Genomic DNA, 57,671 nt, shown 5'->3' with positions numbered 1-57,671 from the left:
GCGAACGGCGCTGAGCTCCCGGAACCACTTCGCGAGGAACGCCAGCAGGAACAGCGCGGCGACCACGCCCAGTCCCGCGTACGCCCAGGTGAACAGCTTTCCGCCGCCGAGCAGTACGAACACCAGGCAGAACACCCCGTAGTCCACGGGCAGCAGGGCCACCGCACGCGCGGTCGACGGCGCGGCCGCCGGGCTGCCGGGGGCCGGCTTCGGCTTGAGCTTCTCGGTCAGCAGCCCGCCGAAGAAGGTCACCACCGCGGCGAACTGGAAGCCCAGCGGCACCAGCAGCCAGCCGTCCCCGCCCGTCCCGTACGCCTCGGGGAACCGGTAGAAGGCGATCAGCACACAGGAGTGCAGGGCGGTCAGCTTGGCGGCGTCCACGACGTGGTCGAGCCATTCGCCCGCCGCACTGCCGCCCCCGCGCAGCCGGGCCAGCTGCCCGTCCGCGGAGTCGAAGGCGAAGCCGACGGCGAGGGCCGCCCACACCGCGATCCCCAGCCCCCACGAGGGCGCGGCCAGCGCGACCGCGGCCACGGCGGCGAAGCTGAAGGCCGCACTGATCAGCGTCACCTGGTTCGGGGTGAGCCCCAGCGCGTACGAACCGGCGGCCAGGTACCGGCCGACGGGCCGGTTCACGAATCGGGAGTAGAGCGAAACCCCCTTCGCCGACTTCTGCGCCCCGCGCAGTTCCTGCAGCGCGGTCGTGACTCTGCCCATGCAGGGACCCCCTCCGAGACGATGTCGAACACATCATCGCAGTACGAACGAGGGAGCTGGTTCCGGATGTGCGGGTACGTCCGGAACCAGCCGGGCGGGCCGGTTCCCACGGCCCGCCGGTGCCCGGCCCGCGGCCCTCGGCCCACCACCCTCAGCTCACCACCCTCAGCAGCAGCACCGACCGTGCCGGGACCGTCAGGGCCAGCCCGCCGCGGTGACGGGTGCCGGGAGGAGCGGACTGGGCCTCCAGGGAGGTGTCCAGGACGACCTCGTACTCCTGCGCCCACGGCGCCCCCGGCAGGACCCACGGCACCGGCCGGTCCCCGGTGTGCAGCAGCACGAGGAAACTGTCGTCCGTCACCTGCCGGCCCCGCTCGTCGCGGCCCGGGATGTCCCGCCCCGACAGGTACATCCCCAGCGCGGCGGCCGGCGCGTACCAGTCCCGCTCGGTCATCTCCGCACCTGACGTGGTGAACCAGGCCAGGTCCCGCAGCCCGTCGGCGCCCTGCGACCGCCCGGAGAAGAACGCCCGCCGCCGCAGCACCGGATGGGCGTGGCGCAGCGAGATCAGCCGGGAGGCCAGGGCGAGGAGGGACCGCCAGGACGGATCCTCCAGCAGCGACCAGTCCACCCAGCCCGTCTCGTTGTCCTGGCAGTAGGCGTTGTTGTTGCCGTCCTGCGTGCGCCCGAACTCGTCGCCGGCCACCAGCATCGGCACGCCCGTGGACAGCAGCAGGGTCGTGAGCAGGTTGCGCAGCTGACGGCGGCGCAGCGCGCCGATCCGGGGATCGTCGCTCTCGCCCTCCGCCCCGCAGTTCCACGACCGGTTGTCATTGGTCCCGTCCCGGTTCGCCTCCCCGTTCCCCTCGTTGTGCTTGCGCTCGTAAGTGACCAGGTCGCGCAGGGTGAAACCGTCGTGCGCGGTCACGAAGTTCACCGAGGCGTACGGCCGCCGCCCGCCCCACGCGTACAGGTCGCTCGACCCCGACAGCCGGTAGCCGAGATCCCGTACGTCGGGCAGCGCGCCCCGCCAGAAGTCCCGTACGGCGTCCCGGTAGCGGTCGTTCCACTCCGTCCACAGCGGCGGGAAGGCGCCCACCTGGTAGCCGCCCGAGCCCACGTCCCACGGCTCGGCGATGAGCTTGACCCGCCGCAGCACCGGGTCCTGGGCGATCACCGCGAGGAACGGCGAGAGCATGTCCACGTCGTGCATGGAACGGGCCAGCGCCGCCGCCAGGTCGAAGCGGAAGCCGTCCACCCCCATCTCGGTCACCCAGTAGCGCAGCGAGTCCGTGATCAGCCGCAGCACGTGCGGGCGGCCCGCGTGCAGGGTGTTGCCGCAGCCCGTGTAGTCGGCGTAGCGGCGCTGGTCGGACTGGAGCCGGTAGTAGCCCCGGTTGTCGATCCCGCGCAGCGAGAGGGTGGGACCCAGCTCGCCGGCCTCCGCCGTGTGGTTGTAGACCACGTCGAGGATGACCTCGATCCCGGCCGCGTGCAGGGCCCGGACCATCCGCTTGAACTCCCCGACCTGCTGCCCGGCCGTACCGCTCGACGAGTAGCCCGCGTGCGGGGCGAAGTAGCCGACCGAGTTGTAGCCCCAGTAGTTGCGCAGCCCCCGGCGCAACAGGTGGTCCTCGTGCGCGAACTGGTGCACCGGCAGCAGTTCGACCGCCGTCACGCCCAGCCCCGTCAGGTGTTCGATCGCCGCCGGGTGCGCGAGGCCCGCGTAGGTGCCGCGCAGCTCCTCCGGAATACCCGGATGGCGCATCGTGAAGCCGCGCACGTGCAGTTCGTAGATCACCGAGTCGGCCCACGGGGTCTTCGGCCGGACGTCGTCCGCCCAGTCGTCGTCATCGTGGACGACCACGCCCTTCGGGACGAACGGCGCCGAGTCCCGGTCGTCGCGCACGGTGTCCGCGATGTACTGCTGAGGCCAGTCCCGGACGTGCGCGTACACCTCCGGGGGCAGCGTGAAGTCCCCGTCGACGGCCCGTGCGTACGGGTCCAGGAGCAGCTTCGCCGGGTTGTACCGGGCGCCCGTCCAGGGGTCCCAGCGGCCGTGCACTCGAAATCCGTACCGCTGTCCGGGGCGTACGCCCGGCACGAACCCGTGCCAGATCTCGTGGGTGTGCTCCGTCAGGGCGCAGCGGGTCTCGGCGCCGGCCTCGTCGAAGAGGCACACCTCCACCGCCTCCGCGCCCTGCGCCCACAGGGCGAAATTGGTGCCCGCGGTCCCGTCCGGGCCGTGGTGGAACCGGGCCCCCAGCGGGTGCGAGGACCCCGGCCACACGGGTGCCCCCGGACGCGCGTGCACCCGTGTCACCTGGCCCCTGACCTGGCCGTTCGGCCGCTCCTTCGGCCGCTCCTTCGGCCGCTCCTTCGGTCGGCCGTCGATCTGCGGTACGGGCGCGGCGTGACCGCTCCGCACCGCTTCGACGGCATTGCTGACGGCTTCCACCGCCTCCTGCTCGGCTGCGCTCGACACTGCCCGCCTCCACGGCTCCTGGGTACCGGCGGGGGTAGGGGAGAGTGCGGCCCCGGCGTCCCGGCCTGGGCCCGCCCCCGTCTGGTCCTTCCCACTGTTCTGCCCGGACAGTTCTGCCCGGAACGTCGCCCGCGCTCACGTTTCCCCCGCACCGCCCGGTCGTTGGAGGGATCGTGACACTTCTGACGAGGCGGGCAGGGGCGGGCTTGGCCGCCGTGGCGGCATGGGCGGGCCTGCTGGGCGGCCTGGCCGGATGCACCCAGGACGGCAGGGCCCCGGTCGAGATCCAACTGCCCGGCAAACCCCGCTCGCCGGACGAGGCCATCCGCATCAGCCCCGACGACAACGCGAAGGCGGTGCCCGCCGACGGACGGCTGTCCGTCACCGTGCCCGAGGGCCGCCTGGAGCGGGTCGTGGTCACGAAGGTGGAGGACGCGCAGCAGGAGCAGGTCCCCGGCTCCATCGCCGCCGACGGGCTCAGCTGGAGCCCCGAACCCGCGTCCGCGCGGCTCGCCCTCGCGGCCAAGTACACCGTGGACGCCGTCGCCCTCGACGGGCACGACCGCCGCCAGGCCCGCCACACCACCTTCACCACCTACGTTCCCGAGGAGCGGTTCATCGGCTACTTCAAGCCCGAGAACCGCTCGACCGTCGGCACCGGGATGATCGTCTCCTTCCGGTTCAGCCGTGCCATCGAGCGCCGCGCCGAAGTGGAGCGGGCCATTTCCGTCACGGCGAATCCGGGCGTGCAGGTCGTCGGCCACTGGTTCGGCCGCGACCGGCTCGACTTCCGGCCCAAGGAGTACTGGAAGCCCGGCACCAAGGTCACCGTGAAGATGGACCTGCGCGACATCGAGGGCGCCCCCGGCTCGTACGGCATCCAGGACAAGACCGTCACCTTCACCGTCGGCCGCTCCCAGATCTCCACCGTGGACGCGGCCGCGCACACCATGGAGGTCCGCCGGGACGGGCAGCTGGTGTCGACCGTGCCGATCAGCGCCGGAGCGCCCAAGACCACCACCTACAACGGCAAGATGGTGGTGATGGAGATGTTCGACGTCACCCGCATGAACGGCCAGACGGTCGGCTTCGGCGGCGAGTACGACATCCCCGACGTCCCGCACGCCATGCGGCTCACCTCCTCCGGGACCTTCCTGCACGGCAACTACTGGTCCAGCCCCGACAGCTTCGGCACCACCAACCTGAGCCACGGCTGCGTGGGCCTGCGCGACGACAAGGGCGGCGGCTCCGACACCCCCGCCGGCTGGTTCTTCGACCGGACCCTCATCGGGGACGTGGTGGAGGTCGTGAACTCGCAGGACAAGACGGTCGCCCCCGACAACGGGCTGGGCGGCTGGAACATGTCCTGGGCGGACTGGGTCGCCGGGTCCGCCGTCGCCTGAGCCCGGCCGACCGGCGCGGCCCGCACGGCACGGCCCGGCGCGGCCGCGCCCGGGAGAGTGATCGGTGTGATCGAAATGCCGTAGCGGAGAGTGTCCCCACCGCGCCCCGCCGAAGCCTGCCTCCAGCCTGTCAGGGCAGATCAGGGCAGCAGGCAACGGACGGAGCATCATGTCAGTGAGGAACTGGACCCTCGGGCTGGCGATCGGAGCCGTACTGGCTTCCGCCGCGCCCGCGGCCTTCGCGGCGGGTCCCGGCGGGGAGCGGCCGGCTGCCGCCGCCAGAGCTCCGCTTCCCGGCGGGCTGGGGCCCTGCGTGCCCGGCGACTGCCCCGACCCGTACCCGCCCATCGGCAGCGACGGCGTCCCGCAGGGGCGGGACAACGGCATCAACATCTTCGCCGGCGGCGACTTCCGGGTCCGGGGCCGGGCCTCCGAGGCCGAGGGCCGGCTCGTCGTCCTCGGCGACTTCGACCAGAACAAGCAGGCGGGCGGGGACAGCCGCTACAACGTCGGCATCGTCGGCGCCGGATCCCGGGTGCCCCCGCCCGCCGGCGCGGACTTCCTCACCACCGGCGGCTCGGTCACCGTGGCGGCGGGCGAACGCCTCCTCGCCGACGGCGGTGTGGTCCGGTACGCGGACTCCCTCACGGGCACGGTGACCGGCCGCCAGGTCCGGGACCCCGCCGCGGCCACCCCGTACGCGGGACTGCGCGAGCGGCTCAGCGCCGCCAGCCAGTGCTACGCGCGGATCGACGGGCAGCCCCGCCCGGCCACCGGCACGGCCGTCAACAACGGCTACGAGACCCTCTTCACCGGCGACGGCTCCTCCGAGCTCCAGGTCTTCAACATCGACGCGAACATGGTCGGCAACGGGGGAGGCCAGCAGGGCATCCGGTTCACCCGCATCCCGGCCACGGCCACCGTGCTGGTGAACGTCCTGGGCACCACCCGCACGATCAACACCTTCAGCGGCGGCATCGCGGACACCGACCCCCTCAACGCCTACCGCGACCGGCTGCTGTGGAACTTCCCGGACGCCACCACCGTGAACCTGACCGGCACCGGCCAGTTCCAGGGCAGCTTCCTGATGGGGCAGCGGTCCTCCGAGACCACCGTCACCCTGCCCGGCATCAACGGGCGCTTCTTCACCACCGGCTCCGTCACGCACACCAGCGCGGCCACCGGGGGCGGCGGACAGGAGTTCCACGCCTACCCCTTCAACGGCGACCTGCCCGAGTGCGCCGGCCCGGCGCCGGTGACCGGCTCGGTCTCGGTGCTCAAGCGGGACGCGGACTCGGGCGCGGCGCTGCAAGGAGCCGAGTTCGAACTGTGGCGCGAGACGAACGGGACGCCGGGCCTCCAGGACACCGCTCCGGGAGCCGACACCCTGGTCGCCGAATGCACCACGCCGGCGTCCGGCATCTGTGAGCGGACCACCGAGCCCGGTACGTACTACTGGCGTGAGACCCGTGCGCCGCTCGGCTACGACCTGCCGGCCGACCGGGTCCACGAGCTGACCCTCACGACCGGGAGCGCCCCCGTCGGGGTCCGGTACGAGGCCGACAACCGGCGCACCCCCGAGCCGCCGGACGCCGCCCGCGTGGTGCTGCGCAAGACCGACCGGGCCACGGGCCTCCCGCTGGCCGGCGCGCAGTTCGAGCTGTGGCGGGAGAGCAACGACCGCCCCGGCCTCCAGACGGAGGCACCCGCCGACACCCGCCTCGACGGGGTCTGCGTGACGGACGCCCGGGGCACCTGCACGGTGGAGCTGCCGATCGGGCAGACCTACTACTGGCGGGAGACCGCCGTCCCGGCCGGGTACGAGACCCCGGCCGACCCGGTCACCCGGTTCGACCTGGACCGGTCCGACGTGGTGGACGGCGTCGTCGTCACCGTCGCGAACACCCCGGTGAGCGAGGAGTACGAGGGCTCGATCCGGGTCGTGAAGCAGGACGCCAGGACCCGGCGCCCGCTGCCCGGCGCGGTCTTCGAGGTCTGGCAGGAGACCAACAACACCCCGGGCCTCCAGACGCGCGGCATCAACGCCGACCGCCGGGTCGGTCAGGACTGCACCACCGACCGCACCGGTGTCTGCGACTTCGGCCCGCTCCCCGAGGGCTGGTACTACCTGGTGGAGACCGCGGTCCCCGCGGGCTACGTGCTGCCCGCCGACCGGGTCACCGGGCCGCTGCGCCTGGACATCGGCACCCCGGACCGGCGCATCGTGGTCACGGTGCGGAACAAGCCCGCCGACCACGGCAAGGACGAGCACGGCAAGGACAAGCCCAAGCACCCGAAGGACAAGCCCAAGCACCCCAAGGGCGACCACGGTAAGGGCAAGCACCCGAAGCACACCAAGCCCGCCAAGCACACCAAGCCTGCCAAGCACACCAAGCCTGCCAAGCACACCAAGCCCGCCAAGCACTCCAAGCACCCGAAGGGCCCCCGCGCCTGACCCCCTCGGCGGCCGCCCCCCACCGGGGCGGCCGCCGGTCCGCCGCTCCGGGCAGTTGGGACGGAACGGTGACAAGACCGTGGCTCATCGTGATCCCTGCCTGTGATTACCTGTCAACAAGCGCGCGACAGTCCGCGCGCGGGGGACATGGGGAGAACACGAGTGAACCTGCAGCCGATACGCGGCCGCGCCCGCACCGGCCTGCCGGCCCTTCTGCTGGGGGCGGCCCTGCTGTTCACCACCGCGTGCAGTGGCGGTGGCGGAGGCAACGGCAGCGGCAGCGGCGACAATGCCGGGGGTGGCGGCAAGACCGGGACCGAGGCTTCGAAGGCGGTCGTCAGCGTCAAGCCCGACGACGGGGCCAAGGAGGTCGCCACCAGCGGCGTCCTGAAGATAACGAGCACGGGCGGCAAGCTCACCACGGTGACGGTCGCCGACACCAAGGGCAACGCGGTCGAGGGCAAGCTCGCCGACGACGGTGCCAGCTGGGAGCCGGCCCGCCACCTGGCCTCCGCCACCGAGTACAAGGTGCACGCGGTCGCCAAGGACGAGGGCGGCCGGGAGTCCGCGAAGGACACCACCTTCACCACCCTGACCCCGACGAACACCTTCGTGGGCCACTACACCCCCGAGGACGGTTCCACCGTCGGCGTGGGCATGCCGGTCTCGATCAACTTCACCCGGGGCATCACCAACCCCGAGGCCGTCGAGAAGGCCATCACGGTGACGGCCGAGCCGGCCGTGCCGGTCGAGGGCCACTGGTTCGGGAACGACCGACTGGACTTCCGCCCCGAGAAGTACTGGGCCGCGGGTACGAAGGTCACCGTGAAGCTCGCCCTCGACGGAGTCGAAGGCCGCCCGGGCGTCTACGGCAAGCAGACCCGTACGGTCACCTTCACCATCGGCCGCTCCCAGGTCTCCACGGTGGACGCCAGCGAGAAGGAGATGCAGGTCGTCCGCGACGGCCAGGTCATCAAGACCCTCCCGATCACCGCGGGCGCCCCGTCGACCACCACCTACAACGGGCAGATGGTCATCAGCGAGAAGTACAAGGTCACCCGCATGAACGGCGCGACCGTGGGCTTCGGCGGCGAGTACGACATCTCCGACGTCCCGCACGCGATGCGCCTGTCGCAGTCGGGCACCTTCGTCCACGGCAACTACTGGGCCTCCGCCGGCACCTTCGGCTCGGCCAACGTCAGCCACGGCTGCGTCGGCCTCAAGGACGTCCGCGGCGCCGGCGACAACAACCAGCCGGCCGCCTGGTTCTTCAACGAGTCCCTGATCGGCGACGTGGTCGTCGTGAAGAACTCCAAGGACAAGCAGATCGCCCCGGACAACGGCCTCAACGGCTGGAACATGGACTGGGCGGAGTGGATCAAGTAAGCGGGTTCCGTACCCCGTGAAGTGGCCCGGTGCTGTGACCCACAGCACCGGGCCACTTCACGTTAACCGGCGCTAACCTGGCCCGTATGACCATCTCTCTCGAAGTCTCCGAAGGCGTCGGCACCATCCGCCTGGACCGGCCGCCCATGAACGCCCTGGACATCGCCACCCAGGACCGGCTGCGCGAGCTCGCGGTGGAGGCGACCGACCGGGCCGACGTCCGCGCGGTCATCATCTACGGCGGCGAGAAGGTGTTCGCGGCGGGCGCGGACATCAAGGAGATGCAGACGATGGACCACGCGGCGATGGTCGCCCGGTCCCGTGCGCTCCAGGACGCCTTCACCGCCGTCGCCCGCATCCCCAAGCCCGTCGTCGCGGCCATCACCGGCTACGCGCTGGGCGGCGGTTGCGAACTCGCGCTGTGCGCCGACTACCGGATCGCCGCCGACAACGCCAAGCTCGGCCAGCCCGAGATCCTGCTCGGCCTGATCCCGGGCGCCGGCGGCACCCAGCGGCTGTCCCGGCTGGTCGGCCCCTCCAAGGCCAAGGACCTGATCTTCACCGGCCGCATGGTCAAGGCCGACGAGGCGCTGACCCTCGGCCTGGTCGACCGGGTGGTGCCCGCCGCCGAGGTGTACGCGCAGGCGCACGCCTGGGCCGCGAAGCTGGCGCAGGGTCCGGCGATCGCGCTGCGCGCCGCGAAGGAGTGCGTGGACGCGGGTCTGGAGGCCGACATCGACACCGGCCTGACCATCGAACGCAACTGGTTCGCGGGCCTGTTCGCCACCGAGGACCGCGAGCGCGGGATGCGCAGTTTCGTCGAAGAGGGCCCGGGCAAGGCGAAGTTCGTCTGAGCCGGTCCCTGCGGCCGCGTGCGGCGGTCCTCCCTGTGGGTGGATTAGCCAGGCCTTAAGGCAACCTTAAGGAGAAAGCGTGATCCACTCGCTGTGATCGCTTCCGTGCGCGGTGTCACCGCAGGTCATGGTGCGTACGGAGGCCCTCTGATTGCCTCCCGCATATGACAGAACACCCCCTTGGATTCGTTGAATCCGGGGGGTGTTTTCCTGTGGAACCGCCCGGGAGGGCGTGGCGGCCGTCCATGATGGGTGCATGGCGGGCCTGGAGGGTGTGGAACAGCCGCGGCAGCGCGGCAGCGCTTCGGCGGTACGGCTCACGGCGGCTGTTGAGGACGAACAGGGCCTCAAAGCGCTGGAGTTGTACGGAAATCCGGCCGAGGCGGAAGTGACGTTGCCGTCCATGCCGGAGTCGGCCGGCACCGCGCGCCGGCTGACCCAGTGCGTGGTGGTCCGCCTCTGGGGCCTTTCGCCGCAGATCGCCGAGCACGCCGTCCTGCTGGTCTCCGAGCTCGTCGGCAACGCCGTCCGGCACACCGGGGCCCGTTCCTTCGGTTTACGGATGCTGCGGCGCCGCGGCTGGATCCGGGTGGAGGTGCGTGACCCCTCGCGCGGACTGCCCTGCCTGATGCCGGTCCATGAGATGGACACCACCGGCCGGGGGCTGTTCCTCGTCGACAAGCTGTCCGACCGCTGGGGCGCGGACCTGCAGCCGCGCGGGAAGATCACCTGGTTCGAGATGCGGGTCGCCGACCGCCAGAACGCCTGAAGCCCCCGTGCGCCGGATCGGCGGTGGGGGCTTCATGGGTGCGCCGAGGATCGAAGGGGGTGTGATCCTCGGCGTGGTGACTTCGCTCGGGTCAATGGGAAGCCGTGCTTCCGACTATGGCAGACGAGGGCCCAAACGCCAAAAGTCCCTACTTGGACATAAGTGGGCAAATCATAAGACTTTCTAGCTAAATCCTAGGTGAGGTGAGCCACCCACCTCGTAATCTATGAATAAGTGTCGACTGCTCTGTGTGAATCGTTGATCACATAGCGGCCCGACCACCCGGTTGGCCCCCTGTGGCGGACGTCCCGAATTGGGTCAATCATTACCATCCGGGTCATCCACCCCTTAAATGGGCAGGTGCTCTCACAACCAGGCCGCCGCGCGGCCCTGCGCACGGCCCTGCGCGCGGCCGCCCTCCCGGCGGTCGGCGCCGCCGCTGCCGGCCTCACCGCCGCCTGCGGACCGGGCCGGCCCGCCACCGCTTCCTCCGGGCCGCCGCCCGGTGCGGCCCGGCCGGCCCGCCCGGCACAGGCCGCCCCGGCCGCCGCCCCGCGCCGGTTCGCCGGACAGCCCGTCGAGATCGACCACGGACCGCGCGACCGCCCCCGCGTCGCCCTCACCTTCCACGGCAACGGCGACCCCGCCATCGCCCGGTCCGTACTGGCCGCGGCCGAGAAGGGCGGCGCGCGGATCACCGTCCTCGCGATCGGATCCTGGCTCGACGCCCATCCGGAGCTGGCCCGCCGCATCCTCGACGGCGGTCACGAGCTCGGCAACCACACCCAGCGCCACCTCGCGATCAACGACATGCCCGAGGTGGAGGCGTACGCCGAGATCACCGGCTGCGCCCAGCGGCTCAAGCGGCTCACCGGCTCCATCGGTACCTGGTTCCGGCCCTCCCAGACCCAGTACGCGACCCCGCTCGTCCGGAAACTCGCCCAGCGGGCCGGCTACCCGCACGTCCTCTCGTACGACGTGGACTCCCTCGACTTCACCTCGCCCGGCGCCGCGGCCGTCATCCGCACCGTCACCGGGACGATCCGGCCCGGATCGGTGGTGAGCCTGCACTTCGGCTACGCGGACACGGTCGACGCGATGCCTCCCCTCCTCGAAGAACTCGCGCGCCGCAAACTGCGCGCGGTGACCACCACGGAGCTGCTGACCCCATGACGACCACCCGCCTTCCCCGGACTGCCGGCGTGCTGCTGGCAGGGCTGGTCCTCGCCGCCCTGGCCGGCTGCGGATCAGCCGACAAGGGACCCGCCGAGGCGCTCGGCACCAAGGGCCCGGCCAAGCCCGTCAAGGCCGTACCGGCCGCCCCGCCCGGTCTGCCCGGCATGCCCCCGGTCCTCGATCCGAACGACGTCTACGCGGCGGACCGGCCGAACAAGCTCTCCCCCGTGGTCAAGGACTTCCCCTCCCGCATCTACGTGCCGAACACCAACTCCAACACGGTGTCCGTCATCGACCCGGCGACCTACCAGGTCATCGACACCATCCCGGTCGGGGTCCAGCCCCAGCACGTGGTCCCCTCCTGGGACCTGAAGACCCTGTGGGTCAACAACAACCGGGGCCACACGCTCACCCCGATCAACCCGGCCACCGGCGAGGCCGGAAAGCCGGTCGAGGTGCACGACCCGTACAACCTGTACTTCACGCCGAACGGCAAGTACGCGATCGTCATGGCCTCGATGGACAAGGAGCTCGTCTTCCGCGACCCGCACACGATGGACCGGGTGAAGACGGTCCCCGTGACCTGCTACGGGGTCAATCACGCGGACTTCTCCACCGACGGCCGCTACTTCATCGTGAGCTGCGAGTTCTCCGGCGAACTCCTCAAGGTCGACACCGAGCGGATGGAGGTCGTCGGCCAGCAGAAGCTGCCGTTCGAGGGGGCGATGCCGCAGGACGTCAAGGTCTCCCCGGACGGGAAGACCTTCTACGTCGCGGACATGATGGCGCACGGGATGTGGGTGCTGAGCGGCGACAAGTTCGAGACCCCCAAGCTGCTGCCCACGGGCAAGGGCTGCCACGGCCTCTACGTGAGCCGCGACTCCAAGGAGATGTACGTGTCCAACCGGGGCGAAGGCACCATTTCGGTCTTCAACTTCCCGGAGAACCGGCTCACCAAGAAGTGGACGCTGCCGGACGGCGGCAGCCCCGACATGGGCGGGGTCTCGGCCGACGGCAAGGTGCTGTGGCTGTCGGGCCGCTACAACTCCGAGGTCTACGCGGTCGACACGCAGACCGGCAAGCAGATCGCCCGGATCCCGGTGGGCGGCGGACCGCACGGTCTCGCGGTGTACCCGCAGCCCGGGCGCTACTCGCTCGGCCACACCGGCATCTTCCGTTAGGCGGAGCCCGGTGTGACCGGCAGGACACCCCCCGGGCCGCCGCCGGGCACGGCAGGGCGGACGGGCGGGACCCTGGGGGTCCCGCCCGCCCCGGGTGCGGCTACCCTGGGCCGGTCAACAAGCACCAAGAAGGGGTGGACCCAGTGGCGGACATCGAGAGCGCACGGGCTACGTTCGACAAGTTCGACGTGAACGGTGACGGCTTCATCACGGCCGACGAGTACAGCGCCGCGATGCGCGCCATGGGCGACGCCTACGTGTCCCCGGCCGTCGCGGACTCCGTCGTCGCCTCCAAGGACACGAACGGCGACAAGCTGCTGAGCTTCGACGAGTTCTGGGCCTCCCTGAACAAGTAGTCCCTCCCGCTGCCGCCCCGTCCCGGACCACCGGGACGGGGCGGCAGCGTGCGTCAGGCCTGCGGGCCGGACATGTCCTCGACCTCGGCGAGCGCCTCCTCCAGCCAGCGCAGCCAGAACGTCTCCAGGGCGATCCCGCCGTGCAGCACGAGCCGGCGCAGCCGGTCCTCGACGGCGTCCCGCCCCGGCGGGAAGTCCTTCTCCTCGATCGCCTCGTACTGCGCCAGCTGGCGCCGGTGCAGCTCCAGGTGGCGCAGCAGCTCGGGCCCGAGCCCCTGCGGCCCCACCACACCCGCGGCACGGATCCGCAGCAGCAGCGGGTCGCGCATCGGCTTGGGGTCCTGGCTCTCGCCGACCCACCGGGCCAGCTCCGCGCCGCCGGCCGGCAGCACCTCGTACTCCTTCTTCTGGCCGCGCACGGGCACCTCGCTGGGCAGCTCCCGGATCAGTCCGGCCTCTTCCAGCCGCCCCAGCTCGCGGTAGATCTGCTGGTGCGTCGCCGACCAGAAGTACCCGATCGACTTGTCGAACCGCCGGGTCAGCTCCAGCCCGGACGAGGGCTTCTCGAGCAGGGCGGTGAGGATGGCGTGCGGGAGCGACATGCGGTCATCCTAGATTCGCGGCGGCGCGCACCACGCCGGGGCCGCCTCCGTACGGCCGTCCCCCGCTGGCGGCGCCGGGGAGCCCCCACCACGCTGGGGGAGTGGCTGCCGCATACGACTACTCGGACCTGACCGCCCTCTTCGTGAACTGCACGCTCAAACGGTCGCCCGAGACCAGCAACACCGAGGGCCTGATCACCAGGAGCCGCGCGGTCATGGAAGCCGCCGGCGCCCGGACCTCCCTCGTCCGCGCCGTGGACCACGACATCGCGACCGGGGTCTGGCCCGACATGACCGAGCACGGCTGGGAGAGCGACCAGTGGCCGGTCCTCTACAGCCAGGTCATGGACGCCGACATCCTCGTCCTGTGCGGCCCCATCTGGCTCGGCGACAACAGCTCCGTGATGAAGCAGGTCATCGAGCGGCTCTACGCCTGCTCCTCCCTGCTGAACGACCAGGGCCAGTACGCCTACTACGGGCGGGTCGGGGGCGCGCTGATCACCGGCAACGAGGACGGCGTCAAGCACTGCGCCATGAACATCCTCTACAGCCTCCAGCACCTCGGCTACACGATCCCGCCGCAGGCCGACGCGGGCTGGATCGGCGAGGCCGGACCCGGACCCTCCTACTTGGACCCCGGCTCGGGCGGCCCCGAGAACGACTTCACCAACCGCAACACGGCCTTCATGTCCTGGAACCTCATGCACCTGGCCGCCCTGCTCAAGCGCTCGGGCGGCATCCCGGCGCACGGCAACCAGCGCGCGCAGTGGGACGCGGGCTGCCGCTCCGACTTCCCCAACCCCGAGCACCGCTGAGCCCGCCCCCGGAGAGGACCGCAGCCCGTGGAGCAACTGCTCAGAGTCCAGAACTTCGCCGTCTCGCGCGACGGGTTCGGCGCCGGTGAACACCAGAGCCTCGCCCGGCCGTTCGGCGACGCCGATCCCGGTGCGCTGTTCGCCTGGGCCGGAGCCACGGCGAGCTGGCCCCACCGCACCGACCCCGGAGGCAGCCGCGGCCTGGAGGACTACTTCACCCGGGACTTCGCGCACCACATCGGCGCCGAGATCATGGGCCGCAACAAGTTCGGGCCCCAGCGCGGGCCCTGGGCCGATCACGACTGGCGCGGCTGGTGGGGCGAGGAACCGCCCTTCCACACCCCGGTGTTCGTCATGACCCACCACACCCGGCCGTCGTTCACGCTCTCCGACACCACCTTCCACTTCGTCGACGCCGACCCGGCGACGGTCCTCGGCATGGCGCGGGAGGCCGCGCAGGGCAAGGACGTCCGGCTCGGCGGCGGGGCCACCACCATCCGCGCGTTCCTCGACGCCGACCTCGTCGACACCCTGCACGTGGCGGTCGCGCCGGTGGAGTTCGGCTCCGGGGTGCGGCTGTGGGGGTCGCCCGACGAGCTGCTCGACCGGTTCCACCTCGACGTCGTGCCCAGCGCGAGCGGGGTGACGCACCACCTGTTCTGGCGCAGGTGACCGCCGCACCGCCCTAGGCCGGCAGCTCCGCCAGTGCCGACTCCAGCCGTGCCAGCAGCGGCCGGGCTTCCATCCGGCGGCAGCCGGCCAGGGTCTCCTCCAGCAGGGCCCGGGCCGCCGGGGCGTCCCCCGAAGCGAGCAGGGCGCGGGCCAGGGGCTCCGCCGCCAGGGCCCGGACCAGGCTCTGGCCCGAGCGGCGGCCCAGCTCGTCGGCCGCCCGCAGCTGGCGCAGGGCCTCGGCCGCGTCCCCGGCGTCCAGGGCGATCCGGCCCAGCCCGATCCGGCCCAGCCCGATCCGGGCCGCGCTCTGCCCGGCGAGATCGCCGGAGCCGAGCGTGTGGGCCAGGACCTCCCGGAAGCCCGCCGCCGCCTCGGCGGGCCGGCCGAGCGTGCGCTGCGCGTCCGCGACCCAGCGGAGCATGCACATCCGGGGCCAGGTTCACCCGCTGCCCGGGATCGACCAGCGGGTGAACCTGGCCTGCTCCGGAGCCGAGACGGTCAACGTCCTGAGCACGGCGGCCGGCGGGCAGCCCCACCTCGGGGAGGCCCCGCAGACCGACCGGCTGGCCGCCGTCGCGCGGACGGCCCGGGTCAGGCTGATCGCGCTGTCCATCGGCGGGAACGACCTCGGCTTCGGCGCGATCATCGGCGACTGCGCGTACGACTGGTACTTCAGGCGGCTGTGCTGGAAGAAGCAGGCGCCGGTCGTCGAGCAGAAGCTGCCCGGGGTGAGGGCCAAGGTCACGGCCGTCGTGGACGACATCCGGGCAACGATGCGGGCCGCCGGGTACGCGGACGGCGACTACCGGCTGGTCCTGCAGTCCTACCCGTCACCGATTCCGGGCGGGGAGTCCTTCCGGCTGAACCAGAACGACTCGGACCGGATGTTCAAGGACGGCTGCCCCTTCAACGACCGGGACGCGGACTGGGCGGCGTACACGCTCGTCCCGAGGATCGGCGACATGGTCGAGGCGGTGGCCGGCGCCCGCGGCACCGACTACCTGGACCTGCGGGACGCACTGGCGGGGCACGAGGTGTGCGCGCTGGGCCCGGAGCAGGTGGGGCAGACCGGACCGGACGCCCGCCGGCACGAGTGGTTCCGTTTCCTCGACCGCGTCAACACGCAGGGCACGCTGGAGGAGTCCATGCACCCCAACGCCCACGGGCAGCGGGCGATGGCGGTCTGCCTCGGCCTGGTGGGGGCAGCGGCTCCCGGCCGGTACGCGTGCACGCAGGACTGGTTCGGCGACGGGGACCCGAGCCGGATGCGGATCCGGCAGGCCGTGTAGGGAGTGTCCGGCGGGCCCGCGGCGTGCGACGCCCCGGGTCCGCCGGACGGATCGGTTCAGTGCGCGATGTCCACGACGAACCGCTCCGGCGCGTGCAGGGCGAACGCGCGGTAGTACGGCAGGGTGTCGAAGGCGGCGCCGAAGGTCACGTACCCCTCGTAGTCGCCGGTCAGGGCGATGCCCTTGAGCTTGCTGAGGTTGATCTTCTGGAGCTTGGGGCCCTGGTAGACGTTCCCGCCCGCGTCGTTGTGCGCGGCGGCCGGGTTGAGGCGGATCTCCAGGAAGTACTTCCCGGGCAGCGGGACGGGCTTCCCGGACCCGTCGTAGAACAGCTGGTTGACGGGGGTGACGGTGACCGTGGGGGCGGACCCCTGGAGGTCGATGACGATCCGGTCGTACGAGGGGTGCCCGGCCCAGCGGGCATTGACGACGAGCGGGGTCTGGGCCTGGGCCTTGGTGGCGGTGAGGGAGGAGGCCGAGGCAGGCGCGGCGAGGGAGAGGCAGGCGGCGAGCAGCGCGCCGGTTGCCAGGGCCACGGACTGCCGGAGACGGGCGTGGATCATGACGTCCCCTCGATTCTCGAGAGACGGGGACTGGTGGCACAGCGTAGGACGCCCCCTGTGACACCGCGGTTCCGCTTCCGGCCGGAGAAGACGCAGGAGACAGGAGAGGGGCCCGGCGCATGCGCCGGGCCCCTCTCCTGTCATGCGGTGCGGGTCAGCACTCGATCACGTTGACCGCGAGGCCGCCGCGGGCCGTCTCCTTGTACTTGACCTTCATGTCGGCGCCGGTCTCCTTCATGGTCTTGATGACCTTGTCGAGGGACACCTTGTGGCTGCCGTCGCCGCGCATCGCCATCCGGGCCGCGGTGACGGCCTTGACCGCCGCCATGCCGTTGCGCTCGATGCACGGGATCTGGACGAGGCCGCCGACCGGGTCGCAGGTCAGGCCCAGGTTGTGCTCCATGCCGATCTCGGCCGCGTTCTCGACCTGCTCCGGGGTGCCGCCGAGCACCTCGGCGAGGGCGCCGGCCGCCATCGAGCAGGCGGAGCCCACCTCGCCCTGGCAGCCGACCTCGGCGCCGGAGATCGAGGCGTTCTCCTTGAAGAGCAGGCCAATCGCACCGGCCGCGAGCAGGAAGCGGACCACGCCCTCCTCGTCGGCGCCGGGCACGAAGTTCATGTAGTAGTGCAGGACCGCCGGGATGATGCCCGCGGCGCCGTTCGTCGGAGCGGTGACCACCCGGCCGCCCGCGGCGTTCTCCTCGTTCACGGCCATCGCGTAGAGGGTGATCCACTCCATCGACAGTGCCAGCGGGTCGCCCTCGGAGCGGAGCTTGCGGGCGGTGTTCGCCGCCCGGCGGCGGACCTTCAGGCCGCCCGGCAGGATGCCCTCGCGCGACATGCCGCGCGAGACGCACGCCTGCATGACGCGCCAGATCTCGAGCAGGCCCTCGCGGATCTCTTCCTCCGTGCGCCAGGCCTTTTCGTTCTCCAGCATCATCGCGGAGATCGACAGGCCGCTCTCCCGGGCCATCCGCAGCAATTCGTCGCCGCTGCGGAAGGGGTACTTCAGCACGGTGTCGTCGAGCTTGATCCGGTCCTCACCGACCGCGTCCTCGTCCACCACGAAGCCGCCGCCGACCGAGTAGTACGTCTTCTCCAGCAGCGGCGCGCCAGAGGCGTCGTACGCGAAGAGGGTCATGCCGTTCGCGTGGTACGGCAGGGAGCGCCGGCGGTGCAGGATCAGCTGGTTCGGCTCGTCGAAGTCGATCTCGTGGACATCGCCTATCTCCGCGCCCAGCAGCCGCAGCCGGCCGGTCCTGCGGATGCGCTCCAGCTCGTCGTCGGCGGTCTCGACGTTCACCGAGCGGGGGGAGTGGCCCTCCAGGCCCAGGAGCACCGCCTTGGGGGTGCCGTGTCCGTGGCCGGTCGCGCCGAGGGACCCGAAGAGCTCGGCCCGGACGGAGGCGGTCTGGGCCAGCACGCCGTCCTTCTTCAGCCGCGTCACGAACATGCGCGCGGCCCGCATCGGACCGACCGTGTGGGAGGAGGAGGGACCGATACCGATGGAGAAGAGATCGAAGACGGAGATGGCCACGGTGGCGGACTCCCTTGTCTGCTCGTGGGGTGGGAGGGGGCAGGAGAGGTGGATTATTCGGATTTTGTCCGGCAGACGAGCTTAACGCGGCGAGGTGAACGTCCCGGCTGCCGGACGAGGTGGGATGCGTTACGCGGACGGGTCGGGCGGGTGCCGGTCCACGGCCGCGGGCCCCGGGCACCCGGGCGGGGACGGCGCCGGGGCCGTCGGGCGGGGGACAGGGGGCGGGCAGCGGTGCGGGTGGTGCGGGCGGGTACGGCGCGGTGTGCGGCCGCGTGCGGAAGAAGACGAGAGGGGCCCGGCCTGTGCGGGAACAAGGCCGGGCCCCTCCGAGGCCGGTGACCGGCCCCCGGCTAGAGCGTCGGGTAGAGCGGGAACTTCGCGGCGAGCGCGGAGACGCGCGCCTTCAGGGCCTCGCTGTCGTACGTCGGCTTCAGGGCCTGCGCGATGATCTCGGCGACCTCGGTGAAGGCCTCGGCGTCGAAACCGCGGGTGGCCAGGGCCGGCGTACCGATCCGCAGACCCGAGGTGACCATCGGCGGCCGCGGGTCGTTCGGGATGGCGTTGCGGTTGACCGTGATGCCGACCTCGTGGAGGCGGTCCTCGGCCTGCTGGCCGTCCAGATCGGAGTTGCGCAGGTCGACCAGGACCAGGTGCACGTCCGTGCCACCGGTGAGGACGTCCACGCCCACGGCCTTGACGTCGTCCTGGACCAGGCGGGCGGCGAGGATCTTCGCACCCTCCAGGGTGCGCTCCTGGCGCTCCTTGAACTCGGGCGAGGCCGCGACCTTGAAGGAGACCGCCTTGGCCGCGATCACGTGCTCCAGCGGGCCGCCCTGCTGACCCGGGAAGACCGCGGAGTTGATCTTCTTGGCCAGCTCCTGCGTCGACAGGATGACACCGCCGCGCGGACCGCCGAGGGTCTTGTGCGTGGTGGTGGTGACGACGTGGGCGTGCGGCACCGGGTTCGGGTGCAGACCCGCGGCGACCAGGCCGGCGAAGTGCGCCATGTCGACCATCAGGAACGCGCCGACCTCGTCCGCGATGCGGCGGAAGGCGGCGAAGTCCAGCTGGCGCGGGTAGGCGGACCAGCCGGCGACGATCAGCTGCGGCTTGGACTCCTTGGCGAGGCGCTCGACCTCGGCCATGTCCACCTCGCCGGTCTCGTCGACGTGGTACGGGACCACGTTGTAGAGCTTGCCGGAGAAGTTGATCTTCATGCCGTGGGTCAGGTGACCGCCGTGGGCCAGGTTCAGGCCCATGATCGTGTCGCCCGGCTTCAGCAGCGCGAACATCGCGGCGGCGTTGGCCTGCGCACCGGAGTGCGGCTGGACGTTCGCGGCCTCGGCGCCGAACAGCGCCTTGATGCGGTCGATCGCGATCTGCTCGACGACGTCGACGTGCTCGCAGCCACCGTAGTAGCGGCGGCCCGGGTAGCCCTCGGCGTACTTGTTGGTCAGGACCGAACCCTGGGCCTCCATGACGGCGACCGGAGCGAAGTTCTCCGACGCGATCATTTCCAGGGTGGACTGCTGGCGTACGAGCTCGGCGTCGACAGCGGCGGCGACGTCCGGGTCGAGCTCGTGGAGCGGGGTGTTCAGTACAGACATCAGGATCCCCTGGGGTCAGTTACCGGCGGTGAGCTTGGTGTACTCCTCGAAGGAGAGCGTGTCCTTCGGCTCCTCCGAGAGTCGGACCTTGAAGAGCCAGCCACCCTCGAACGGGGCGGTGTTCACGAGCGCCGGGTCGTCCACGACGTCCTGGTTGGCCTCGACGATCTCACCGGTAACCGGGGAGTACAGGTCGCTGACCGACTTCGTCGACTCCAGCTCGCCACAGGTCTCGCCCTCGGTCACGGTGTCGCCGACCTCGGGGAGCTGGGCGTAGACGACGTCACCGAGCGCGTTGGCCGCGAACTCCGTGATGCCGACCGTCGCGACGCCGTCCACGGCGTCCGACAGCCACTCGTGCTCCTTGGTGTAACGCAGCTTCTCGGGGTTGCTCATGACCTGATTCTCCTGGATGCGGGGGAGTGGATACGAACTGCGGTCTTGGGTACTGAGACGGCGCCGTACGGGTTCCCGTACGGCGGACGTGGTGCGTGGGGCTACTTCTGCCGCTTGTAGAACGGCAGCGCCACGACCTCGTACGGCTCATGCGTACCGCGAATGTCGATGCCTACGCCGGAGGTACCGGGCGCGGCGTGCGCCGCGTCCACGTACGCCATCGCGATCGGCTTGCCCAGCGTCGGGGACGGGGCGCCCGAGGTGACCTCGCCGATGACCTGGCCGTCGGCGACGACCGGGAACCCGGCGCGCGGAACGCGGCGGCCCTCGGCGATCAGACCGACCAGCTTGCGCGGCGCCTTGGTGGCGGCGCGCTCGGCGGCGGCCTCCAGCGCGGCGCGGCCGACGAAGTCCCCCTCCTTCTCGAACTTCACGACCCGGCCCAAGCCCGCGTCGAAGGGGGTGAGGGAGGTGGTCAGCTCGTGCCCGTACAGCGGCATGCCCGCTTCCAGGCGCAGGGTGTCGCGGCAGGACAGGCCGGCCGGGACCAGGCCGACGCCCTCGCCCGCCTTGGTCAGCGCCTGCCACAGCTCGACGGCGTGCTCGGGGGAGACGAACAGCTCGAAGCCGTCCTCGCCCGTGTAGCCCGTACGCGCGATCAGCGCGGGCACGCCCGCGACGGTGCCCGGCAGGCCGGCGTAGTACTTGAGGCCGTCCAGGTCGGCGTCGGTCAGGGAGGCCAGGATGCCGGGGGACTCCGGCCCCTGCACCGCGAGCAGCGCGTACGCGTCGCGGTCGTCGCGGACCACGGCGGCGAAGCCGGCGGCACGCTCGGTCAGGGCGTCCAGGACGACCTGGGCGTTGGAGGCGTTGGCGACGACCATGTACTCGGTCTCGCCGAGGCGGTAGACGATCAGGTCGTCGACGATCCCGCCGTCCTCCTGACAGATGTGCGTGTAGCGGGCGCGGCCGACACCGACGGTGGAGATGTTGCCGACCAGCGCGTAGTCCAGGGCTTTGACGGCCTCCGGGCCGGTCAGCGTGATCTCGCCCATGTGGGACAGGTCGAACAGGCCGGCCTTCGTGCGTACGGCGTTGTGCTCGTCGCGCTCGCTCGCGTACCGCAGCGGCATGTCCCAGCCCGCGAAGTCGGTCATGGTCGCACCGAGCGAGCGGTGCAGCGCATCGAGGGCGGTCAGGCGGGGGGCAGTGCTCATGGGTGTGGCTCCCGGGTCCCAGGGCATCGACATGACATGACGAGGACGTTCCTCCCCATCTGTCATCGGAACCTGAGAGGTTCGCCGAGAGTTCCGCCGATCAGCAGATCGCCGGGTCTCATCGACTTGCACCTTGGGTGGAGCTGCACAGCAGCTCGCTTTTCAGATCTGCCTCATCCACGCGGTACGGGGCCTGAGAGATTCAAGGGAGGTTCTTGCTCCTTCGGCGCCCGCGCACGGCCTTGCGGCGTGCCGGGACTCTCCCGCGCGGATTCAAGCGGCCGGTATGCAGTTGGTCCAGATGGCGCACATCATTGCACGCCGTGCTCGGCATCGGGCGGCGGGGGCCGAAAGTTCGTACGGCTCTCCGAAGGGTCCGACCGGAACCGCGGCCGCCGGATTACCGTCTCTTTACACTCAGTGGGCAAGGGTCCCGGTGACCCGATTCGGGGGAGGCGAACACTGTGCGGAGATTCGGAGTGGTGACGACGACAGGAACCGTGGAAGCGGTGCCGGCGCAGCGAGGCGCGCACGGCCGCAGGAGGGCGGCCGACGCCGGCCTCGGCCTCGTGCGCGACCTGCGCGGACCCGCCGTGCGCACCCCCCAGCCGCTCGCCTTCGCGGCCGGGGACATCGTCGTGGTGTCCGGCCTGCCCGGCGGCGGCAAGAGCACCCTGATCAAGCGGGCGGCCGCCGAGGGCGGGGCCGTCGACTCCCAGGACACCCGTGAGCGCTGGGAGCGGAGCATGCCCGCCGCGCTCCCCTACGCGGTGTACCGGCCGCTGGTGCGCGCCGCGCACTACTGGGGGCTGTGGCGGATCCTGCGCTCCGGAGCCTCCGTGGTCGTCCACGACTGCGGCACGCAGAGCTGGGTACGGGGGCTGCTCGCGGCCGCCGCGCGCCGCCGGGGCCGGGCGCTGCACCTGCTCCTGCTGGACAGCAGCCCCGAGGAGGCGCTCTCCGGGCAGGCCGCGCGCGGCCGCCGGGTGTCCGCGTACGCCTTCGCCCGCCACCGCGGCGCGGTGGCCCGCCTGCTCCGCGACGCCGAAGCGGGGCGCCCGCCGCACGGCTGCGCCTCGGTCACCCTGCTGGACCGGGCCTCCGCCGCGACGGTGACCCGCATCGCCTTCCACGCCTGACCGACCGGGTGCGGCGCCCGCTGCCGAAGCGAGCCCCGGCGGCGCGGCCGCGCGCGGGGCCGGTACCCTGCGGGGCGACACGCGGCGGGATCACGGAGGCACGGGACATGCAGGGCAGTGGCTGGCCGGCGAATGAGCTGGAGCAGGTGCTCGGGGCGGCGCTGGGGCAGCCGGACGCCGGGGGGCGGATCCTGGAGGTCCTCGGGCGCAGCCAGGTGTGGGTACCGCTGCCGGGCGGCGCGACCGCGCCGACGGGCGGGCTCGACCTGCCCACCATGGACATCGGCGGGGCGGCGTACGTCCCCGTCTACAGCTCCGAGGCCCAGTTCCTGGCCTGCGCGGGCCCCGGCATGGACTTCGCGGTGGCGCCCGCCGTGGAGTTCGCCCGCGGCCTGCCCCCGCAGCTCGGCATCGCCGTCAACCCCGAGGGCGCCGTCGGCGTACCGCTCCCGCCGCCCGCCGTCGCCGAGCTGTGCCGCTCCGGGCGGACCCCGCTCGACGGCCCCGCCACCGGCGGCCGCGTGCGGCTCTACGAGCCCGACTGGCAGGACGACCCGGTGGACTTCCTGGCGGCCGCCACCGAGGAGTTCCGCGCCACCGGGGTGGTCGCCGCCGCGTACCGCTGCCTCGCCAGCGTCGAGGGCGGGGAGCCCCAGCTGTTCATCGGTGTCCGCCTGGTGGGATGGGAACCGGAGATGCAGGGCGCGCCGATGGAGGCCCTCGGACGGGCCCTGACCCGCGTCCCGCCGCCGTGGCCCGTGCAGTTGATCCTCCTGGACGCCGTCCAGGACCCGGTCACGGACTGGATTCGTGAGCGCGTACGCCCCTTCTACCTGCCGTAGGGCCGCTTAAGCTGGTTACATCTCCTGGCCGCACGCGTGATGCCGGTTCGGAGGGCACGCGTGGAGCGACGGGCGGACGAAGAGGGGTACCGGGTGAGTGCGTCAGGCACGGCCGCGGCCGGGCAGGTCGAGCACATGATGCGCCAGGTGACTCCCGGGCGCTACGAGAGTTACGAGTCGCTCCTGCATGCCCTCTCCGAGGGCCGGCTGTGGATGCTGCTCTGGCAGGGGCAGCCGGGCTCGCCGGACGCCCAGTACGGCGGCATGGAGGTGGAGAGCCTCGGCTACGCGCCCTGCGTCACCTCCCCCCAGGAGCTGGCGGCCAGCGGCTGGAACCGGGGCTACGAAGTGGTCACCGGGCGGGACATCGCCCGCGCGCTGTACCCGGACCGCTGGGGCCTGTGGCTCAACCCGCACGCCCAGGGGGGCGGCCTCGGCGTGCCCTGGGCCGACCTGCGCCGGATCGCCACCGGCCTGGACCGGATGCCGGCGGGCCCGCTGCGGCTGTCCGAGCCCGCGATCGAGCTGCCGCAGTTCTACGGGCTCCTGACCCAGCACGCGCACCGCACCCCGGCCGTCCGGTCGCTGCGCCGCGCCTGGGTGCAGCCCGCGCTGGGCTCCCCGTACCTCGCGGTCGGGCTCGACCTGTACGACGCCTCCGCGCCCGCTCTGGAATCCGTACGGGAGATGATGCGCCAGTCGGTCGGGGTGGTCCCCGAGGGGGTCCCGGTGTGCACGGTCGCGCTCGCGGACGAGCACGACCCCGTGGCGATGTGGCTGCGCGCGCAGACCCGGCCCTTCTACGACCGCGAGGGCCAGGCTCCGGCGTACTGACCGCCCCGTTCGCGATATCCGCATATTGAGACATCCGTCTCGAAGGCCGCACCGGTCCCCTCGGTGCGGCCTTCGGCATATCCGGTGAATCCGCACAGGATCCCTACCCGAAAGGGTAGTTGGGCCGGATGTCCGATCCGTGCCGAACGGGCGGTGTTTCACCGCTCAACAGATCGCGGGGTTCGGATAACGGAAGGTGTAGGCCTAGATCACGGTTGCGCATCACATCCCCGGCAGGTCTGGCGGGCGCTCGAGAGGGCGTTGAAGACTCCACCCCACCGAAGGCCGGTCCATCTCGCAAGCACCGGCCCTTCACGTGCACTTCAGGCACATTTCTCGCCAATCGCACCACCAGCGACGCCGATTGAACCAAGCCGCCACAGCGGCGGGCATGGGCCGGCCACCGTCGGCCGAGAGGGGTCCCCACCACGATGACGGCACCACTGCACGACACCGGAGCGGCCGAGCCCGCGGCCGTGGCCACCCCCGAGGTTCCGCAGAAGGCGATCGAGGGCCGCTCCCCGTGGCAGATCGCCTGGCTGCGCCTGAAGCGCGACAAGGTCGCGCTGGCCGGCGGCGTCATCGTGCTGCTGCTGATCCTCGTCGCGATCTTCGCGCCGCTGATCGTCAAGGCCTTCGGGCACCCGCCGGAGGAGCTGCACGAGGACCTCCTGGACCCGCTGCTCGGCCTGCCGGTCGGCGACTGGGGCGGCATGAGCGGCGACTTCCTGCTGGGCATCGAGCCGGTCAACGGGCGCGACGTCTTCAGCCGGATCGTCTACGGCGCCCGGATCTCGCTGCTGGTGGCCTTCCTGTCCGCCTTCGTGGCGGTTTCGCTGGGCACCTTCTTCGGCATCATCGCCGGCTACTTCGGCGGCTGGGTCGACGCGGCCATCAGCCGGGTCATGGACCTGCTGCTGGCCTTCCCGCAGCTGCTCTTCATCATCGCGCTGATCTCCGTCATCCCCAACAAGCTGTGGGGCTTCGAGGGATCGGGCCTGCGCATCGCCGTACTGGTGCTGGTCATCGGATTCTTCGGCTGGCCGTACATCGGCCGGATCGTCCGCGGCCAGACCCTCTCGCTGCGCGAGCGCGAGTACGTGGAGGCCGCCCGCAGCCTCGGCGCCGGCCGCTTCTACATCCTCTTCCGCGAACTGCTCCCGAACCTGGTGGCGCCCATCACCGTCTACGCGACGCTGATGATCCCCACCAACGTGCTGACCGAGGCGGCTCTCAGCTTCCTCGGAGTCGGCGTCAAGCCGCCCACGCCGTCCTGGGGAGAAACCCTCTCCACGGCCGTGCGTACCTACGAGGACGATCCGCTCTTCATGATCTTCCCCGGCGTGGCGATCTTCATCACCGTGCTGGCCTTCAACCTCTTCGGCGACGGCGTCCGTGACGCCCTCGACCCGAAGGGCTCCCGCTAGCCGACGCAGGGCCAACCAGGAACCGGCCTCGTGCCGTACGTACACCGGAACTACAACGGAGGGTTGCGAGCATCGTGACTACCCATCGCACGTCGAAGCGCAGACTTGCTGCCGGCACGGCCGTCGTGCTCGCGGTCATGCTGACCGCGACCGCCTGTGGCGGAGACGGCAAGAAGGACGAGAAGGCGGCCGCCGGCGGCGGCAGCTTCAACGCCGGCATCGACAAGGTCTCCAACGCCTCGGACAAGAAGGGCGGCGAACTCAAGTTCGTCGGTACCCAGGACGCCGACTCGTGGGACCCGCAGCGCGGCTACTACGGCTTCATGTGGGACTTCTCCCGCTACTACACGCGCCAGCTGGTCAGCTTCAAGCCCGCCCCCGGCCAGGAGAGCACCGAGCTCGTCCCGGACCTCGCCACCGCCAAGGCCGAGATCAGCGACGGCGGCAAGACCTACAAGTACACCCTCAAGGACAACGTGACCTGGGAGGACGGCTCGCCCGTCACCGCCCAGGAGATCAAGTACGGCATCGAGCGCACCTGGGCGCAGGACGTCATCTCCGGCGGCCCGGTCTACATCCAGCAGGTCCTGGACCCGAAGGCGGAGTACCCCGGCCCGTACAAGGACACCGCTGCGGACAAGCTCGGCCTGAAGGCGATCGAGACCCCGGACGCGAAGACCATCATCTTCAAGCTCCCCACCCCCAACGGTGACTTCGAGCAGATGCTGGCCATGCCGGCGGCGAGCCCGGTCAAGCCGGAGAAGGACACCGCGGCCAAGTACGGCCTGAAGCCCTTCTCCAACGGCCCGTACAAGATCGACTCGTACGAGCCCAACAAGAGCATGAAGCTCTCGCGCAACGAGAACTTCAAGGCCGAGTCGGACACCATCCGCAAGGCGCTCCCGGACACCATCTCGGTCACGTTCATGGCGAACGCGGACGACATGGACAAGCGCCTGATCAACGGCGAGTTCGACGTCGACATCAACGCGACCGGCATCGGCCAGGCGGCCCGCGCCACCGCGCTGAAGGAGCACAAGGGCAACCTCGACAACGGCCAGACGGGCTTCATCCGGTACGCGGTGATGCCGCAGACCGTCGCCCCGTTCGACAACATCGAGTGCCGCAAGGCCGTCATCTACGCGGCCGACAAGAAGTCCCTGCAGACCGCCCGCGGCGGCCCGCAGGCCGGTGGCGACATCGCCCCCAACATGCTCCCGCTGGGCATCAAGGGCTCCGACGCCAAGTACGACCCGTTCGAGGTCCTGCAGAACGACGGCAAGCCGAACCTGGAGAAGGCCAAGGCCGCGCTGAAGGCCTGCGGCAAGGAGACCGGCTTCAAGACGACCATCGCGGTCCGCAACAACAAGCCGGTCGAGGTCGCGACCGCCGTCTCGCTGCAGAACGCCCTCAAGCAGGTCGGCATCGAGGCCGACGTCGACCAGTTCGACGGTGCCCAGCACTCCGGGATCATCGGTTCGCCGAAGGTCGTCAAGGAGAAGAACTACGGCATCATCATCATGGGCTGGGGCGCCGACTTCCCGACCGGTCAGGGCTTCTCCCAGCCGCTGGTCGACGGCCGCTTCATCCTGCAGAGCGGCAACAACAACTACTCCGAGCTCAACGACCCGGCGATCAACAAGCTGTTCGACGACGCCATCGCGGAGACCGACCCGACCAAGGCCGGCGAGATCTACAAGCAGATGAACCAGAAGGTCTCCGAGGCCGCGGTCTACCTGCCCTTCGTCTACGACAAGACGATCACCTGGCGCAGCACCCGGCTGACGAACGCCTACACCACCGATGCCTACAACGGCCGCTACGACTACGCCTCGCTCGGTGTCGTGAAGTAACCGTCCGTCCGTCCAGTTCAGTGTTCCAGTGCCACACCCGCTAGGCACGAAGGGCAGGTGATGGCCGCGGTTACGGCTCGGGGGCGCTCTCCGGAAGGGGGCGCCCCCGGGCCGCAGCCAGGCCGAGCGCAGTGCTTGCATATTTCATCCGACGGATCTTCTCCGTCATCGTCATGCTGCTGGTCATCTCGTTGGTGACCTTCGGAATCTTCTTCCTCTTCCCGAAGATGATCGGGACGGATCCGGCGCTGTACTTCGTCGGTAAGCAGTCCGACCCCATCGCCATCGAGGGCATCCGGCAGAAGATGGGTCTCGACGACCCGATCCTCGTCCAGTTCGGCAAGTTCGTCGTCGGGCTGGTGGCGGGTCGCACGTACGCCAACGGCCCCGATGTCACGCAATGCGCCGCGCCCTGCTTCGGCTACTCCTTCAAGACCGAGCAGGAGGTCTGGCCGCTGCTGCTGGACTGGCTCCCGGTCACCCTGTCCCTCGCCCTCGGTGCCGTCGTCCTCTGGGTGATCGGCGGTGTCGCCACCGGCGTCATCTCCGCCCTCAAGCGCGGCACCGTGCTGGACCGCTCGGCCATGGGCATCGCGCTCGCCGGCGTGTCCCTCCCGATCTACTTCACGGGCATGCTCGTCATCGCCGTCTTCTCCGACCAGCTCGGCTGGTTCGGCCGGCCCGACGCGACCTTCGCGGAGGACCCGGGCAGATGGTTCAACGGCATGGTCCTGCCGTGGGTCTCGCTCGCCTTCCTCTACGCGGCGATGTACGCGCGGCTCACCCGGGCGACCATGCTCGAAGTCCTCAACGAGGACTACATCCGCACCGCCCGCGCCAAGGGCCTGACGGAACCCGTCGTCATCGGCAAGCACGCCATGCGCTCGACGATGACGCCGATCCTGACCGTCCTGGGTCTGGACCTCGGAGCCCTGATGGGCGGCGCGGTCCTGACCGAGTACACGTTCTCGCTGCACGGACTCGGCTACAGCGCCGTCCGCGCCATCAGCGAGCACGACCTCCCGGTCATCCTGGGCATCACCCTGATCTCCGCCTTCTTCGTCGTCGCGGCGAACCTCATCGTTGACCTCATGTACGCGGTGATCGACCCCCGAGTGAGGCTGTCATGACCGATTCGACCAAGACCGGAGCCCTCAACCAGCCGTTCACCGGCACCTCCGCGCCCTCCACGGCCTTCCTGGAGGTCCGCGACCTCAAGGTGCACTTCCCGACCGAGGACGGTCTGGTCAAGTCGGTCGACGGACTCTCCTTCACGCTGGAGAAGGGCAAGACCCTCGGCATCGTGGGCGAGTCCGGCTCCGGCAAGTCGGTCACCTCGCTCGGCATCATGGGTCTGCACCGCGTGGGCCAGTACGGTCGCCAGCGGGCCCGGCTCTCCGGGGAGATCTGGCTGGACGGCAAGGAACTGCTCTCCGCGGACGAGGACGAGGTGCGCAGGCTGCGCGGCCGGGAGATCGCGATGATCTTCCAGGACCCGCTGTCCGCGATGCACCCGTACTTCACCGTCGGCAAGCAGATCGCCGAGGCCTACCGGGTCCACAACAAGGTCGACAAGAAGACGGCCCGCAACCGGGCCGTCGAACTCCTCGACCGCGTCGGCATCCCCGAGCCGCACAAGCGGGTCGACAGCTACCCGCACGAGTTCTCCGGCGGTATGCGCCAGCGCGCGATGATCGCGATGGCGCTGGTCAACAACCCCGAACTGCTCATCGCGGACGAGCCGACCACGGCCCTGGACGTCACCGTCCAGGCGCAGATCCTCGACCTGATCCGGGACCTGCAGAAGGAGTTCGGCTCCGCGGTCATCATGATCACGCACGACCTCGGCGTGGTCGCCGAGATGGCCGACGAACTCCTCGTGATGTACGGCGGCCGGTGCGTGGAGCGGGGCACCGCGGAGAAGGTCTTCTACGAGCCCCGGCACCCGTACACCTGGGGCCTGCTCGGCTCGATGCCGCGCATCGACCGCGAGCAGACCGAGCGCCTGATCCCGGTCAAGGGCTCGCCGCCCAGCCTCATCAACATCCCCAGCGGCTGTGCCTTCAACCCGCGCTGCCCGTACGCCGACGTACCCAAGGGCAACGTGACCCGCACGGTACGGCCCGAGCTCACGGCGCCGGACGACGCGGGACAGGGCGGCAGCCGACACTGGTCCGCCTGCCACATGTCGCAGGAGGAGCGGACCCGGATCTGGACCGAAGAGATTGCGCCGAAGCTGTGACCGACACCAAGAAGACGGATACGGCCGGCATTCCGGCGCAGGCCACGGACTCTCCCGAGCCGCTGCTCAAGGTCACCGGCCTGACGAAGCACTTCCCCATCACCAAGGGCCTGCTGCGGCGCCAGGTGGGCGCGGTCAAGGCCGTCGACGGCATCGACTTCGACGTCCGGCGCGGTGAGACCCTCGGCATCGTCGGCGAGTCCGGCTGCGGCAAGTCGACCATGGGCCGGCTGATCACGCGGCTGCTGGAGCCGACCGCCGGCACCATCGAGTTCGAGGGCAAGGACATCACGCACCTGGGGGTGACGGGCATGCGCCCGCTGCGCCGCGACGTGCAGATGATCTTCCAGGACCCGTACGGCTCGCTGAACCCCCGCCACACGGTGGGCACCATCGTCAGCGCGCCCTTCAAGCTCCAGGACGTCACCCCGGAGGGCGGGCTCAAGGCGGAGGTCCAGCGGCTGCTGTCGCTCGTGGGCCTCAACCCCGAGCACTACAACCGCTACCCGCACGAGTTCTCGGGCGGCCAGCGCCAGCGCATCGGCATCGCGCGGGCCCTGGCGCTGAAGCCGAAGCTGGTGGTGGCGGACGAGCCCGTCTCGGCGCTGGACGTGTCGATCCAGGCCCAGGTGGTCAACCTGATGGACGACCTCCAGGAGGAGCTCGGCCTCACCTACGTGATCATCGCGCACGACCTGTCGGTCATCCGGCACGTCTCGGACCGCATCGCGGTGATGTACCTCGGCAAGATCGTCGAGCTGGCGGACAACAAGTCGCTGTACGGGGAGCCGATGCACCCGTACACCACGGCCCTGATGTCGGCCGTGCCGGTGCCCGACCCCAAGCGGCGCGGCGCCAAGAGCGGCCGCATCCTGCTCAAGGGCGACGTGCCGTCGCCGATCTCGCCGCCGAGCGGCTGCCGCTTCCACACCCGGTGCTGGAAGGCCACGCAGATCTGCGCGACGCAGGAACCGCCGCTGCTGGCCCTGAAGCCGGGCCACCAGGTGGCCTGCCACCACCCGGAGAACGCCCCCGACCAGGCCCCGGGCGACCAGCCCCTGCCGGGCGCGGCGGACGCGGTGGTCAAGGTCACGGAGTAGCCGAACGCCGGCGGGGCCCCACAGCCCCGCCGGCCCCATTTCCAGCCCCGCCGGCACCTTCCAGCCCCGCCGGCACCTTTCCAGCCCCGCCGGCGTTTGAGGCGAATCCCCAGCCCCGCCGGCGATTGAGGCGCGGGGCCCGGGGAGACGCCGGCGCCCGCACCCCGCACCGGCACCCGCACCGGCACCCGCGGGAGCCGACCGTCACCCCGGCGGGAGCCGAGGGGCGACAATGGCCCGGTGCTCCACGATCTCTTCCCGCCCGGGATCCAGCATGCCCTGGACCTCGCCGGCATCTTCGTCTTCGCCACCGCAGGCGCCCTGCTCGCCGTACGCAAGAACTTCGACGTCTTCGGCATCGTCGTCCTCGCCCTGGTCACGGCCCTGGGCGGCGGTCTCTTCCGCGACCTCGTCATCGGCGCCGTGCCGCCCGCGGCCTTCGGCGAGCTCAGCTTCTTCGTCACGCCGCTGGTCGCCGCCGGGATCGTCTACTTCCTGCACCCCGAGGTCCAGCGGATCAACCGCGCCATCAACGTCTTCGACGCGGCCGGCCTCGGGCTGTTCTGCGTGACCGGCACGACCAAGGCCTACGAGTACGGTCTGGGCCTGACCGCCTCCGCCGCGCTCGGCGTCGCCACGGCCGTCGGCGGCGGCGTCCTGCGCGACGTCCTCGTGAACGAGGTGCCGTCGCTGCTGCGCGACCGTGAGATGTACGCCGTACCCGCCTTGGTCGGCGCCACGATGGTGGCCGTCTTCATCAGCATGCACCGCCTCAACGCCATCACCACCGGCCTCGCGATCGTCACGACCTTCGTGCTGCGCCTCCTCGCCATGCGCTACCACTGGCGGGCTCCGCTGGCCTGGAACCGGCGGTCCTCGGTGGCCGAAGAGCCGTAACAAAAGAAAGCTACCGCTTAGTAGCAAGCCGGTGTACCGTCGTTTACATGTCACACGCAGCTGCCAAGGCCTCCATCGGCGACAGTGAGTTCGACCGCGACACCGCCATCACCGCGCGCGCGGACGAGCCCGGGGTGTACGACGCGGAACTCTCCGCCGGCTGGACGATCATCGCCGCCGTGAACGGCGGATACCTGCTGGCCCTCGTCGGCCGGGCCCTGTCGGCGGCCCTGCCGCACCCGGACCCCTTCACGGTCTCCGCGCACTACCTGACCTCCTCCGTGCCCGGCCCCGCCGTGATCCGCACCCAGGTCGTCCGCGTCGGCCGCACCCTCTCCACCGGCCAGGCCTCGCTGTTCCAGTACGACGAGAGCGGCGCCGAGATCGAGCGCATCCGCGTCCTCGCCTCCTACGGCGACCTCGCGGCCCTGCCGGACGACGTGCGCACCGTCGCCGTGCCGCCCGCCATCCCCGCCTACGAGGACTGCATCGGCCCCGAGGCCGGCCCGGCCCCGATCCCCGGCAGCTCCGCCATCGTGGACCGGCTCCGGCTCCGCCTGGACCCGGCGACCGCCGGATGGGCCGTCGGAGCGCCCTCCGGCAAGGGCGAGATGCGGGCCTGGTTCGAGCTGGCCGACGGCCGTGACGCCGACCCGCTCTCCATGCTCCTGGCCGTGGACGCGCTGCCGCCGACCGCCTTCGACCTCGGCCTGGTGGCCTGGACCCCGACGGTGGAACTCACCACCCACGTCCGCCGCCGGCCGGCCCCCGGCCCGCTCCGGGTCTCCATCACCACCCGCAACCTGGCCGGCGGCTTCCTCGAGGAGGACGCCGAGGTCTGGGACTCCTCCGACCACCTGGTCGCCCAGTCCCGCCAACTGGCCCGCGCGCTGCGCCCGTCCTGACGTCCCGCCCGGCGGGCCCGACCGGGTCCGCCCGGCGGCAGGGGCTTTTCCGGCGGCGCCCGGGGTGCCCCGCGGGCCGTCGCGGGGTCCCGCGGCACAAGGGGCCACCGGTGGACTCGTAGAATCGGGGGATCATGGCCTACCTCGACCACGCCGCCACCACCCCGATGCTGCCGGAGGCCGCCGCGGCGATGACCGCGCAGTTCGCCGCCACGGGGAACGCCTCCTCCCTGCACGCCGCCGGCCGCCGGGCCCGCCGTACCGTGGAGGAGGCCCGCGAGGCCTTCGCCGAGGCGGTCGGTGCCCGTCCCAGCGAGGTGGTCTTCACCGCCGGCGGCACCGAGGCCGACAACCTCGCCGTCAAGGGCCTCTACTGGGCCCGGCGCGACGCCGACCCCGCCCGGAACCGGGTCATCGCCAGTCCCGTGGAGCACCACGCCGTGCTCGACGCCGTCCACTGGCTCGCCGAGCACGAGGGCGCACAGGTCGAGTACCTGCCCGTGGACCGCTACGGCCGGGTGCACGCGGAGGCCTTCCGCGAGGCCGTCGAGCGCAACCCCGACGATGTGGCCCTGGCCACCGTGATGTGGGCCAACAACGAGATCGGGACCGTCATGCCGGTCCGCGAACTGGCCGCCATCGCCCGTGAGTACGGGATCCCGCTGCACTCGGACGCCGTCCAGGCCTTCGGACAGCTCGACGTCCGCTTCGGCGACAGCGCACTCGCCGCCATGACCGTCAGCGGCCACAAGATCGGCGGCCCCTACGGCATCGGGGCGCTGCTGCTCGGCCGCGACCAGAGCCCCGTACCCGTCCTGCACGGCGGCGGCCAGGAGCGGCACGTCCGCTCCGGCACCCTCGACGTGCCGGCCGTCGCCGCCTTCGCCGTGGCCGCCGTCCTCGCCGCGGAGCGGCGCGAGCGGTTCGCCACCGAGATCGGCGCCCTGCGCGACGAACTGATCGCCACGGTCCGCAGGGCCGTGCCCGACGCCGTACTCGGGGGAGACCCCGACGAGCGCCTTCCGGCCAACGCGCACTTCAGCTTCCCCGGCTGCGAGGGCGACTCCCTGCTGCTCCTGCTCGACGCCCAGGGCATCGAGTGCTCCACCGGATCCGCCTGCACCGCGGGCGTGGCCCAGCCCAGCCACGTCCTGCTCGCCACCGGCACCGACCCGCAGCTGGCCCGCGGCACCCTGCGCTTCTCCCTCGGCCACACCTCCACCAAGGAGGACGTCGCCGCCCTGGCCGCGGCCATCGGCCCGGCGGTGGAGCGCGCCCGCACGGCGGGCCTCAGCTAGGCCGTCGGCCTAGGCCGGGAGGGCCGCCCGGGCCTCCCGGACCATGCGTATGTAGCGGTCCCAGTCCCAGTGCGGGCCGGGATCGGTGTGGTCGGCGCCGGGGACCTCGGAGTGCCCGACGAGGTGGGTGCGGTCCACCGGTATCCCGTACCGGTGGCAGACGTCGGCCGCCAGCCGGGCCGAAGCCGCGTACATCGCGTCCGTGAAGTCCTGCGGGCGCTCCACGAAGCCGACGTGCTCGATGCCGATGCTGCGCTCGTTCATCGAGCGGTTCGCCGCGTGGAAGGCCACGTCCATCTCGCGCACCAGCTGCTCCACGTGGCCGTCGCCGCGCACCATGTAGTGCGCCGACGCCCTGTGGAACGGATTCTTGAAGGCCTGCACCGAGCCCTCGAAGCTGCCCTGTGTGACATGGACGACGATCCGGTCCACCCGGTAGTCGTCGGGCCGGTCCGCCATCCGCCAGTTCGCGGGCGAGGCCGAGGTCCAGCTCGCACCCACGTGGTCGAGCTCGCCCTCCTTGCGCGGCTTGGCCACTCCCGGTATCAGCCACCAGGCCCGGCCGATCTCGTCGCGGCCGGCGACCGCCGCCGCCGCGAAGACGCCGAGCCCGCCGAAGAGCACCGCCCTGCGGGTCCGGCTCCGCGGTTTCGGTCTTTTGTTCTCGAGCTCGGTCATGTGATCCACCCCCCGTACCCGATAACGCGCTGTGACCCCGCTCGGTTCCCCCGTACTCTGGACGGTGCTATGACTGAGAACCTGCCGCGCGCAAACCACCCGCTTCGCGTCCTGGCCGCCATGTCCGGCGGAGTGGACTCCGCCGTCGCCGCCGCCCGCGCCGTCGAAGCCGGGCACGACGTGACCGGCGTCCACCTGGCGCTGTCCGCCAATCCGCAGTCCTTCCGGACCGGTGCCCGTGGCTGCTGCACCATCGAGGACTCCCGCGACGCCCGGCGTGCCGCCGACGTCATCGGCATCCCCTTCTACGTCTGGGACCTGGCCGAGCGCTTCCGCGAGGACGTGGTCGAGGACTTCATCTCCGAGTACGAGGCCGGGCGCACCCCGAACCCCTGCCTGCGCTGCAACGAGAAGATCAAGTTCGCGGCGCTGCTCGACAAGGCCCTCGCGCTCGGCTTCGACGCCGTCTGCACCGGCCACTACGCGACCGTCGTGCTGAACGAGGACGGCTCCCGGGAGCTGCACCGCGCCTCCGACATGGCCAAGGACCAGTCCTACGTCCTCGGCGTCCTCGACGAGAAGCAGCTCGCCCACGCCCTCTTCCCGCTCGGTGACACCCTCACCACCAAGGACGAGATCCGCGCCGAGGCCGAGCGCCGCGGCCTGGCCGTCGCGAAGAAGCCCGACAGCCACGACATCTGCTTCATCGCCGACGGCGACACCCAGGGCTTCCTCGCGAACCGCCTCGGCAAGGCCGAGGGGGACATCGTCGACGAGGCGACCGGCGAGAAGGTCGGCACCCACGAGGGCGCCTTCGGCTTCACCATCGGCCAGCGCAAGGGCCTGCGCATCGGCCACCCCGCCCCCGACGGCAAGCCGCGCTACGTCCTCGACATCTCCCCGGTGAACAACACCGTCACCGTCGGCCCCGTCGAGGCCCTGGACGTCACCGCCCTCACCGCGATCCGCCCCCGCTGGTGCGGAGCCGTGGCCGCCGCCCCGGGCACCTACACCGCCCAGCTGCGCGCCCACGGCGGCGAGACCGAGGTCTTCGCCGAGGTCGTCGACGGCGAGCTGCGGGTCTCCTTCGCCGAGCCGGTCCGGGGCGTCGCCCCCGGCCAGGCGATCGTGCTCTACGACGGCACCCGCGTGGTCGGCTCCGCCACCATCGCGACCACGACGCGGGCCACCGCCGCCGTCTGACGCTCACGCGAGGACGCCGCGGCCCCCCCCGTGCGGGCCGCGGCGTCGCGCTGTCCGGGATCAGGCCGCCGGGTACCAGACGGTGCCCCGGCCGCCGTGCCCGGTGAGGGTGGTGGCGATGATCTCGCCCTCCCGGAAGTAGCGCGGGTGCTGCTGCAGGAAGCCGGGGAAGGAGTCCAGCGACGTCGCGTCACAGACCCCGTCGGTCTTGATGCAGTGCCGCTGGACGGGGACCCCCGGGAAGTCCTCCGGCCCGGTGCCGGGGGAGTAGGCCACGAAGGGGATGAGGACCCCCTGCGGGACCAGGCGCCAGAAACCGGTTCCCGGCTGCATCGGGTCGGAGTAGAGCATGCCGTCGACCCGGTCGCGCGGTACCTCGGTGCCGTTGTTCGCGATCGTCTGGAGCAGCAGGTCGCCGACCCAGGCGCCCTGGGAGTAGCCGGCGATGGTGAAGCGGGCCGTCGGGTCGGCGCGGTAGGCGTTCTCCAGGGCGGCCTTGGCGTTCCAGTAGCCCTGGTTCACGCTGTCGCCGAAGCTCGGCGCGAAGGGGGCCGGCTGCTCGTTGTGGCTCCCGACGAAGGGGCCGCCGCTGGCCACGTAGCAGACCGGAATCGCGATGCCCCCGTTCAGATTCCGGTTCGCGGCGTCGAAGCTCGTGGTGCATCCGGGCGCGTCCGCCGCCGCGCCGGTGCCGCCGATCTCGATGTAGTAGTGGTTCGCCGGGGCGGCGTGCGCGCCGGTCGGTGCGACGACCGCGCCGGCGAGCAGGAGGACCGTCGACGCGACGACGGACTTGAGGCGGCGGGTGAGCCTGTTCGGCTTCGTGGTGGACATACGGGTCAACTCCCCATGGTCGAGAGGGCGCCGCGTCGGGTGCGGCGACCGGCACTCATCGTGGTGTTCGTGCTGGTCGGCGGACCATGTCCGCAACCGGCCATATGTGGCCGGTCGACGGTGCCCCGTGGTTTGACCGGGATCCGGGAGGACATCGGACACAGATGGCAGGAGCGTCGTCGGGGGAAGGACGGACAAGTGAGCAGCCGGTTCGGTGCGTTGCTCCGCGGGTTGCGGCACGAGGCGGGGATGACGCAGGAGCAGTTGGCCGAGCGGTCCCGGCTCGGGGTCCGCACCATCCACCGGCTGGAGACCGGCAAGCCCACCGACGCCCGGATGGGAACGGTGAAGCAGGTCGCGCACGCACTGGCCGACGAGCTGCGGCGCGACCGGGACGAGCTCTGGACGGACCTGCTGGCCGCCCACCGCGGCAACGCGGCCGCCGCCGCCGGGCCGGCCGCGGAGCAGCACGTACGCGAGTCGTCCGCGCCCGACGCCGCCCCGGCCCCGGCCCCGGCTCCCGTGCCCGACCCCGTACCGGCGCCCCCACCGGTCCGGGCGGTACGCCCCGGCACACTGCCGACGTCCCGCAGCGCCCTGGCCGCGGTCGCCGAGGCGCTCGCCCACGACGTCTACGGCCGCTGCATCCGCGAGGAGGAGCAGCGCCGCATCCACGACCCCTTCCCGCTGCCCGTGCGCTGGCGCTCCGCACCCGCCGAACTGCTCGACCACCGGGACAACATCAGCGGTACGTCCCCGGCGGCGCCCTCCCTCGACGGCGGCCTCACCGACATCGCCGACGTCTACCGGCGCGTACGGTCCGGCCGGCTGGTCGTGCTCGGCCGGGCCGGCTCCGGCAAGACCGTCCTCGTCCTGCGGTTCGTCCTCGACCACCTGGGCGCCCGCACCCCCGGCGAGCCCGTACCCGTGGTCTTCAGCATGGGATCGTGGGACCCGACCGGCACCACCCTGCGCGACTGGCTGATCGCCCGCCTGCTGCGCGACCATCCGAACCTCGACGCGAGCGCGCCCGGCGGCTCCACCCTCGCCGCCGCCCTGGTGGACGCCGGATGGATCCTGCCGGTGCTCGACGGGTTCGACGAGATGGCCCCCGGGCTGCTCGGCGTCGCCCTGCGCGAACTCAACACCAGTGCGCTGCCGCTGTTCCTGACCAGCCGCACCGAGCAGTTCGCCGAGGCCGTCGGGGTCGAGGTGCTCCGCCGGACCGCGGGCATCGAGCTGCTGGACCTGGACGCCGACGACCTGGTCCACTACCTGCCCCGTACCGCGCGCCCCACCGCGCCGGCCGGCCGCGACGGCAGGGCCGCCACCGGCTGGGACCCCGTGCTGGAGCGGCTGCGCACGGACCCGGAGGGCGCGCCCGGCGCCCGCCTCGCCGCCGTGCTCCGCACCCCGCTGATGGTGCTGCTCGCCCGGACCCTCTACAGCGACACCCCGGCCCAGGACCCGGCCGTACTGCTCGACAGCGCCCGCTTCCCGACCCCGGGGGCCATCGAGGAACACCTGCTGGCCGGGTTCGTGCCGAGCGTCTACGGGTCGCCACCCACGGCCGCCCCGGGCGCCCGCCGCACGCGCGGGCCGCGTACCTGGGACCCGCTGCGCGCCCGGCACTACCTGGGCCACCTCGCCGGGCACCTGGACCGGCCCGAGCGGCGCGAGGGCCAGGACCTGGCGTGGTGGCAGCTGCGCGAGTCACTGCCGCTGACCTCGCGCATCCTGGCCGTCGTCCTGGCCTGCTCCCTGGTCACCGCGGTCGCCGACTGGCTGGTCTTCCCCGCCAAGAACCTGGCCGCGGGCCACGGTGCCGCCTTCGCCCTCGGCACGGGCCTGCTGGACGCGCTGCTGTTCGGCCCCGCCGTCGGCCTCGCCTTCGGGCTGGTCCACGGCCTGGTGGCCGTGCTCGGGATCCGGGCGTTCGAGCCGTCCCGGGTGCGGATACGGCTGCCGGGCCGCCACCGGCCGTCCGCCGGACCGTCCGCCCGCCGCGTCGCCACCCTCGTACCGGCCGGACTGCTGGGCGGCCTCGTGATGGGCCTCGGGTGCGGGCTCGCCCACACCGTCGGCGCGCAGCTGACGTACGGCGGGGTGCTGCTCGATCCGGCAGTGGTCGAGGCGACGGCCGTCAACTGCCTGATGTACGGGCTCACCTTCGCCCTGGCGGGAGGGCTCGTACTCGGGCTCGTGGCCACCCTGGAGACCCCCATCGACCTCGGCCGCGCCGCCACCCCGACGGACCTGCTGGCCATCAACCGCAGCATCGTGGTGCGCCAGGCCCTCTTCCTCGCCCCGATGCTCACCCTGGTGATCGCCTTCGGCGGCCGGCTCATGACCGAGCTGCTCCAGGGCGTCGTCGGCCCCCTGACCTGGCCGATGGCCGAGGGGCTCGCGCTCGGCGCCGTGGGCGGGGTGGCCGGCGCGCTCTCCTACGCCCTGGCGTTCACCGCCTGGGGGCAGTGGGTGCTGCTGACCCGGATCTGGCTGCCGCTGACCGGCCGCCTCCCCTGGGCGACCGTCGCTTTCCTGGAGGACGCCTACCGGCGCGGCGTGCTGCGCCAGGTCGGCGCCGTCTACCAGTTCCGCCACGCCCGGCTCCAGAGCCACCTGCGCGGACGGCCCGCCCCCTAGAGAGGGTCCGGGCCGTCCCGCCGCAGACCGGGCCGCTCAGGCGACGGTCAGGACGATCTTGCCGGTGGTGCGGCCCTGCTCGCCGATCTCGTGGGCCCGCGCCGCCTGCTCCAGCGGCAGCACCGTGTCGACCAGCGGCTTGAGCAGCCCCTGCTCGACGAGGGCCGCGATCTCCCGCAGGCCGGCCAGGTCCGGCTCGACCAGGACCCAGGAGGCGTGCACGCCCTGCGGGTCGGCCGGGAGGGAGTCGGGGCCGGGCAGGGTCACCAGGTGGCCGCCGGTCTTGAGGACCTTCAGCGAGCGCTGCGTGTACTCCCCGCCGACGGCGTCGATCACGATGTCCACGTCGGAGACGGCGTCCTCGAAGTCGGTGGTGCGGTAGTCGATCACCTCGTCGGCGCCCAGCTCACGCAGCAGCGCGTGCTTGCCCTCGCTCGCGGTGCCGATCACGTACGCGCCGCGGGCCTTGGCGATCTGCACCGCCAGGTGGCCCACACCGCCGGCCGCCGCGTGCACCAGGACCCGCTGCCCGGCGCTCACCCCGGCCGTGTCCACCAGGGCCTGCCAGGCGGTCAGCGCCGCCAGCGGCAGGGCCGCGGCCTGCACGTGGTCCAGGGTGGCCGGCTTCGCGGCGAAGTGCCGGGCCGGAGCGGTCACGTACTGGGCGTAGCCGCCTGCCTGCCGCGGGAAGTGCGGCATGCCGTACACCTCGTCGCCGGGGGCGTGGACGGTCACGCCGGGGCCGACCGCCTCGACGGTGCCGGAGACGTCCCAGCCCACGATCGGGTGCTCGCCCCAGGCGATGAGCGCGCCGCTGTCCCGGGTCTTCCAGTCGACGGGGTTGACGCCGGCCGCGTGGACGCGGACCAGGACCTCGCCCAGACCGGGCTCGGGCCGGTCGATCTCCCGCTCGACCAGGTTCTCCGGGCCGCCCCACTCGTTCACGACGATCGCGCGCATCTCTGTCCGCCTCATTCCATCCGTTTTGGCGTCGGTTCCGGGCCTTTTCCCGGCGACGTGTCCCAGATTCGGGCACGGCACCCCGCGACGGTGTTGGCCGTTTGGCCACTATGTGACAGGATCTGGCCATGAGCGAGATACGGGAGCACACCGAGCACACGGCCCGCCCCGGGAGCGGCGCGGACGGGCGGCACCTGGTCGCGGTGCTCGCCCTGCCGGGCTTCCCCCCGTTCGAGCTGGGCATTCCCTCGCGGGTCTTCGGCAGCGCCGTGGGCGAGGACGGCGAAGCCCTGTACGAGGTCGTCGTCTGCACCGCCGACGGCGCCCCCGTGCTCAGCGACTCCGGCTTCACCCTCCAGCCCGCCGCCGGACCCGAAGCCCTCGCCGCCGCCGACACCGTGATCGTCCCGCCCACCCACGCCATGCCGGAGCTGGCCCTCGGCGGGCCGCTGCCCCCCGCCGTCGCCGCCGCCATCGCCGCAATCCGCCCCGGCACCCGCCTGGTGTCGATCTGCACCGGCTCCTACGTGCTCGCCGCCGCCGGCCTCCTCGACGACCGGCCCGCGACCACCCACTGGAACCTCGCCCAGGAGTTCCGCCGCGCCTACCCGAGGGTCCGCATCGACGAGGACGTCCTCTTCGTCGACGACGGCGACGTGCTGACCTCGGCCGGCGTCTCCGCCGGAGTCGACCTGTGCCTGCACATGATCCGCAGCGACCACGGCGTCGCCGTCACCAACCGCGCCGCGCGCATGTGCGTCGTCCCGCCGTGGCGCGACGGCGGACAGGCCCAGTTCATCGACCGCCCCGTCCCCGAGCCCTCGGTCGCCAGCACCACCGCCACCCGGGCCTGGGCCCTGGAGCGCCTCGCCGAACCGGTCACCCTCGCCGAACTGGCCGCGCACGCCCGGATGAGCCTGCGCACCTTCACCCGCCGGTTCCGCGACGAGGTCGGCATGACCCCGGTGCAGTGGCTCACCGCCCAACGGCTCGAACTGGCCCGCCACCTGCTGGAGTCCAGCGACCTGCCGGTCGACCTGGTCGCCCACCGGGCCGGCTTCGGCTCCGCCAACTCCCTGCGCCAGCACATGCGCTCCACGCTCGGCGTCTCCCCGATCGCCTACCGGCGCACCTTCCAGCCCGCCTCGGCATGACCTGCGGGGTAATCGCCGCACGTGCCGCGCGCTGACAGGATCGGATCAACGGGCCCGGACCGACGGGCCGGTCCACAGGGGAGCAGACCATGACCGCGTACGCCATCGCCCACATCCGCCCCGAGACGATGAACGAGGACATCCTCACCTACATCGAGACCATGCAGTCGACGATGGACCCCTTCGGCGGCCGCTTCCTCGTGCACGGCAAGGAGGTCGAGGTCCTGGAGGGCCCCTTCCCCGGCACCGTCGTCGTCCTCGGCTTCCCCGACATCGAGCGGGCGCGCGCCTGGTACGCCTCCGACGCCTACCGGGCCATCCTCCCGCTGCGCACGAACCACATGGCCGGCGAGGTCATCCTGGTCGAGGGGGTCCCGGCCGACTACGACGCCTCGAAGACGGCCGCCGGCCTGCGCGAAGCCGCAGGGCTCTGACGATGGGCAACCGGGCCGTCTTCGTCCTCTCGGGCCCCCGGGGCCACACCCGCCACCGCTCCTCCTACGGCGCCGTGGACCTGGACCTCGATCTGCTGGCGGGGCCCGAGGCGGTGCTCCCGTACCTGCGCAGCCACGCGCAGGACGACGGCTGGTACCCGGACGACATGGTCGAGGCGGGCGTCCTCGCCGACGAGGACCGCCGGCTCCTGCTGGTCTTCGCACGGGAGGGGGCCATCGCCTCACAGCGCACCCGGGCGGCCGCCCTGGAGCTGCTGCGGTGCGCCTGGCCGGGCTGGGAGGTGCGCTGGCTCTACGACGGCCAGAGCGGGCTGCGCGCCCACCTCGGGCTCGACCCGCAGGCGGCCGACACCGCCGTGTACCCCGGTCCGGCACTGGAGCAGGACGACGAGGAGCTGGACGACCCCGACCCGCTGGTCGCCGTGGTCACCGTCGGCGCGGACCGCTGCCATGTCCTCGCCGACATCAACGACCACCCGGTCGAGGAGGGACCCGCCCTGCTGGAGCGGCTCCGGGACGCTCCGGACCACGGGAGCCACCGGCTGCGGGCGGACGCCGGGATCCACGTGGATCCCGAGCGGCGCCGGGTCGGCTGGTGGCTGAACACGGCCCGCGCCCACGGCCGTAGCGCCGCCGCCCGCTGGCCCGGCTGGACCGTGGAGTTCTGGGAGGACCGCTGGGCCGCGCACGAGCGGGCCTGCGGCGGCCGCTTCGCCCCGCCCGCGCCGGACCGCGCCGCCGCGCTGGCCGACGTACGCGACCGGGCCCTGGAGCGGTGGGCCGGGCCGCGGGGCGACGTACGGGCCCGGCTCGTCGCTGCGCTCCCGCACGCCGTGATCGGCCAGGGCTTCGCCCCCGCCGTCACGGCGCAGCAGGCGGCCGCCGCCCGCGCCGCCGTGGAGCGGGCGTACGGGACGGTCGTCGGCACCTGACCTCGGCCTTCGGGCCCCGCGCGCGCCCGGGGGTGCGAGCATGGGCGGTATGGCTACTCACTTGATCACCGGTGCCGGCTCCGGCATCGGCGCCGCCGTCGCGGCCCGGCTGCACGCCCGCGGCGACGACCTCGTCCTCCTCGCCCGGGACGCCGGCCGCGCCCGCGAGCTCGTCGACCGCTACCCCGGCGCCACCTCCCTCGTCGGCGACCTCGCCGACCCCGACCGGCTGTCGTGGGCGTTCTCCAAGCAGGCCGTCCCGGAGCGGATCGACTCCCTGCTGCACATCGCCGGGATCGTCGACCTCGGACCGGTGGGCGAGCTGCGGCCCAAGACCTGGCACCAGCAGCTCAACGTGAACCTGATCGCCCCCGCCGAGGTCACCCGGCTGCTGCTGCCCACCCTGCGGGCCTCCAAGGCCACCGTCGTCTTCGTGAACTCGGGCGCCGGGCTGAGCGCCCACCCCGACTGGAGCGCGTACGCCGCCTCCAAGCACGGCCTCAAGGCCCTCGCCGACTCGCTGCGCGGCGAGGAGCGGGCCCACGGCATCCGCGTCACCTCCGTCTACCCGGGCCGCACCGCCAGCCCCATGCAGGCCAAGGTGCACTCCCAGGAGGGCAAGGAGTACGACCCCGCCGCCTGGATCGACCCCGAGTCCGTGGCCACCACGATCGTCATGGCCATCGACCTGCCCCGTGACGCCGAGGTCAACGACCTGAGCGTCCGGCCGGGCCGATGAGCGCGGCCGCCACCGGCGTCGGATCGCTGCCCGGCGGCGACGCCCGCGAGGCCGCGAAGACCGTCACCGGGTCCTTCGAGGAGTTCCCCCATCTGGCCGAGCTGCCCGCCCGGGGGCCCGGCGCGGACATGATCGGCCGTTCCCTCGGCCTGCTCGTCGACATGTACGCCCACGTCGAACCCAGCGGCTGGCGGATCAGCGACCGCCCGGGACGGGACTCGAAGCGGGCCCGCTCCTGGCTCGGGGAGGACCTCGACGCGCTGGAGGAGTTCACCCAGGGGTACACGGGGAAGCTCAAGGTCCAGGCCGTCGGACCGTGGACGCTGGCCGGCGCCCTGGAACTGCACGGCGGCGAGGCCATGCTCCAGGACCCCGGAGCCTGCCGGGACCTGGCCGGATCGCTGGCCGAAGGCCTGCGCGAGCACCTGGCGGACGTCCGCAAGCGGATCCCCGGCGCCGACGTCGTGCTCCAGCTCGACGAGCCGTCCCTGACGGCCGTGCTCCTCGGCCGGGTCCGCTCCGCGAGCGGCTACCGCACCTACCGCGCCGTGGACCGGCAGGTGGTCGAGGGCACGCTGCGCGACGTGTTCGCCGTCCACGACGGGGACGTCGTCGTGCACTCCTGCGCGCCCGAGGTCCCCTTCGCGCTGCTCCGCAGGGCCGGCGCCACGGGGGTCTCGTTCGATTTCTCGCTGCTCACCGAGCGCGAGGACGACGCCATCGGGGAAGCGGTCGAGGGCGGTACGAAACTCTTCGCCGGAGTGGTGCCCGGCACCGACGCCCCGTTGTCGGACCCGGGCGGTAGCGTCATGGGTGTCAGGAAGCTTTGGCGCAGGTTGGGGCTGGCCCCGGGGACTCTGGCGGAGTCCGTCGTGGTCACCCCGTCGTGCGGTCTGGCGGGCGCTTCACCCGCCTACGCCCGCGCGGTGCAGGCGCATTGCGTCAGGGCGGCGAGGTCGCTCGCCGACAACCCTGAGTGACGGTCGAGACGGGCCACGGGAGGACACGGCATGGCAGCCGAACAGCAGGACACGGCAGTACCGGCGGCGGTGCGTGATCAGCACGCACTGCTGGCCGAGCAGATCGAGGAGCACCGCTTCCGGTACTACGTGAACGACCAGCCGGTCGTCAGCGACGCCGAGTTCGACAAGCTGCTGCGCTCGCTGGAGGCGCTGGAGGAGCAGTACCCGGAGCTGCGTACGCCCGACTCGCCCACCCAGAAGGTGGCCGGGGCGTACGAGACGGACTTCGCCTCCGTCGAGCACCGGGAGCGCATGCTCTCCCTCGACAACGCCTTCGACGACGAGGAACTGGCGGCCTGGGCCGAGCGGGTGGCCCGGGACGTGAACACCTCGGACTACCACTACCTGTGCGAGCTCAAGGTGGACGGCCTCGCCGTCAACCTCACCTACGAGAACGGCCGTCTCACCCGGGCGGCCACCCGCGGCGACGGCCGCACCGGTGAGGACATCACGCCCAACGTCCGCACCATCGCCGAGATCCCGGACCGGCTGAAGGGCGACCGGATCCCGGCCCTGGTCGAGATCCGCGGCGAGGTCTACTTCCCGATGGAGAAGTTCCAGGAGCTCAATGCGCGTCTGGTGGAGGCGGAGGGCAAGCCCTTCGCCAACCCGCGCAACGCGGCCGCCGGTTCGCTGCGGCAGAAGGACCCCAAGGTCACCGCGAGCCGCCCGCTGCACATGGTCGTCCACGGCATCGGCGCCCGCGAGGGCTTCGAGATCCAGCGCCAGTCGCAGGCGTACGAGCTGCTGCACGAGTGGGGCCTGCCGACCGCGCAGCACAACAAGGTGGTCTCCACGCTCGCCGAGGTCCGGGATTTCATCGCGGACTTCGGGGTGAACCGGCACTCGGTGGAGCACGAGATCGACGGCGTGGTCGTCAAGCTCGACGAGATCTCCCTCCAGGGGCGGCTCGGCTCCACGGCGCGCGCCCCGCGGTGGGCCATCGCCTGGAAGTACGCGCCCGAAGAGGTCAACACCAAGCTGATCGACATCAAGGTCGGCGTCGGCCGCACCGGCCGGGTGACCCCCTACGCGCAGGTGGAGCCGGTGAGGGTGGCGGGCTCCGAGGTGGAGTTCGCGACCCTGCACAACCAGGAGGTCGTCAAGGCCAAGGGCGTCCTCATCGGGGACACCGTGGTCCTGCGCAAGGCGGGCGACGTCATCCCCGAGATCCTCGGCCCGGTGGTGGACCTGCGCGACGGCAGCGAGCGGGAGTTCGTGATGCCGGCCATCTGCCCCGCGTGCGGGACGGAGCTGCGGCCGATGAAGGAGGGGGACATCGATGTCCGCTGCCCCAACGGCCAGACCTGCCCGGCCCAGTTGCGCGAGCGGGTCGCCTACCTGGCCGGCCGCCAGTCGCTGGACATCGAGAACTTCGGCATGGTGGCGGCGGCCGCGCTGACCGGCCCGCTGGAGCCGGCGCAGCCGCCGCTGCTGGACGAGGGCGACCTCTTCGGCCTGACCATCGAGCAGCTGCTGCCCATCAAGGCGTACGTCCTGGACCCGGACAGCGGTCTGCCCAAGCGGGACCCGAAGACGGGCGAGGAGAAGATCGTCACGGTCTTCGCCAACCAGAAGGGCGAGCCGAAGAAGAACGCGCTGGCCATGCTGGAGCACATCGCCGCCGCCAAGGAGCGCCCGCTCGCCCGCATCATCAACGGCCTGTCGATCCGTCATGTGGGACCGGTCGCCGCCGAGGCGCTCGCCCGCGAGTTCCGCTCGATCGAGCGCATCGAGCAGGCCACCGAGGAGGAGCTCACCGCGACCGAGGGGGTCGGCGCGATCATCGCCGCCTCCCTCAAGGAGTGGTTCGCCGTCGACTGGCACCAGGAGATCCTGCGCAAGTGGCGGGAGGCCGGGGTCCGGATGGAGGAGGAAGGTTCCGCCGAGGACGAGGGGCCGCGGCCGCTGGAGGGGCTGACCGTCGTCGTCACCGGCACGCTGCAGAGCCACACCCGGGACGGCGCGAAGGACGCCCTGCAGAGCCGTGGAGCCAAGGTCACCGGATCCGTGTCGAAGAAGACCTCCTTCGTCGTGGTCGGTGACAACCCCGGTTCGAAGTACGACAAGGCCGTGCAGTTGAAGCTCGCCATCCTCGACGACGCCGGGTTCGCGGTGCTGCTGGAGCAGGGCCCCGACGCGGCACGCGAGGTCGCGCTCCCGGTGGACGGCGGGGGCGAAGGGGAGTAGTACCTGAAGGGGAAATCCCCGAGGGGGAGTAGCGAAGGCGAACGGATGCGTGGCGTGCGGCCGTACGGGCGGGCGCACGCCGGGCGCGGCGAACGGTGGTAAACGGCCGGTACAAGGCTGGTCGCAGGGCGGTGAGCTGTCGGATCATCGGATGGGTGACCAGGGGGGCCCAGTCCGAACTCACCCGTTCGGCGGATACCGTACTGATGAGGATGGCTGGGTCGCATTCGGGCAACCACTGCCGACCGCTGCCCCTGGAAGCCTCGCGCGTCCTACTGTTGAGGGGTGCGCCTGTCGTGCACGGCTGCAGGATGTGATTTCGGCCGTGGTGGCATGACATCGGGGCCATCGCGTGACATCGGCATCGCCGGCTGTGAGAGGTACGGGCATGAAACCCACCGAAAGCGCCGACCCGTCACCTGAATTCGGCGGGGAACTCCCGTCCATGCGGGCGGGCAGGGCGGGCAGACTCGGTGTCCTGGGTCCCAGGACACCGGAGACCCGGCCGATCGACACCGGTGCGGGCGGGCAGGAGCGGCGCGGCGTGCTGCCCTTCCTCGTCGTGGGCCTCGCCGTCGTGGTGCTCACCGTCGGCATCGTCTCCGCGCTGAGCGGTCATCACGCGCTCTTCCCCGGCGGCCCGGTCGGCTGGGCCCTCGCCCTCCTCACCGGCATCATCGTCGGCCACCTCGTCGCCCTCGGCCGCGACCGCTGGTGGGGCGGCACCGGCTCCGGCGCGGCCCTCACCCTCGGCGTACTGATCCTCTACGGATGGGTCCCCGCCGGACTCGTCTCGCTCGCCGTGGTCTCCCTGGTCGGGGCCGCGCGCCGGCACCGCTGGCGGCAGGGGCTGCTGCACGGCTCCGTGGACATCCTCGGCATCGGTGCGGGAGCCCTCGTACTGGCCGCCTTCGGCGAGGTGCCCTCCGTCGAGAACCCCTGGCTGCCCACCTTCTGGGGGCTGGAGGCGGCACCCGAGATCGTTCTCGTCGCCGTCGCCTACCTGCTCGCCACCCGCGTCCTGCTCTGGATCGCGCTGGCCCCGCGCGGCGGCGGCCTGCCCACCGTCGCCCGCACCGCCCTGATCCGGCAGGCCTTAGTAGCGGTCGCGCTGCTCGGCATCGCCCCCCTGATCTGCGTCGTCGCCGTCGCCCAGCCGGTCCTGCTGCCGCTGTTCGCCGTACCGCTGATCGCACTGGACTCCACCCTGTGGATCGCCCGGGCACGCGCCGAGGAGCAGCTGCGGGACCCGCTGACGGGGCTGCCCAACCGGCAGTGGCTGCTGGAGCGGGCCTGGTCCGCCCTGGACGAGGCCGAACGCTCGGGCACCCGGGCCGCACTCGTGCTGATCGACCTGGACCGCTTCCGGGCGGTCAACGACACCCTGGGGCACCTCGCGGGGGACCGCCTGCTGCTCCAGATCGCCGAACGGCTGCGCCAGGCCCTGCCCGAGGACGCGGAGGCGGCCCGGCTCGGCGGCGACGAGTTCGCCGTCCTGCTCCCCTTCGCCGACTCCACCACCAGCGCCCAGCGCATCGCCCGCCACCTGGTCGCGGAGCTCAGCTCCCCCCTCGACCTGGACGGCCTCACGCTCGTCCTGGAGGCCAGCGCCGGCCTCGCCGTCTTCCCCGACCACGCGCTCGACGCGGAGGGGCTGCTGAGGCGCGCGGACGTGGCGATGTACCAGGCGAAGCGCGACCGCACGGGCGTGGAGGTGTACGAGTCCAAGCGGGACAGCAACACGCCCGACCGCCTGGGCCTCCTCGGCGACCTCCGCAGGGCCCTGGACGCCGGCGAAGTGGAACTCCACTACCAGCCGAAGGTCCGCTTCGACGGCCAGGTGGCCGGGCTCGAAGCCCTGGTGCGCTGGGTCCACCCGGAACGCGGTCGGGTCTCCCCGGACGAGTTCATCGCGATCGCCGAGACCTCCGGGCTGATGCCCCACCTGACGGAGTACGTACTGGAGACCGCGCTCGCCCAGGTGGCGCGGTGGCGGGCCCAGGGCCTCAAGGTCCCGGTGGCCGTCAACGTCTCGCCGCGCGACGTCCACACCCCCGGCTTCGCGGGCGCGGTCGCCGCCCGACTGGCCCGCCACGGGGTGCCGGCGAGCGGGCTGCAGCTGGAGATAACGGAGCACGTCCTGCTGGAGGACCCCCAGCGGGCCGCGGACACCATGGCCGGGCTCACCGGCCACGGCGTGAAGATGTCCCTGGACGACTTCGGCACCGGTTATTCCTCGCTCGTCCACCTGCGCCGCCTGCCGGTCAGCGAGCTGAAGATCGACCGGTCGTTCGTCGGGCGGCTGGCGGTCGACGCCCAGGACGCGGAGATCGTCCGCTGCACGGTGGACCTGGCGCACTCCCTGGGCCTGCTGGTCGTGGCGGAGGGCGTGGAGGACGACGAGACCTGGGAGCGGCTGCGGGACCTGGGCTGCGACGCGGTCCAGGGCTGGCTGGTCGCCGCCGCCATGCCGCCGCAGGAGGCCACCGCCTGGCTGCTGGCCCGCGGCGAGCGCGGCTGGCGCCGCCCGGCGGACATCACGGCGGAACTCGCCGCCGCCGAGGCCGACGCGGTCTGACCGCCGTCGGCCCGGCCGGGCGGGCGCGCCGCTGCCGGGGGCTCCGCCCCCGGCAGCGGCGCGCCTCATACGCCGGCGGGGCTGGATTCGGTTCGGTCGGTACCGGCCGTCGGGTGGCTGGATCGCCGCGCAGCGGCAATCTCAGCCCCGCCGGCGTTCGAGGCGCGGGGCTCGGGGCGGAGCCCCGGATCTTTCAGCCCCGTCGGCGATTGAGGCGCGGGGTCGGGCAGCGCCTGCGGGCCTCGCGCAGCGGCCCGTCCTGGCATCCGCGCAAACCGTTTCGCAGGCCGAGCGCCCCGCCCCATAGGATTGGCTCCGAAACGAAACATCCACCCACCCCCAGAGGATCGCTGCATGCCTGGCATTACGCGCGAGGAGGTCGTCCACCTCGCTCGGCTGGCGCGCCTTGAGCTGTCCAGCAACGAGCTGGATCACTTCGCCGGACAGCTCGGCGACATCATCGGCGCGGTCGCCCGTGTCTCCGAGGTCGCCGACCAAGACGTCCCGCCGACCTCCCACCCGCTGCCGCTGACGAACGTCATGCGCGCGGACGAGGTCCGTCCGTCGCTCACCCCCGAGCAGGCGCTCTCCGGTGCTCCCGCCCAGGAGCAGCAGCGTTTCAAGGTGCCGCAGATCCTGGGGGAGGACTAACAACCATGGTCGACATCATCAAGCTCACGGCCGCCGAGACCGCCGAGAAGATCGCCTCCGGCGAGCTCACGGCCGTCGAGGTGACCGAGGCCCACCTGGCCCGCATCGACGCCACCGACGAGAAGGTCAACGCCTTCCTGCACGTGGACCGCGAGGGCGCGCTCGCCCAGGCCCGCGCCGTCGACGCCAAGCGCGCGGCCGGCGAGAAGCTCGGCCCGCTGGCCGGCGTGCCCCTGGCCCTCAAGGACATCTTCACCACCGTCGGCGTCCCGACGACCGTCGGTTCGAAGATCCTCGAAGGCTGGATCCCGCCCTACGACGCCACCCTGACGCGCAAGCTGAAGGAAGCCGACGTCGTCATCCTCGGCAAGACCAACATGGACGAGTTCGCCATGGGGTCCTCCACCGAGAACAGCGCCTACGGCCCCACCGGCAACCCGTGGGACCTCACCCGGATCCCCGGCGGCTCCGGCGGCGGCTCCGCCGCGGCCCTCGCCGCCTACCAGGCCCCGCTGGCCATCGGCACGGACACCGGCGGCTCCATCCGCCAGCCCGCCGCCGTCACCGGCACCGTCGGCGTGAAGCCCACGTACGGCGGTGTCTCCCGCTACGGCATGGTCGCCTTCTCCTCCTCCCTCGACCAGGGCGGGCCCTGCGCCCGCACGGTCCTGGACGCGGCCCTCCTGCACGAGGTGATCGCCGGGCACGACCCGCTCGACTCCACCTCCATCGACGCCCCGGTCCCGCCGGTCGTCGAGGCCGCCCGCAACGGCTCGGTCGCCGGCATGCGCGTCGGTGTGGTCAAGCAGTTCGCCGGCGAGGGCTACCAGGCCGGTGTCGTCCAGCGCTTCAACGAGTCGGTGGAGCTCCTCAAGGAGCTCGGCGCCGAGATCGTCGAGCTGGACTGCCCCTCCTTCGACCTCGCGATGGCCGCGTACTACCTGATCGCGCCGTCCGAGTGCTCCTCCAACCTGGCCCGTTTCGACGCCATGCGCTACGGCCTGCGCGTCGGCGACGACGGCACCAAGTCCGCCGAGGACGTCACCGCCCTGACCCGCGAAGCCGGCTTCGGCGACGAGGTCAAGCGCCGCATCATCCTCGGCACGTACGCGCTCAGCTCCGGCTACTACGACGCGTACTACGGCTCCGCCCAGAAGGTCCGCACGCTCATCACCAAGGACTTCGAGAAGTCCTTCGAGCAGGTCGACGTGATCGTCTCCCCGACCACCCCGACCACTGCCTTCCCGATCGGTGAGCGCACCGACGACCCGCTCGCGATGTACCTCGCGGACCTGTGCACCATCCCGACCAACCTGGCCGGCAACTCCGCCATGTCGCTCCCCTGCGGCCTGGCCCCGGAGGACGGTCTCCCGGTCGGGCTGCAGATCATCGCCCCGGCGATGAAGGACGACCGGCTCTACAAGGTCGGCGCAGCCGTCGAGGCCGCCTTCGTCGCCCGCTGGGGTCACCCGCTGCTTGAGGAGGCACCGTCGCTGTGAGCACCAGTGCACTGTCCAAGGCCAAGGGCTTCAAGAAGTCCAAGACCGGCACCTACCTGTCGATCGGCACCACTGCCTTCGGCGCGGTCAGCGTGATCAAGCAGGTCAGGAAGGCCCGCAGCGAGAACGACATGCTGAAGCTGGTCGACGCCGCCGTGTCCGCCGCCGCCATCGTCACCGGCCTCGCGATCCTGTACCGCGAGCTGAAGCGCCTGGGCGACGACGACGTCCTGCTGGGCTGAGAGGGAAAGTTTCACCGTGACCACCTTCACCGAACTGCTGTCGTACGAAGACGCCCTCGCGTCGTACGACCCCGTCATGGGCCTCGAGGTCCATGTCGAGCTCGGCACCAAGACCAAGATGTTCTGCGGCTGCTCCACCGAGCTGGGCGCCGAGCCCAACTCGCAGACCTGCCCGACCTGCCTCGGTCTGCCCGGCTCCCTGCCGGTCGTCAACGCGATCGGCGTCGAGTCGGCCATCAAGATCGGTCTCGCGCTGAACTGCGAGATCGCCGAGTGGTGCCGCTTCGCCCGGAAGAACTACTTCTATCCGGACATGCCGAAGAACTTCCAGACCTCCCAGTACGACGAGCCCATCGCCTTCAACGGCTTCCTGGACGTCCAGCTGGAGGACGGCGAGATCTTCCGCGTGGAGATCGAGCGCGCCCACATGGAGGAGGACACCGGCAAGTCGCTGCACGTCGGCGGCGCCACCGGCCGTATCCACGGCGCGTCCCACTCCCTGCTGGACTACAACCGCGCCGGCATCCCGCTCATCGAGATCGTCACCAAGCCCATCGAGGGCGCGGGCGAGCGGGCCCCCGAGGTCGCCAAGGCGTACGTCGCCGAGCTGCGCGAGGTCATCAAGGCGCTCGGCGTCTCCGAGGCCCGCATGGACAAGGGCCAGATGCGCTGCGACGTGAACCTGTCGCTGCGCCCGACCCCCGAGTCCGAGTTCGGCACCCGCTCGGAGACCAAGAACGTCAACTCCCTGCGCTCCGTCGAGCGCGCGGCCCGCTTCGAGATCCAGCGCCACGCGGCGGTGCTCTCGTCGGGCGGCACGATCGTGCAGGAGACCCGGCACTTCCACGAGGAGGACGGCTCCACCACGGCCGGCCGCATCAAGGACAACGCCGAGGACTACCGGTACTTCCCGGAGCCCGACCTGGTCCCCGTCGCCCCGGCCCGCGACTGGGTCGAGGAGCTGCGCGGTGGTCTGCCCGAGATGCCGCGCGTACGCCGCAACCGGCTCCGCGAGGAGTGGGGCGTCACCGAGCACGACATGCAGTCGATCCTCAACGCGGGCGCGGTGGACTCCATCGTCGCCACCATCGAGGCGGGTGCCGACTCGGCCGCCGCACGCAAGTGGTGGATGGGCGAGCTGGCCCGCAACGCCAACGAGCAGGGCGTCGTCGTCGACGAGCTGCCGATCACCCCGGTGCAGGTGGCCCGGGTCGCGGCACTGGTAGCGGACGGTTCGCTCAACGACAAGCTGGCCCGCAAGGTCCTCGAAGGCGTTCTCGCCGGCGAGGGCACCCCGGACGAGGTCGTCGAGAAGCGCGGCCTGAAGGTCGTCTCGGACGAGGGCGCGCTCGGCGCGGCCGTGGACGAGGCCATCGCGGGCAACGCGGCCATCGCGGACAAGATCCGCGGCGGCAAGATCGCCGCCGTCGGCGCGCTGGTCGGAGCGGTCATGAAGACCACCCGCGGCCAGGCCGACGCCGCGCGCGTCAAGGAGCTCATCCTGGAGCGCCTGGGCGTCTCCGAGTAACCCTCGGCACGCAGCACACGACGACGGCCCCGCCCCGGTCCCCCCGGCGCGGGGCCGTCGCCGTTCGGGACGCCCGGCGGGCCGGGTTCCGTCAGCGCTTGAGGACCGGGGCGGCGATGACGGCGCTGCCGGTGTCCTTGCAGCCCTCCTCCACCTTCAGCCGCAGGCGCAGGGCCCCCTTGATGTCCAGGGACTTGGTGACCGGCTTGCCCAGGTGGACGGCCTCGGAGAAGATCGCGGGCTTGTCGTCCACGGAGATGGTCACGCGGGCCTGCTCCATGGTCGAGCCGTCGTCGATGCCCGCGGTGAACTCCAGGGTGGACCAGGCGCGGTTGACGTCGTACTCGACCGTCGCACCGTAGTAGCAGCTGCCGATGAGGGCGGCCCCGTACTCCTTCGTGTTCAGCTTGGCCGAGCCCACGTCGAAGTGCCGGACCTGTCCGACGGACGACAGCACGGTGAGATCGGCCACGTCGCTGTCCTTGACCGAGCCCGGGCCGCCGGGGCTCGACGAGGCGTCAGGACCGGCGGAGCTCTCGGGAGTCGAACCGGAGGGCGTGGGGTCGGTGGACGTGCTCGCCGAGGCCGAGGCGGCGGCGGAGGGTGACGTCTGCGGCGCGCTCGCCCCGCCCGGCTTCCCGCTCGCCGCGGTGTTCTCCTTGTCCTTGTCGCCCAGGAGCCGTACGCCGACCACCGCGAGGCCGGCCAGCACCAGGACCGCGGCCACCGAGCCGATGATCAGGCCGGTCCGCCGCTTCTTCTTCGGGGGTGGGGGCGCCGGGGCGGGGGACGGGTTCAGGTTGTACGTGGGCCCGTACCCGGCGGGCACCGCGGAGGGGTCCGGCTGCGGGGCGGGGACGGGGGCGCTGGCCGGCGTGGGCGCGGGCGCCGGGGCGGTCGCCGGTTCCGTCCGCACGGGCTCGACCGGCCGGTCCGCCTCGACCGGCGCGGTCGGCTGCACGGTCGGGGTGTACGCCGGCGGTGGGGTCGACGGCTGCGGCGGGACCACGGCCGGTGCGGCCGCCGGCGGGGGTGGGGCGGCCGGCCTCGGCGGGGCCTGCTGCGCGGCCGGCTGCGAGGTCGCGGTGGTTGTGGACACCACCGCGTGGCGGACGTCCTTCATCCAGCCGGCCAGGCTCACCGGCCGCTTCCCCGGATCGGCCGCGTAGATCGCGGTGATCCGTGCCCGCTGCTCGGCGTCCAGCACGGCGATCTGCGGCAGCGCGGTCAGCGCCTGGGCCAGCTGCTCCGGCGTGGCGGGCGGGGACTGCCCGCTCAGCAGGAAGTACGCGATCGCCCCGAAGGCGTACCGGTCCGTGCCCGGGGTCCGCTTGCCGTCGAAGACCTCCGGCGCCGCGTAGCCCGGGGTGAACCAGACCTCGGCCGTCTGGTGGTCGGCGGTCAGCTTGCTCAGGCCGAAGTCCACCAGGGTGGCCTGCCCGTACGCGTCGACCATCACATTGCCGGGGGAGAGGTCGCCGTGGACGACCTGGCGCCCGGACGGGGTGGCCTTCCCCGAGTGCAGCCAGTCCAGTACGTCCGCCAGCTGCTCCAGCGTGCGCATCACCTCACGCCGCTCCGCTGCGGTGGCCAGGGTCCGCTCGGCCCGCCAGTCCCGCAGGTCGAGGCCGTCCACGTGGTTCATGACGAGGACGAGCGCGCGCCCGGTCAGGGTCGAGGACTCCCCGGGCCGGTGGATCGGCGGCCCCTCGAAGTGCTCGCGCACGCCCACGACACCGGGCCGGTGCACGAACCGCAGCAGCTCCGCCTGCTCGTTCCACTTCTGGCTGATCCGGTCGAAGATGTCCGGCGTGATGGTCGTCTTGGAGTCGAGCACCTTGACGACCACGGGCTCGGATCCACCGGCGAGTTCGATCTCCGCGAGATAGAGCACGGCCTCCCCGCCGCGCCCGATCGAGCGCAGCAGGCGGTACCGGTCGGCCGCCGAGTCCGGACCGATGTGCAGGTTCTGACTGGTCAATGTCCCTCACCTCAAGGTGCTTTGAGAGGGCATCAGCTTCCCGGGGGGAGACGTGCGTGGTCAATCGGAATGGGGAATCCCCGTGGGGGTTCGCTCTTTCCGTCCGCGAGCGCCGGGGAGCATCCGCGCCCGGACACGCCGCCGGGCGCCCGGCTCACGGAACCGCCCCGGGGGCGGTTCCGTTCGCCGGACGCCCGGTCGAAGGGGCGGCTCGGGTCAGCCGGTTGCCGACGCGTCCTCCGGAGCGCTGAAGAACGCCAGCCGGGCCGGCTTCGCCGGGAGGTAGACCTCCGGCAGGTCGATCTCCGGAAGGACGACCTCCGGTCCGAGCACGAAGCCGGTGCGCTCCATGCGGGCGATCGCCTTGGTGTTGCGGGCGTCCGGTTCGACGATCACGCGCCGCGCGGCCTGGTCGGAGAACACGAAGCCCATGAAGACGGCCATCAGGGCCCCGGTGAAGCCGCGCTCGGCCGTCCCCTTGGCCGGACCGACCAGCAGGTGCACGCCGACGTCCCCGGGCCGGACCTCGTAGCACTCGCTGACGCGGTCCTCGGCGCAGTCGTACGTCTGGAACAGCGCGACCTGCTCACCGTCGCGGCTGACCATGAAGGCGTGGTGGGTGGTGCGGCGGTCGATGTCCTCGTAGATCTCCTGGACCAGTTCGCGGCTGGCTTCGCCCATGCCCCAGAAGCGGGCCCGCTCCTGCGTGACCCAGCTGTGGATCAGCGCGGAGTCGGCGGCCGGGTCGACGGGCGTGAGGGTGACGGTCCCGAAGCCCTCCACGACCCGGGTGTGCACGGACTGTCCGGCGGAGGCGGCGGAGGTCATATCGATTCCTTGGCGAGACGGGACCAGTCGGTGACGACGGGGACGAGTTCGCACCGGGCCCACAGGGGCAGCTGGTCGCGGTGGTGGGGGGAGCCGGTGACACCGTCCGCGCCCAGCGGGACCGCCCAGAGGCTGTCCTCGCGGCGGGCGAGGTCCCATACGTAACGGGCGGCCGACGCGCGGGCGGTGAGGTCGGTGAAACCGGGGACGGTGGAGGTGGCGTTCACGCAGTCGTGGTCGCCGCCGAGACCGGGCCACTGCGTGGCCTCCGGGTCGGGCACGGCCTGCCAGGGGGTCAGGCGGTGCACCTCGGACCAGGGGGTGTCGGGGGTGCCGGCCGCGGCCGTCTCCTCCAGCGCGGCCCGGACGTGCGCCGCACGGTCGAGGCCGGGCACGAGGGAGGTGGTGAGCAGCCCTTCGAGGGCGTAGCCGACCTTCGGGACCAGGTACAGCCACGGGTGGAAGACGTCCGGGCCGGTGGGCGCGCCCCACAGCCCCTCGAAGACCGGGTCGGCGGCGAAGCGGCGTACGGTCGCGCTGCGGAACGCCGAGAAGACGGTGGCGTCGGTGCTGTCGGCCGCCATGTGCCGGTCCCAGGCCAGCAGCCGGGTACGCAGCGCCTGCGCCGCCGGGGTCAGGTCCTCGAAGCCGGGCAGCAGCGCGAGCAGGGGTGCGGCCGAGGCCAGGTGCGTGTCCCGGTGTACGTCGGCCATCGCCTTCGGGGACCAGTCCGCGGAGCCGCTGAGCAGCTCGCGGATGCGGTTGGCGCGGTGCGGGGGAGCGAACTCCACGCCGAGGGGGGAGGCGATCCCGCGCGCGTTGGCCATGACGGCGAAGCCCTGCACCGGCTCGGCGGGGGTCGGGGCCCAGCCCTGCCAGGCGTGCTGCGGGTCCCAGGCGGGCACGGGGCGCAGCCGGTTGGTGCGGTGGCGCAGCGGTACGGCGCCCGCGACGCGGTGCAGCAGCCCGCCCTCGGTGTCGGCGGCGTGGACGACGTTGACCGGCTCGGCCCAGTCGTCGAAGGCGCGGTCGATGTCGGCGACGGTGCGGGCGCGCAGGAGCGCGGGGAGGGCGGCGAAGCCGAGGTCCCGGCGGACCCGGGGCGGGTAGCGCAGGGAGAGGGTCTGGGCGCTGCCGTCGGCGTGCGCCTCGGCGTCGGCGTCGGCCCCGAGGTCGCCGTCCGCGTGGATGATCACGGGACCGCGGGGGGTCTCCAGGATCTCCACCTCGACGTCCTCGCCGCCGGAGACGGTGATGGTCTCGGTGTGGCGGGTGACGGGCTCCCAGGCGCCGTCCGCGCCGAGGGCCTCGACGGCGCCGTCGGCACTGCGGCGCAACTGCTCGACGTACAGGTCCTGGTAGTCGGACATCGCGTTGGTGATCGCCCAGGCGGCGGTGCCGGTGTGGCCGAAGTGGCCGAGGCCGGGAACACCGGGGACGGCGAGGCCGAGGACGTCGTAGTCCGGGCAGGCGAGACGTATCTGCTGGTAGACGCCCGGGTCCTCGATGAACCGGTGCGGGTCGCCCGCGA

Annotated in this window: 51 protein-coding genes and 1 riboswitch (3 of these 52 running past the window's edge); of the genes, 36 read left to right on the top strand and 15 right to left on the bottom strand. The window is 71.9% G+C overall.

The window, feature by feature from the left end:
• Positions 1–14, top strand: the 3' end of a protein-coding gene (locus tag B6R96_RS11330) for an adenylyltransferase/cytidyltransferase family protein (protein WP_030386869.1). Its footprint begins 475 nt before the window's first position; only the last 14 of its 489 coding nucleotides appear in the window; the start codon falls outside the window, past its left edge; it ends in the stop codon at positions 12–14.
• Here the strand turns inward: B6R96_RS11330 and B6R96_RS11325 are convergent.
• Together B6R96_RS11325 and glgX are read right to left on the bottom strand one after the other, a co-directional pair.
• On the bottom strand, positions 1–717 hold the 5' portion of the coding sequence (locus tag B6R96_RS11325) for a CDP-alcohol phosphatidyltransferase family protein (RefSeq protein ID WP_030386868.1). It extends 6 nt beyond the left edge of the window; 717 of the gene's 723 nt are visible here — the first part of the coding sequence; the start codon lies at positions 715–717; the stop codon falls past the left edge of the window. The genes B6R96_RS11330 and B6R96_RS11325 overlap by 20 nt on opposite strands.
• A gap of 151 nt (positions 718–868) precedes the next feature.
• Positions 869–3,202, bottom strand: coding sequence for a glycogen debranching protein GlgX (gene glgX, locus B6R96_RS11320; protein ID WP_053174695.1), 2,334 nt, complete (start codon positions 3,200–3,202; stop codon positions 869–871).
• 182 nt (positions 3,203–3,384) lie between these two features.
• Between glgX and B6R96_RS11315 the strand changes: the two genes are divergently transcribed.
• From B6R96_RS11315 to B6R96_RS11280, 8 genes are all read left to right on the top strand, one after another.
• Positions 3,385–4,605, top strand: coding sequence for a L,D-transpeptidase (locus B6R96_RS11315; protein WP_081525064.1), 1,221 nt, complete (start codon positions 3,385–3,387; stop codon positions 4,603–4,605).
• Positions 4,606–4,780: 175 nt separating this feature from the next.
• Positions 4,781–7,060 carry a choice-of-anchor A family protein gene (locus B6R96_RS11310; protein WP_237291396.1) on the top strand — a complete coding sequence of 760 codons (2,280 nt, stop codon included), beginning with the start codon at positions 4,781–4,783 and terminating at the stop codon, positions 7,058–7,060.
• Positions 7,061–7,207: 147 nt separating this feature from the next.
• Positions 7,208–8,446, top strand: a complete 1,239-nt coding sequence (locus B6R96_RS11305) for a L,D-transpeptidase (protein WP_051779326.1) — start codon at positions 7,208–7,210, stop codon at positions 8,444–8,446.
• Between the two features lie 86 nt (positions 8,447–8,532).
• On the top strand, positions 8,533–9,300 hold the full coding sequence (locus B6R96_RS11300; RefSeq protein ID WP_081522394.1) for an enoyl-CoA hydratase/isomerase family protein: 768 nt from the start codon (positions 8,533–8,535) through the stop codon (positions 9,298–9,300).
• 256 nt (positions 9,301–9,556) lie between these two features.
• Positions 9,557–10,069 (top strand): ATP-binding protein, encoded by a 513-nt coding sequence (locus tag B6R96_RS11295; RefSeq protein WP_030386862.1) that lies wholly within the window; start codon positions 9,557–9,559, stop codon positions 10,067–10,069.
• A gap of 360 nt (positions 10,070–10,429) precedes the next feature.
• Positions 10,430–11,242, top strand: a complete 813-nt coding sequence (locus tag B6R96_RS11290) for a polysaccharide deacetylase family protein (RefSeq protein ID WP_237291395.1) — start codon at positions 10,430–10,432, stop codon at positions 11,240–11,242.
• The gene (locus B6R96_RS11285; RefSeq protein ID WP_081522393.1) at positions 11,239–12,426 is read left to right on the top strand and encodes a YncE family protein; all 1,188 of its coding nucleotides are present in this window, start codon (positions 11,239–11,241) and stop codon (positions 12,424–12,426) included. Before B6R96_RS11290 ends, B6R96_RS11285 begins: the two co-directional genes overlap by 4 nt.
• Before the next feature lie 143 nt (positions 12,427–12,569).
• Positions 12,570–12,782 (top strand): EF-hand domain-containing protein, encoded by a 213-nt coding sequence (locus tag B6R96_RS11280; protein WP_030386859.1) that lies wholly within the window; start codon positions 12,570–12,572, stop codon positions 12,780–12,782.
• 53 nt (positions 12,783–12,835) lie between these two features.
• Here the strand turns inward: B6R96_RS11280 and B6R96_RS11275 are convergent, their stop codons facing one another.
• Entirely contained in the window at positions 12,836–13,384 is a 549-nt protein-coding gene (locus B6R96_RS11275) for a PadR family transcriptional regulator (protein ID WP_030386858.1), read from the bottom strand.
• A gap of 101 nt (positions 13,385–13,485) precedes the next feature.
• Between B6R96_RS11275 and B6R96_RS11270 the strand changes: the two genes are divergently transcribed.
• Entirely contained in the window at positions 13,486–14,199 is a 714-nt protein-coding gene (locus B6R96_RS11270) for a flavodoxin family protein (protein WP_030386857.1), read from the top strand.
• A 27-nt stretch (positions 14,200–14,226) separates the two neighbouring features.
• Positions 14,227–14,871 carry a dihydrofolate reductase family protein gene (locus tag B6R96_RS11265; RefSeq protein ID WP_081522392.1) on the top strand — a complete coding sequence of 215 codons (645 nt, stop codon included), beginning with the start codon at positions 14,227–14,229 and terminating at the stop codon, positions 14,869–14,871.
• Positions 14,872–14,884: 13 nt separating this feature from the next.
• On the opposite strand, the gene B6R96_RS37230 is transcribed toward B6R96_RS11265, so the two are convergent.
• Positions 14,885–15,292, bottom strand: coding sequence for a hypothetical protein (locus B6R96_RS37230; RefSeq protein ID WP_081522391.1), 408 nt, complete (start codon positions 15,290–15,292; stop codon positions 14,885–14,887).
• On the opposite strand from B6R96_RS37230, the gene B6R96_RS11255 reads away from it, so the two are divergent.
• Complete coding sequence (locus B6R96_RS11255; RefSeq protein WP_159396313.1) at positions 15,291–16,160, top strand: GDSL-type esterase/lipase family protein; 870 nt, start codon at positions 15,291–15,293, stop codon at positions 16,158–16,160. The genes B6R96_RS37230 and B6R96_RS11255 overlap by 2 nt on opposite strands.
• 56 nt (positions 16,161–16,216) lie before the next feature.
• Here the strand turns inward: B6R96_RS11255 and B6R96_RS11250 are convergent, their stop codons facing one another.
• The 5 genes from B6R96_RS11250 to gcvT form a co-directional block, all read right to left on the bottom strand.
• Positions 16,217–16,723, bottom strand: coding sequence for an AMIN-like domain-containing (lipo)protein (locus B6R96_RS11250; protein WP_199918044.1), 507 nt, complete (start codon positions 16,721–16,723; stop codon positions 16,217–16,219).
• A gap of 154 nt (positions 16,724–16,877) precedes the next feature.
• Entirely contained in the window at positions 16,878–18,260 is a 1,383-nt protein-coding gene (locus B6R96_RS11245) for an L-serine ammonia-lyase (protein ID WP_030386852.1), read from the bottom strand.
• 353 nt (positions 18,261–18,613) lie between these two features.
• The gene (gene glyA / locus B6R96_RS11240; RefSeq protein ID WP_081522389.1) at positions 18,614–19,870 is read right to left on the bottom strand and encodes a serine hydroxymethyltransferase; all 1,257 of its coding nucleotides are present in this window, start codon (positions 19,868–19,870) and stop codon (positions 18,614–18,616) included.
• A 15-nt stretch (positions 19,871–19,885) separates the two neighbouring features.
• Positions 19,886–20,266 (bottom strand): glycine cleavage system protein GcvH, encoded by a 381-nt coding sequence (gcvH, locus tag B6R96_RS11235; protein ID WP_079406181.1) that lies wholly within the window; start codon positions 20,264–20,266, stop codon positions 19,886–19,888.
• Between the two features lie 101 nt (positions 20,267–20,367).
• Positions 20,368–21,483, bottom strand: a complete 1,116-nt coding sequence (gene gcvT, locus B6R96_RS11230) for a glycine cleavage system aminomethyltransferase GcvT (protein WP_081522388.1) — start codon at positions 21,481–21,483, stop codon at positions 20,368–20,370.
• Between the two features lie 172 nt (positions 21,484–21,655).
• A riboswitch (glycine riboswitch) is annotated at positions 21,656–21,759 on the bottom strand.
• A gap of 206 nt (positions 21,760–21,965) precedes the next feature.
• On the opposite strand from gcvT, the gene B6R96_RS11225 reads away from it, so the two are divergent.
• The 11 genes from B6R96_RS11225 to B6R96_RS11175 all read left to right on the top strand — a co-directional run bounded on the left by B6R96_RS11225 (position 21,966) and on the right by B6R96_RS11175 (position 34,020).
• Positions 21,966–22,622 (top strand): AAA family ATPase, encoded by a 657-nt coding sequence (locus B6R96_RS11225; RefSeq protein WP_199829430.1) that lies wholly within the window; start codon positions 21,966–21,968, stop codon positions 22,620–22,622.
• A 107-nt stretch (positions 22,623–22,729) separates the two neighbouring features.
• A complete protein-coding gene (locus B6R96_RS11220) occupies positions 22,730–23,464 on the top strand; it encodes an enhanced serine sensitivity protein SseB (protein ID WP_030386847.1) in 735 nt (244 codons plus the stop codon).
• Between the two features lie 93 nt (positions 23,465–23,557).
• Entirely contained in the window at positions 23,558–24,298 is a 741-nt protein-coding gene (locus B6R96_RS11215; RefSeq protein ID WP_030386846.1) for an enhanced serine sensitivity protein SseB C-terminal domain-containing protein, read from the top strand.
• 431 nt (positions 24,299–24,729) lie between these two features.
• On the top strand, positions 24,730–25,725 hold the full coding sequence (locus B6R96_RS11210) for an ABC transporter permease (RefSeq protein ID WP_030386845.1): 996 nt from the start codon (positions 24,730–24,732) through the stop codon (positions 25,723–25,725).
• Positions 25,726–25,799: 74 nt separating this feature from the next.
• A complete protein-coding gene (locus B6R96_RS11205) occupies positions 25,800–27,578 on the top strand; it encodes an ABC transporter substrate-binding protein (protein ID WP_030386844.1) in 1,779 nt (592 codons plus the stop codon).
• 131 nt (positions 27,579–27,709) lie between these two features.
• Positions 27,710–28,708, top strand: coding sequence for an ABC transporter permease (locus B6R96_RS11200; protein WP_078938211.1), 999 nt, complete (start codon positions 27,710–27,712; stop codon positions 28,706–28,708).
• Positions 28,705–29,820: an ABC transporter ATP-binding protein gene (locus B6R96_RS11195; protein WP_030386842.1), complete on the top strand. Its 1,116-nt coding sequence runs from the start codon at positions 28,705–28,707 to the stop codon at positions 29,818–29,820. Before B6R96_RS11200 ends, B6R96_RS11195 begins: the two co-directional genes overlap by 4 nt.
• The gene (locus B6R96_RS11190; RefSeq protein ID WP_030386841.1) at positions 29,817–30,920 is read left to right on the top strand and encodes an ABC transporter ATP-binding protein; all 1,104 of its coding nucleotides are present in this window, start codon (positions 29,817–29,819) and stop codon (positions 30,918–30,920) included. The genes B6R96_RS11195 and B6R96_RS11190 overlap by 4 nt, the downstream gene beginning before the upstream one ends.
• A 240-nt stretch (positions 30,921–31,160) precedes the next feature.
• Positions 31,161–31,817 carry a trimeric intracellular cation channel family protein gene (locus B6R96_RS11185; protein ID WP_030386840.1) on the top strand — a complete coding sequence of 219 codons (657 nt, stop codon included), beginning with the start codon at positions 31,161–31,163 and terminating at the stop codon, positions 31,815–31,817.
• 47 nt (positions 31,818–31,864) lie between these two features.
• Positions 31,865–32,722: a thioesterase family protein gene (locus tag B6R96_RS11180; RefSeq protein WP_053173244.1), complete on the top strand. Its 858-nt coding sequence runs from the start codon at positions 31,865–31,867 to the stop codon at positions 32,720–32,722.
• A gap of 134 nt (positions 32,723–32,856) precedes the next feature.
• A complete protein-coding gene (locus tag B6R96_RS11175; protein ID WP_053173241.1) occupies positions 32,857–34,020 on the top strand; it encodes a cysteine desulfurase family protein in 1,164 nt (387 codons plus the stop codon).
• Between the two features lie 9 nt (positions 34,021–34,029).
• On the opposite strand, the gene B6R96_RS11170 is transcribed toward B6R96_RS11175, so the two are convergent.
• Positions 34,030–34,698: an N-acetylmuramoyl-L-alanine amidase gene (locus B6R96_RS11170; RefSeq protein WP_081522386.1), complete on the bottom strand. Its 669-nt coding sequence runs from the start codon at positions 34,696–34,698 to the stop codon at positions 34,030–34,032.
• Positions 34,699–34,767: 69 nt separating this feature from the next.
• On the opposite strand from B6R96_RS11170, the gene mnmA reads away from it, so the two are divergent.
• Positions 34,768–35,901, top strand: a complete 1,134-nt coding sequence (gene mnmA, locus B6R96_RS11165) for a tRNA 2-thiouridine(34) synthase MnmA (RefSeq protein ID WP_081522385.1) — start codon at positions 34,768–34,770, stop codon at positions 35,899–35,901.
• A gap of 60 nt (positions 35,902–35,961) precedes the next feature.
• Here mnmA and B6R96_RS11160 read toward each other — a convergent pair whose 3' ends face one another.
• Positions 35,962–36,735 (bottom strand): PE-PPE domain-containing protein, encoded by a 774-nt coding sequence (locus B6R96_RS11160; RefSeq protein WP_030386835.1) that lies wholly within the window; start codon positions 36,733–36,735, stop codon positions 35,962–35,964.
• Positions 36,736–36,933: 198 nt separating this feature from the next.
• Between B6R96_RS11160 and B6R96_RS11155 the strand changes: the two genes are divergently transcribed.
• The gene (locus B6R96_RS11155) at positions 36,934–39,381 is read left to right on the top strand and encodes a helix-turn-helix domain-containing protein (protein WP_081522384.1); all 2,448 of its coding nucleotides are present in this window, start codon (positions 36,934–36,936) and stop codon (positions 39,379–39,381) included.
• Between the two features lie 36 nt (positions 39,382–39,417).
• Here the strand turns inward: B6R96_RS11155 and B6R96_RS11150 are convergent, their stop codons facing one another.
• On the bottom strand, positions 39,418–40,341 hold the full coding sequence (locus B6R96_RS11150) for an NADP-dependent oxidoreductase (RefSeq protein WP_081522383.1): 924 nt from the start codon (positions 40,339–40,341) through the stop codon (positions 39,418–39,420).
• A gap of 128 nt (positions 40,342–40,469) precedes the next feature.
• Here B6R96_RS11150 and B6R96_RS11145 point away from each other — a divergent pair, with 128 nt between their 5' ends.
• The 11 genes from B6R96_RS11145 to gatB all read left to right on the top strand — a co-directional run bounded on the left by B6R96_RS11145 (position 40,470) and on the right by gatB (position 53,331).
• A complete protein-coding gene (locus B6R96_RS11145; RefSeq protein ID WP_078626371.1) occupies positions 40,470–41,495 on the top strand; it encodes a GlxA family transcriptional regulator in 1,026 nt (341 codons plus the stop codon).
• Positions 41,496–41,584: 89 nt separating this feature from the next.
• Positions 41,585–41,929: a DUF1330 domain-containing protein gene (locus B6R96_RS11140; protein ID WP_030386831.1), complete on the top strand. Its 345-nt coding sequence runs from the start codon at positions 41,585–41,587 to the stop codon at positions 41,927–41,929.
• A 2-nt stretch (positions 41,930–41,931) separates the two neighbouring features.
• Positions 41,932–42,882: a hypothetical protein gene (locus B6R96_RS11135; RefSeq protein ID WP_081522382.1), complete on the top strand. Its 951-nt coding sequence runs from the start codon at positions 41,932–41,934 to the stop codon at positions 42,880–42,882.
• Positions 42,883–42,931: 49 nt separating this feature from the next.
• Entirely contained in the window at positions 42,932–43,621 is a 690-nt protein-coding gene (locus B6R96_RS11130) for an SDR family oxidoreductase (protein WP_081522381.1), read from the top strand.
• Positions 43,618–44,601, top strand: coding sequence for a methionine synthase (locus B6R96_RS11125; protein WP_081522380.1), 984 nt, complete (start codon positions 43,618–43,620; stop codon positions 44,599–44,601). Before B6R96_RS11130 ends, B6R96_RS11125 begins: the two co-directional genes overlap by 4 nt.
• 30 nt (positions 44,602–44,631) lie before the next feature.
• A complete protein-coding gene (gene ligA, locus B6R96_RS11120; protein WP_081522379.1) occupies positions 44,632–46,833 on the top strand; it encodes an NAD-dependent DNA ligase LigA in 2,202 nt (733 codons plus the stop codon).
• A gap of 388 nt (positions 46,834–47,221) precedes the next feature.
• On the top strand, positions 47,222–49,411 hold the full coding sequence (locus tag B6R96_RS11115) for a putative bifunctional diguanylate cyclase/phosphodiesterase (protein WP_234438009.1): 2,190 nt from the start codon (positions 47,222–47,224) through the stop codon (positions 49,409–49,411).
• A 354-nt stretch (positions 49,412–49,765) separates the two neighbouring features.
• Positions 49,766–50,062: an Asp-tRNA(Asn)/Glu-tRNA(Gln) amidotransferase subunit GatC gene (gene gatC / locus B6R96_RS11110; protein WP_030010586.1), complete on the top strand. Its 297-nt coding sequence runs from the start codon at positions 49,766–49,768 to the stop codon at positions 50,060–50,062.
• 5 nt (positions 50,063–50,067) lie between these two features.
• A complete protein-coding gene (gene gatA, locus B6R96_RS11105; RefSeq protein ID WP_081522378.1) occupies positions 50,068–51,561 on the top strand; it encodes an Asp-tRNA(Asn)/Glu-tRNA(Gln) amidotransferase subunit GatA in 1,494 nt (497 codons plus the stop codon).
• On the top strand, positions 51,558–51,803 hold the full coding sequence (locus tag B6R96_RS11100; RefSeq protein ID WP_030386824.1) for a hypothetical protein: 246 nt from the start codon (positions 51,558–51,560) through the stop codon (positions 51,801–51,803). Before gatA ends, B6R96_RS11100 begins: the two co-directional genes overlap by 4 nt.
• A gap of 16 nt (positions 51,804–51,819) precedes the next feature.
• Positions 51,820–53,331 carry an Asp-tRNA(Asn)/Glu-tRNA(Gln) amidotransferase subunit GatB gene (gatB, locus tag B6R96_RS11095; protein WP_079406196.1) on the top strand — a complete coding sequence of 504 codons (1,512 nt, stop codon included), beginning with the start codon at positions 51,820–51,822 and terminating at the stop codon, positions 53,329–53,331.
• A gap of 91 nt (positions 53,332–53,422) precedes the next feature.
• Here the strand turns inward: gatB and B6R96_RS11090 are convergent, their stop codons facing one another.
• The 3 genes from B6R96_RS11090 to B6R96_RS11080 form a co-directional block, all read right to left on the bottom strand.
• Complete coding sequence (locus tag B6R96_RS11090; protein WP_081522377.1) at positions 53,423–55,312, bottom strand: protein kinase domain-containing protein; 1,890 nt, start codon at positions 55,310–55,312, stop codon at positions 53,423–53,425.
• Positions 55,313–55,528: 216 nt separating this feature from the next.
• Positions 55,529–56,140, bottom strand: coding sequence for a GNAT family N-acetyltransferase (locus tag B6R96_RS11085; protein WP_081522376.1), 612 nt, complete (start codon positions 56,138–56,140; stop codon positions 55,529–55,531).
• Positions 56,137–57,671 carry the 3' portion of a penicillin acylase family protein gene (locus tag B6R96_RS11080; RefSeq protein WP_237291652.1) on the bottom strand. It continues 580 nt past the right edge of the window, so 1,535 of the gene's 2,115 nt are visible here — the last part of the coding sequence; its start codon lies beyond the right edge, outside the window; the stop codon is at positions 56,137–56,139. Before B6R96_RS11080 ends, B6R96_RS11085 begins: the two co-directional genes overlap by 4 nt.

Source organism: Streptomyces sp. Sge12, assembly GCF_002080455.1.
GTDB lineage: Bacteria > Actinomycetota > Actinomycetes > Streptomycetales > Streptomycetaceae > Streptomyces.
The sequence above is the reverse complement of the archived record's forward strand: the minus strand, read 5'-3'. Positions and strand labels throughout refer to the sequence as shown.

Coding starts and splice junctions, on each gene's coding strand:
- B6R96_RS11305 (WP_051779326.1), top strand. CDS start 7,208: ATGGGGAGAACACGAGTGAACCTGCAGCCGATACGCGGCCGCGCCCGC.
- B6R96_RS11300 (WP_081522394.1), top strand. CDS start 8,533: ATGACCATCTCTCTCGAAGTCTCCGAAGGCGTCGGCACCATCCGCCTG.
- B6R96_RS11295 (WP_030386862.1), top strand. CDS start 9,557: ATGGCGGGCCTGGAGGGTGTGGAACAGCCGCGGCAGCGCGGCAGCGCT.
- B6R96_RS11285 (WP_081522393.1), top strand. CDS start 11,239: ATGACGACCACCCGCCTTCCCCGGACTGCCGGCGTGCTGCTGGCAGGG.
- B6R96_RS11275 (WP_030386858.1), bottom strand. CDS start 13,384: ATGTCGCTCCCGCACGCCATCCTCACCGCCCTGCTCGAGAAGCCCTCG.
- B6R96_RS11255 (WP_159396313.1), top strand. CDS start 15,291: ATGCACATCCGGGGCCAGGTTCACCCGCTGCCCGGGATCGACCAGCGG.
- B6R96_RS37230 (WP_081522391.1), bottom strand. CDS start 15,292: ATGCTCCGCTGGGTCGCGGACGCGCAGCGCACGCTCGGCCGGCCCGCC.
- B6R96_RS11250 (WP_199918044.1), bottom strand. CDS start 16,723: ATGATCCACGCCCGTCTCCGGCAGTCCGTGGCCCTGGCAACCGGCGCG.
- glyA (WP_081522389.1), bottom strand. CDS start 19,870: ATGTCTGTACTGAACACCCCGCTCCACGAGCTCGACCCGGACGTCGCC.
- gcvH (WP_079406181.1), bottom strand. CDS start 20,266: ATGAGCAACCCCGAGAAGCTGCGTTACACCAAGGAGCACGAGTGGCTG.
- gcvT (WP_081522388.1), bottom strand. CDS start 21,483: ATGAGCACTGCCCCCCGCCTGACCGCCCTCGATGCGCTGCACCGCTCG.
- B6R96_RS11220 (WP_030386847.1), top strand. CDS start 22,730: ATGCAGGGCAGTGGCTGGCCGGCGAATGAGCTGGAGCAGGTGCTCGGG.
- B6R96_RS11210 (WP_030386845.1), top strand. CDS start 24,730: ATGACGGCACCACTGCACGACACCGGAGCGGCCGAGCCCGCGGCCGTG.
- B6R96_RS11195 (WP_030386842.1), top strand. CDS start 28,705: ATGACCGATTCGACCAAGACCGGAGCCCTCAACCAGCCGTTCACCGGC.
- B6R96_RS11180 (WP_053173244.1), top strand. CDS start 31,865: ATGTCACACGCAGCTGCCAAGGCCTCCATCGGCGACAGTGAGTTCGAC.
- B6R96_RS11175 (WP_053173241.1), top strand. CDS start 32,857: ATGGCCTACCTCGACCACGCCGCCACCACCCCGATGCTGCCGGAGGCC.
- B6R96_RS11170 (WP_081522386.1), bottom strand. CDS start 34,698: ATGACCGAGCTCGAGAACAAAAGACCGAAACCGCGGAGCCGGACCCGC.
- mnmA (WP_081522385.1), top strand. CDS start 34,768: ATGACTGAGAACCTGCCGCGCGCAAACCACCCGCTTCGCGTCCTGGCC.
- B6R96_RS11160 (WP_030386835.1), bottom strand. CDS start 36,735: ATGTCCACCACGAAGCCGAACAGGCTCACCCGCCGCCTCAAGTCCGTC.
- B6R96_RS11150 (WP_081522383.1), bottom strand. CDS start 40,341: ATGCGCGCGATCGTCGTGAACGAGTGGGGCGGCCCGGAGAACCTGGTC.
- B6R96_RS11145 (WP_078626371.1), top strand. CDS start 40,470: ATGAGCGAGATACGGGAGCACACCGAGCACACGGCCCGCCCCGGGAGC.
- B6R96_RS11140 (WP_030386831.1), top strand. CDS start 41,585: ATGACCGCGTACGCCATCGCCCACATCCGCCCCGAGACGATGAACGAG.
- B6R96_RS11135 (WP_081522382.1), top strand. CDS start 41,932: ATGGGCAACCGGGCCGTCTTCGTCCTCTCGGGCCCCCGGGGCCACACC.
- B6R96_RS11130 (WP_081522381.1), top strand. CDS start 42,932: ATGGCTACTCACTTGATCACCGGTGCCGGCTCCGGCATCGGCGCCGCC.
- B6R96_RS11125 (WP_081522380.1), top strand. CDS start 43,618: ATGAGCGCGGCCGCCACCGGCGTCGGATCGCTGCCCGGCGGCGACGCC.
- ligA (WP_081522379.1), top strand. CDS start 44,632: ATGGCAGCCGAACAGCAGGACACGGCAGTACCGGCGGCGGTGCGTGAT.
- B6R96_RS11115 (WP_234438009.1), top strand. CDS start 47,222: ATGAAACCCACCGAAAGCGCCGACCCGTCACCTGAATTCGGCGGGGAA.
- gatC (WP_030010586.1), top strand. CDS start 49,766: ATGCCTGGCATTACGCGCGAGGAGGTCGTCCACCTCGCTCGGCTGGCG.
- gatA (WP_081522378.1), top strand. CDS start 50,068: ATGGTCGACATCATCAAGCTCACGGCCGCCGAGACCGCCGAGAAGATC.
- B6R96_RS11085 (WP_081522376.1), bottom strand. CDS start 56,140: ATGACCTCCGCCGCCTCCGCCGGACAGTCCGTGCACACCCGGGTCGTG.